41 protein-coding genes and 1 pseudogene (1 of these 42 running past the window's edge) are annotated in these 57,671 nt (G+C 63.3%); 23 read left to right on the top strand and 19 right to left on the bottom strand.

Annotated elements, in window-relative coordinates; all coding sequences use genetic code 11:
- Positions 1 to 1,353, top strand: partial view of a Tex family protein gene (locus AC1D10_RS27445; RefSeq protein WP_477277469.1) — the 3' portion only. The gene continues 972 nt to the left of window position 1, outside the view; 1,353 of the gene's 2,325 nt are visible here — the last part of the coding sequence; its start codon lies beyond the left edge, outside the window; it ends in the stop codon at positions 1,351 to 1,353.
- On the opposite strand, the gene AC1D10_RS27440 is transcribed toward AC1D10_RS27445, so the two are convergent.
- Entirely contained in the window at positions 1,354 to 2,265 is a 912-nt protein-coding gene (locus tag AC1D10_RS27440; protein ID WP_477277467.1) for a LysR family transcriptional regulator, read from the bottom strand.
- Positions 2,266 to 2,419: 154 nt separating this feature from the next.
- On the opposite strand from AC1D10_RS27440, the gene AC1D10_RS27435 reads away from it, so the two are divergent.
- The 8 genes from AC1D10_RS27435 to amaB all read left to right on the top strand — a co-directional run bounded on the left by AC1D10_RS27435 (position 2,420) and on the right by amaB (position 15,075).
- Positions 2,420 to 3,616 carry an acyl-CoA dehydrogenase gene (locus AC1D10_RS27435; protein WP_477277465.1) on the top strand — a complete coding sequence of 399 codons (1,197 nt, stop codon included), beginning with the start codon at positions 2,420 to 2,422 and terminating at the stop codon, positions 3,614 to 3,616.
- A 111-nt stretch (positions 3,617 to 3,727) separates the two neighbouring features.
- Positions 3,728 to 7,087 (top strand): transglutaminase family protein, encoded by a 3,360-nt coding sequence (locus AC1D10_RS27430; protein WP_477277463.1) that lies wholly within the window; start codon positions 3,728 to 3,730, stop codon positions 7,085 to 7,087.
- Between the two features lie 6 nt (positions 7,088 to 7,093).
- On the top strand, positions 7,094 to 9,505 hold the full coding sequence (locus AC1D10_RS27425) for a circularly permuted type 2 ATP-grasp protein (protein ID WP_477277461.1): 2,412 nt from the start codon (positions 7,094 to 7,096) through the stop codon (positions 9,503 to 9,505).
- A gap of 30 nt (positions 9,506 to 9,535) precedes the next feature.
- The gene (locus AC1D10_RS27420; RefSeq protein WP_477277459.1) at positions 9,536 to 10,420 is read left to right on the top strand and encodes a transglutaminase family protein; all 885 of its coding nucleotides are present in this window, start codon (positions 9,536 to 9,538) and stop codon (positions 10,418 to 10,420) included.
- Positions 10,421 to 10,518: 98 nt separating this feature from the next.
- Positions 10,519 to 11,625 carry a DNA topoisomerase IB gene (locus tag AC1D10_RS27415; RefSeq protein ID WP_477277457.1) on the top strand — a complete coding sequence of 369 codons (1,107 nt, stop codon included), beginning with the start codon at positions 10,519 to 10,521 and terminating at the stop codon, positions 11,623 to 11,625.
- Between the two features lie 108 nt (positions 11,626 to 11,733).
- Entirely contained in the window at positions 11,734 to 12,108 is a 375-nt protein-coding gene (locus AC1D10_RS27410) for a YciI family protein (RefSeq protein WP_379102443.1), read from the top strand.
- Positions 12,105 to 13,379 (top strand): RNA polymerase sigma factor, encoded by a 1,275-nt coding sequence (locus AC1D10_RS27405; RefSeq protein ID WP_477277454.1) that lies wholly within the window; start codon positions 12,105 to 12,107, stop codon positions 13,377 to 13,379. Before AC1D10_RS27410 ends, AC1D10_RS27405 begins: the two co-directional genes overlap by 4 nt.
- A gap of 181 nt (positions 13,380 to 13,560) precedes the next feature.
- Positions 13,561 to 15,075, top strand: a complete 1,515-nt coding sequence (amaB, locus tag AC1D10_RS27400; protein WP_477277452.1) for an L-piperidine-6-carboxylate dehydrogenase — start codon at positions 13,561 to 13,563, stop codon at positions 15,073 to 15,075.
- A gap of 100 nt (positions 15,076 to 15,175) precedes the next feature.
- Here the strand turns inward: amaB and AC1D10_RS27395 are convergent, their stop codons facing one another.
- The 10 genes from AC1D10_RS27395 to AC1D10_RS27350 form a co-directional block, all read right to left on the bottom strand.
- Positions 15,176 to 16,036 carry a hypothetical protein gene (locus tag AC1D10_RS27395; RefSeq protein WP_477277450.1) on the bottom strand — a complete coding sequence of 287 codons (861 nt, stop codon included), beginning with the start codon at positions 16,034 to 16,036 and terminating at the stop codon, positions 15,176 to 15,178.
- 286 nt (positions 16,037 to 16,322) lie between these two features.
- On the bottom strand, positions 16,323 to 16,751 hold the full coding sequence (locus tag AC1D10_RS27390) for a hypothetical protein (protein ID WP_477277448.1): 429 nt from the start codon (positions 16,749 to 16,751) through the stop codon (positions 16,323 to 16,325).
- A gap of 214 nt (positions 16,752 to 16,965) precedes the next feature.
- Positions 16,966 to 20,250, bottom strand: coding sequence for an efflux RND transporter permease subunit (locus AC1D10_RS27385; protein WP_477277446.1), 3,285 nt, complete (start codon positions 20,248 to 20,250; stop codon positions 16,966 to 16,968).
- Positions 20,247 to 23,360, bottom strand: a complete 3,114-nt coding sequence (locus AC1D10_RS27380) for an MdtB/MuxB family multidrug efflux RND transporter permease subunit (RefSeq protein ID WP_477277444.1) — start codon at positions 23,358 to 23,360, stop codon at positions 20,247 to 20,249. The genes AC1D10_RS27385 and AC1D10_RS27380 overlap by 4 nt, the downstream gene beginning before the upstream one ends.
- Positions 23,357 to 24,718 (bottom strand): efflux RND transporter periplasmic adaptor subunit, encoded by a 1,362-nt coding sequence (locus tag AC1D10_RS27375; protein ID WP_477277443.1) that lies wholly within the window; start codon positions 24,716 to 24,718, stop codon positions 23,357 to 23,359. Before AC1D10_RS27375 ends, AC1D10_RS27380 begins: the two co-directional genes overlap by 4 nt.
- A gap of 138 nt (positions 24,719 to 24,856) precedes the next feature.
- The gene (locus tag AC1D10_RS27370; RefSeq protein ID WP_477277441.1) at positions 24,857 to 25,615 is read right to left on the bottom strand and encodes an SDR family NAD(P)-dependent oxidoreductase; all 759 of its coding nucleotides are present in this window, start codon (positions 25,613 to 25,615) and stop codon (positions 24,857 to 24,859) included.
- Between the two features lie 206 nt (positions 25,616 to 25,821).
- Positions 25,822 to 26,238 (bottom strand): hypothetical protein, encoded by a 417-nt coding sequence (locus tag AC1D10_RS27365; protein ID WP_477277439.1) that lies wholly within the window; start codon positions 26,236 to 26,238, stop codon positions 25,822 to 25,824.
- Positions 26,239 to 26,353: 115 nt separating this feature from the next.
- Entirely contained in the window at positions 26,354 to 27,154 is an 801-nt protein-coding gene (locus tag AC1D10_RS27360) for an endonuclease/exonuclease/phosphatase family protein (protein WP_379102420.1), read from the bottom strand.
- 108 nt (positions 27,155 to 27,262) lie between these two features.
- Positions 27,263 to 28,726 (bottom strand): phospholipase D-like domain-containing protein, encoded by a 1,464-nt coding sequence (locus AC1D10_RS27355; RefSeq protein WP_477277437.1) that lies wholly within the window; start codon positions 28,724 to 28,726, stop codon positions 27,263 to 27,265.
- A 260-nt stretch (positions 28,727 to 28,986) separates the two neighbouring features.
- Positions 28,987 to 29,868 carry an alpha/beta fold hydrolase gene (locus tag AC1D10_RS27350; protein WP_477277435.1) on the bottom strand — a complete coding sequence of 294 codons (882 nt, stop codon included), beginning with the start codon at positions 29,866 to 29,868 and terminating at the stop codon, positions 28,987 to 28,989.
- 157 nt (positions 29,869 to 30,025) lie between these two features.
- On the opposite strand from AC1D10_RS27350, the gene AC1D10_RS27345 reads away from it, so the two are divergent.
- Positions 30,026 to 30,949, top strand: a complete 924-nt coding sequence (locus tag AC1D10_RS27345; RefSeq protein ID WP_477278138.1) for a LysR family transcriptional regulator — start codon at positions 30,026 to 30,028, stop codon at positions 30,947 to 30,949.
- Between the two features lie 159 nt (positions 30,950 to 31,108).
- On the opposite strand, the gene AC1D10_RS27340 is transcribed toward AC1D10_RS27345, so the two are convergent.
- The 7 genes from AC1D10_RS27340 to AC1D10_RS27310 all read right to left on the bottom strand — a co-directional run bounded on the left by AC1D10_RS27340 (position 31,109) and on the right by AC1D10_RS27310 (position 37,255).
- The gene (locus tag AC1D10_RS27340; protein ID WP_477277433.1) at positions 31,109 to 31,921 is read right to left on the bottom strand and encodes a 3-methyl-2-oxobutanoate hydroxymethyltransferase; all 813 of its coding nucleotides are present in this window, start codon (positions 31,919 to 31,921) and stop codon (positions 31,109 to 31,111) included.
- Between the two features lie 8 nt (positions 31,922 to 31,929).
- Positions 31,930 to 32,712, bottom strand: a complete 783-nt coding sequence (locus AC1D10_RS27335; protein WP_477277431.1) for a TIM barrel protein — start codon at positions 32,710 to 32,712, stop codon at positions 31,930 to 31,932.
- 1 nt (position 32,713) lies between these two features.
- Entirely contained in the window at positions 32,714 to 33,025 is a 312-nt protein-coding gene (locus AC1D10_RS27330; RefSeq protein ID WP_378920784.1) for a MocE family 2Fe-2S type ferredoxin, read from the bottom strand.
- 114 nt (positions 33,026 to 33,139) lie between these two features.
- On the bottom strand, positions 33,140 to 33,964 hold the full coding sequence (locus AC1D10_RS27325) for an ATP-binding cassette domain-containing protein (protein ID WP_477277429.1): 825 nt from the start codon (positions 33,962 to 33,964) through the stop codon (positions 33,140 to 33,142).
- Entirely contained in the window at positions 33,961 to 34,965 is a 1,005-nt protein-coding gene (locus tag AC1D10_RS27320) for an ABC transporter permease (protein WP_477278136.1), read from the bottom strand. The genes AC1D10_RS27325 and AC1D10_RS27320 overlap by 4 nt, the downstream gene beginning before the upstream one ends.
- Before the next feature lie 183 nt (positions 34,966 to 35,148).
- Positions 35,149 to 36,135 carry a sugar ABC transporter substrate-binding protein gene (locus AC1D10_RS27315; protein WP_477277427.1) on the bottom strand — a complete coding sequence of 329 codons (987 nt, stop codon included), beginning with the start codon at positions 36,133 to 36,135 and terminating at the stop codon, positions 35,149 to 35,151.
- A gap of 112 nt (positions 36,136 to 36,247) precedes the next feature.
- A complete protein-coding gene (locus tag AC1D10_RS27310) occupies positions 36,248 to 37,255 on the bottom strand; it encodes a sterol desaturase family protein (RefSeq protein ID WP_477277425.1) in 1,008 nt (335 codons plus the stop codon).
- A gap of 272 nt (positions 37,256 to 37,527) precedes the next feature.
- Between AC1D10_RS27310 and AC1D10_RS27305 the strand changes: the two genes are divergently transcribed.
- The 12 genes and pseudogenes from AC1D10_RS27305 (at position 37,528) to AC1D10_RS27250 (ending at position 53,262) form a co-directional block, all read left to right on the top strand.
- Positions 37,528 to 38,565: a LacI family DNA-binding transcriptional regulator gene (locus AC1D10_RS27305; RefSeq protein ID WP_477277423.1), complete on the top strand. Its 1,038-nt coding sequence runs from the start codon at positions 37,528 to 37,530 to the stop codon at positions 38,563 to 38,565.
- A gap of 389 nt (positions 38,566 to 38,954) precedes the next feature.
- Positions 38,955 to 39,152 carry a hypothetical protein gene (locus tag AC1D10_RS27300; RefSeq protein WP_477277421.1) on the top strand — a complete coding sequence of 66 codons (198 nt, stop codon included), beginning with the start codon at positions 38,955 to 38,957 and terminating at the stop codon, positions 39,150 to 39,152.
- 733 nt (positions 39,153 to 39,885) lie between these two features.
- Positions 39,886 to 40,305, top strand: a complete 420-nt coding sequence (locus tag AC1D10_RS27295) for a helix-turn-helix domain-containing protein (RefSeq protein ID WP_477277419.1) — start codon at positions 39,886 to 39,888, stop codon at positions 40,303 to 40,305.
- A gap of 134 nt (positions 40,306 to 40,439) precedes the next feature.
- Positions 40,440 to 40,868 (top strand): annotated as a pseudogene (locus AC1D10_RS27290) (hypothetical protein); the annotation flags it as partial.
- Between the two features lie 48 nt (positions 40,869 to 40,916).
- Positions 40,917 to 45,410, top strand: coding sequence for a YadA-like family protein (locus tag AC1D10_RS27285; RefSeq protein WP_477278134.1), 4,494 nt, complete (start codon positions 40,917 to 40,919; stop codon positions 45,408 to 45,410).
- Positions 45,411 to 45,417: 7 nt separating this feature from the next.
- A complete protein-coding gene (locus AC1D10_RS27280; protein WP_477277417.1) occupies positions 45,418 to 45,993 on the top strand; it encodes an invasion associated locus B family protein in 576 nt (191 codons plus the stop codon).
- A gap of 13 nt (positions 45,994 to 46,006) precedes the next feature.
- Positions 46,007 to 46,675 carry a hypothetical protein gene (locus tag AC1D10_RS27275; protein WP_477277415.1) on the top strand — a complete coding sequence of 223 codons (669 nt, stop codon included), beginning with the start codon at positions 46,007 to 46,009 and terminating at the stop codon, positions 46,673 to 46,675.
- 45 nt (positions 46,676 to 46,720) lie between these two features.
- Positions 46,721 to 47,197, top strand: coding sequence for a DUF4189 domain-containing protein (locus tag AC1D10_RS27270; RefSeq protein ID WP_477277413.1), 477 nt, complete (start codon positions 46,721 to 46,723; stop codon positions 47,195 to 47,197).
- 487 nt (positions 47,198 to 47,684) lie between these two features.
- Complete coding sequence (locus tag AC1D10_RS27265) at positions 47,685 to 49,133, top strand: TolC family protein (RefSeq protein WP_477277411.1); 1,449 nt, start codon at positions 47,685 to 47,687, stop codon at positions 49,131 to 49,133.
- A gap of 39 nt (positions 49,134 to 49,172) precedes the next feature.
- Positions 49,173 to 51,305: a type I secretion system permease/ATPase gene (locus AC1D10_RS27260; RefSeq protein ID WP_477277409.1), complete on the top strand. Its 2,133-nt coding sequence runs from the start codon at positions 49,173 to 49,175 to the stop codon at positions 51,303 to 51,305.
- A 42-nt stretch (positions 51,306 to 51,347) separates the two neighbouring features.
- Positions 51,348 to 52,637 carry an HlyD family type I secretion periplasmic adaptor subunit gene (locus AC1D10_RS27255; protein ID WP_477277407.1) on the top strand — a complete coding sequence of 430 codons (1,290 nt, stop codon included), beginning with the start codon at positions 51,348 to 51,350 and terminating at the stop codon, positions 52,635 to 52,637.
- Positions 52,627 to 53,262: a ribbon-helix-helix domain-containing protein gene (locus AC1D10_RS27250; RefSeq protein WP_477277405.1), complete on the top strand. Its 636-nt coding sequence runs from the start codon at positions 52,627 to 52,629 to the stop codon at positions 53,260 to 53,262. Before AC1D10_RS27255 ends, AC1D10_RS27250 begins: the two co-directional genes overlap by 11 nt.
- 155 nt (positions 53,263 to 53,417) lie before the next feature.
- On the opposite strand, the gene AC1D10_RS27245 is transcribed toward AC1D10_RS27250, so the two are convergent.
- Entirely contained in the window at positions 53,418 to 54,371 is a 954-nt protein-coding gene (locus tag AC1D10_RS27245) for a transglutaminase-like cysteine peptidase (RefSeq protein ID WP_477278132.1), read from the bottom strand.
- Between the two features lie 323 nt (positions 54,372 to 54,694).
- Here AC1D10_RS27245 and AC1D10_RS27240 point away from each other — a divergent pair.
- Positions 54,695 to 57,671 (top strand): beta strand repeat-containing protein (locus AC1D10_RS27240; protein ID WP_477277403.1); only part of this gene is annotated, 2,977 nt, incomplete at its 3' end.

Here is a 57,671-nt window from a genome sequence, read left to right as displayed (position 1 = left end):
GCCACCATGGGGCTCGACCCCGGTATCCGCACCGGCGTCAAGGTGGCGGTGGTCGACGGCACCGGCAAGGTGCTGACGACAACGACGGTCTATCCGTTTCCGCCCAGGAATGACGCACGCGGCACACAGGCGGAACTGGCCAAGCTTATTCGCCTGCACAAGGTCGAGCTGATCTCGATCGGCAACGGCACCGGCAGCCGTGAAACCGAAAAGCTGGTGGCGGACATGCTGTCCGACATGCCGGCGGATGGTGGGCCGAAGCCGCTGAAGGTGATCGTCAGCGAGGCCGGCGCCTCGGTCTATTCGGCTTCAGCGACGGCGGCGGCGGAATTCCCCGGCCTCGACGTGTCGCTGCGTGGCGCGGTGTCGATCGCCCGGCGACTGCAGGATCCGCTGGCCGAACTGGTCAAGATCGAGCCGAAGTCGATCGGCGTCGGCCAGTACCAGCACGATGTCGACCAGTACCGGCTCGGCCGCTCGCTGGAAGCGGTGGTCGAGGATGCGGTCAATGCTGTCGGCGTCGATCTCAACACCGCCTCGGCGCCGCTGCTGGCCCGGGTTTCGGGCCTTGGCGCATCGCTGGCCGACGCCATCGTCGCGCATCGCGATGCGACCGGACCTTTTGCCAGCCGGAAAGATCTGCTCAAGGTGCCCCGCCTTGGACCTCGCGCGTTCGAACAATCCGCCGGCTTCCTGCGCATTGCCAATGGCAGCGAGCCGCTCGACGCCTCGTCGGTGCATCCGGAAGCCTATGGCGTGGCGAAGAAGATCGTCGCCGCCTGCGGCCGCGACGTGCGCGCGCTGATGGGCGACAGTGCAGTGCTCAAGGCACTCGATCCGCGCGTCTTCGTCGATGAGCGTTTCGGCTTGCCGACGGTGCGCGACATCCTGGCTGAGCTGGAAAAGCCCGGCCGCGATCCGCGCCCCGGTTTCAAGACGGCGACCTTCGCCGACGGCATCGACGACATCAAGGATTTGAAGCCCGGCATGCTGCTGGAAGGCACAGTCACCAATGTCGCCGCCTTCGGCGCCTTTGTCGATATCGGCGTGCACCAGGACGGGCTGGTGCATGTCTCGCAACTGGCCGACCGTTTCATCAAGGACGCGCATGAGGTGGTCAAGGCGGGTGATGTGGTCAAGGTGCGCGTCGTCGATGTCGACATCAAGCGCAAGCGCATCGCGCTGTCGATGCGCAGGGATGGCGGCGAGGGAAGTGCATCGAGAGGCGGGCCACGTGACACCACGGGTGGCAAGCCAGCGCCGCGTTCGCCAGCGCCGCAGCGCCAGCCGGAACGGCCGGCGCAGCAAGGTGCGTTCGGCGCGGCACTGGCCGATGCGCTGAAGCGGAAGTAGCTACCAAGCCAGAACAGCCGGCTCCTTCTCAAGCTGCTCCAGCAGCCAGTCGCGAAAGCTGGCGACCGGCGGGTGGCCGCGCTTGTCGTGCGGGACGACGAGATAATAGGCGCTGCGGCTTTGCATCGGCTGGCCGGGCGCAGGCACCAGTTGGCCGCGCTGCAATTCGCCAGCGATGAGAATCAGCGGCAAAAGCGCCACGCCGAGCCCCGCCATGCAGGCCTGGGCGGCGGTGCCGAACTGTTCGAACTGCATGCCCGGTCCTGTCGGCGCGCTCAGGCCCTGGTGCTCGAACCATTCGGTCCAGGCGCCAGGGCGCGTCGCCATGTGCAGCAGCGGCAAGCGGCCGATGTCGGCCGGTGCGGCGATGGCGCGGCCGGCGAGGAATTCGGGTGACACAACCGGCGCCACCGTTTCGCGCACCAGGAGCGTCGAGTCGGCCTCCGGCCAGTCCGGCAGGCCGTAGTGGATGGCGGCATCCAGCCGCTCGCGGGCGAAGTCGAATCGGCCGACGCGGGTGACGAAGTTGATGGTGATATCGGGGTTGCTTTCGACGAAATCGGGGATCATCGGCATCAGCCAGCGCGTGCCGAAGGTTGGCAAGATGGCAAGGTTCAGGATGCCACTATGCCGATTGCTCATCAATCCAAGGGCGCCGTCACGCAATTGGCCAAGCGCCGACCGCACCGCATCGGCGTAGATTTCGCCTGCCGTTGACAGCCTGACGTTGCGGCTGTCGCGTTCGAACAGCCGGCGGCCGAACTGATCCTCCAGCAATCTGATCTGCCGGCTGACCGCGCCCTGGGTCAGATCGAGTTCCTGGGCGGCGGCGGTGAAGCTACCCAGGCGAGCCACCGCCTCGAAGGCGGCAAGAGCGCTGATGTTCGGTAGGAGGCGGCGTTGGACACTCATGATCCATTACTAACGCTCATTGATCGGTGAAGCAATTTCGTTTGATTTTTTCGGGCCGCAGGTCGATAAGCCGGGCCAAGATTTTGCTTCATGCATGTCGCCATCCCAAAACCGCTGAGACTTTTGGGCGATCTGCATCAGTTGGGAGAGAGCTATGGCCGCCGACAAGAATACCTTCGTCTGGGAAGACCCGTTCCTGATCGAGAACCAGCTTTCCGAAGACGAGCGTATGGTGCGCGATGGTGCCGCGGCCTTTGCCGCCGACAAGCTGGCGCCGCGGATCGAGGACGCCTATCTCAACGAGACGTTCGACACGGCGATCTTTCGCGAAATGGGCGAGGCCGGCCTGCTCGGCATCAACATCCCGGAAGAGTTTGGCGGCCTCGGCGCCAACTACGTGACCTACGGGCTGGTGGCGCGTGAAGTGGAGCGCGTCGATTCCGGCTATCGCTCGATGATGAGCGTGCAGTCGTCGCTGGTGATGTACCCGATCTACGCCTATGGCTCGGACGAACAGCGCAAGAAGTATCTGCCGAAACTTGCCAGTGGCGAATGGATCGGCTGCTTCGGCCTGACCGAGCCGGATGCCGGCTCCGACCCGGGCGGCATGAAGACGCGTGCGGAAAAGACCGCCAACGGCTACAAGCTCTCCGGCTCGAAGATGTGGATTTCCAATTCGCCGGTCGCCGATGTTTTCGTCGTCTGGGCGAAGTTGAAGGGCGAGAATGGCAAGGACGAGATCCGCGGCTTCGTGCTGGAAAAGGGCATGAAGGGGCTGTCGGCGCCGAAGATCGGCGGCAAGCTGTCGCTGCGGGCTTCGATCACCGGCGAAGTGGTGATGGAAAGCGTCGAGGTTGGTGAAGACGCGCTGCTGCCGAATGTCTCCGGACTGAAAGGCCCGTTCGGCTGCCTCAACCGGGCCCGTTTCGGCATTTCCTGGGGCTCGATGGGGGCCGCGGAAGATTGCTGGCACCGCGCCCGCCAGTACGGTCTCGACCGCAAGCAGTTCGGCAAGCCGCTGGCCGGCACGCAGCTTTACCAGAAGAAGCTCGCCGACATGCAGACCGAGATCGCGCTGGGATTGCAGGCGAGCCTGCGGGTAGGGCGGTTGCTGGATGAAGGCAAGATGGCGCCGGAGATGATCTCGATCGTCAAGCGCAACAATTGCGGCAAGGCGCTCGACATCGCCCGCCAGGCTCGCGACATGCATGGCGGCAACGGCATCCAGATCGGCTACCACGTCATGCGCCATGCGCAGAACCTGGAGACCGTCAACACCTATGAGGGCACGCATGACGTGCATGCGCTGATCCTGGGGCGGGCGCAGACGGGCCTGCAGGCGTTTTTCTAAGCCGGCACACCTGCTTAAATTAGGTGCACCGCAACATCTCTGCTTGGAGAATGGCCGCCATTTGTGTCAGGGTTCAGCGAATTCGTTTGAAACGCTGAATCCCGGGGCCCCATGGCAATTCTGGCAGCTGTCTACCATCTGACCCACTACAAGTACGACCGGCCGGTGGTTCTCGGGCCGCAGATCATCCGGCTGCAGCCGGCGCCGCATTCCCGCACCAAGGTGTTGAGCCATTCGCTGAAGGTCGAGCCGGCAAACCACTTCGTCAATCTGCAGCAGGACCCGTACGGCAACTTCCTCGCCCGGTTCGTTTTTCCCGAGCCGGTGACAGAACTGAAGATCGAGGTCGATCTCGTCGCCGACATGACGGTCTACAATCCGTTCGATTTCTTCGTCGAGCCGTCAGCCGAGGCGTTTCCGTTCGAGTATCCGGAAGAGATCCGCGACGATCTCGCCATCTACCGCACGCCGGAGCCGGCCGGTCCGCTGCTTTCGGCCTTGCTTGGGACCATCGACCGCAGCGCAAAGAACACCGTCAATTTCCTCGTCGACCTCAATGCCCGGCTGCAGCGCGAAATCGCCTACATCGTGCGCATGGAGACCGGCGTGTTCTCGCCGGAAGAGACGCTGGCCGCGAAAAAAGGTTCGTGCCGGGATTCGAGCTGGCTGCTGGTGCAGATCCTGCGCAACCTCGGCATCGCCGCCCGCTTCGTCTCCGGCTACCTGATTCAGCTCAAGCCCGACCTCGTCGCGCTCGACGGACCGCCGGGAACGGCCGTCGACTTCACCGATTTGCATGCCTGGTGCGAGGTCTATCTTCCGGGCGCCGGCTGGATCGGCTTCGATCCGACCTCCGGCCTGCTCACCGGCGAGAGCCATGTGCCGCTCGCCGCCACGCCGCATTTCCGCAATGCCGCACCGATTTCCGGCATGGCGAGCTTTGCCAACGTCGAGTTCGGCTTCGAGATGCGGGTCGACCGCATCGCCGAGCATCCGCGCATCACCAAGCCGTTCTCGGATGAAAGCTGGCAGGCGCTCGATGCGCTCGGCAACAAGGTCGATGCCGAACTCGCGGAAGGCGACGTGCGGCTGACCATGGGCGGCGAGCCGACTTTCGTGTCGATCGACGATTTCGAGTCCGCCGAGTGGAACACCGCCGCCGTCGGGCCGACCAAACGCGAAAAGGCCGATGCGCTGATCCGGAAGCTGCGCGAGCGGTTTGCGCCCGGCGGCTTCCTGCACTACGGCCAGGGCAAATGGTACCCGGGCGAAAGCCTGCCGCGCTGGACCTTCTCGCTCTACTGGCGCGCCGATGGCCAGCCGGTGTGGAGCGACCCGTCGCTGATCGCGCGCGAAAAGAGCGCGGCCGATGTCGGGCCGAAACAGGCCGAAAGCCTGCTGACGGCGATTGCCGGTGAGCTCGGCATCGAAAAATCCATGGTCAGCGAGGCCTATGAGGATCCGGCGGAGTGGCTGCTCAAGGAAGGCAAGCTGCCGGACAATGTCGATCCGTCCAACTCCAAGCTGGAGGATCCGGAAGAGCGCAGCCGCATGGCGAAGGTGTTCGAACGTGGGCTGACCAAGCCGTCCGGCTACGTGCTGCCCGTCCAGCGCTGGAACAGCCAGGCGTCGGGTCCGCGCTGGCGCTCGGAAAAGTGGAAGACGCGACGCGGCAGGCTGTTCCTGGTGCCGGGCGATTCACCCGTCGGCTATCGCTTGCCGCTCGGCACGCTTCCTTACGTACCGCCGGCGCAGTTCCCCTATATCGTGCCGGTCGATCCCTCGCTGCCGCGCGGGCCGCTGCCGGCGCGCGCGGCGATCCTGCCCATAGCGGCTCCGGCCGAACTCGAAGGCGCCGATGAAATGGCGCGCCGCCAGCAGGCGGTGTCGTTCACCGCGGCAAGCGGCCAACAGGACCGGGTCGAGCAGGAAATCACCGAGATCGGCGGTGCGGTGCGCACAGCACTTTCGGTCGAGCCGCGCGACGGACGGCTCTGCGTGTTCATGCCGCCGGTCGAGGCGCTGGAAGACTATCTCGAACTGGTCGCCGCCGCCGAGAATGCGGCAAAGGCGATCGGCCTGCCGGTGCATATCGAAGGCTACGGCCCGCCGCACGATCCGCGCCTCAACGTCATCCGCGTCGCGCCCGACCCCGGCGTCATCGAGGTCAACATCCACCCCGCTTCCAACTGGCAGGACTGCGTCGCGACGACGACTGCGATCTACGAGGAGGCGCGGCAGACGCGGCTTGGCGCCGACAAGTTCATGATCGATGGCCGTCACACCGGCACCGGCGGTGGCAATCACGTCGTCGTCGGCGGCGCGACGCCCAATGACAGCCCGTTCCTGCGCCGGCCCGATCTGTTGAAGAGCCTGGTGCTGCAGTGGCAGCGGCATCCGTCGCTGTCCTACCTGTTCTCCGGCCTGTTCATCGGCCCGACCAGCCAGGCGCCGCGCTTCGACGAGGCGCGTCACGACTCGCTCTACGAGCTCGAAATCGCGATGGCGCAAGTGCCGCATCCGGACCAGGGCGCGGCACCCTTGCCGTGGCTGGTCGACCGGCTGTTCCGCAACCTGTTGACCGATGTCACCGGGAATACGCACCGTTCGGAAATCTGCATCGACAAGCTTTTCTCGCCGGATGGCCCGACCGGCCGGCTTGGCCTGGTCGAGTTCCGCGGTTTCGAGATGCCGCCCAATGCGCGCATGTCGCTGGCGCAGCAATTGCTGGTGCGCGCCATCATCGCGCGTGCCTGGAAGACCCCGCTCGACGGCCGATTCGTGCGCTGGGGCACCTCGCTGCATGACCGTTTCATGCTGCCGCATCATGTCTGGGCGGATTTTCTCGATGTTCTCGACGACCTCAAGCTCAACGGCTTCGAGTTTCGTCCTGAATGGTTCGACGCCCAGCTCGAATTTCGCTTCCCGTTCTGTGGCGAGGTCCAGCACGCCGGCATCAAGCTGGAACTGCGGCAGGCGCTGGAGCCGTGGCACGTCATGGGCGAACAAGGCGCGATCGGCGGTACCGTCCGTTTCGTCGATTCCTCGGTCGAACGGCTGCAGGTCAAGACAGAGGGCCTCAACCCCGAACGCCATGCGATCGTCTGCAACGGCCGCATCGTGCCGATGAAGGTGACCGATAACCGCGAAGTGGCGGTGGCGGGCGTCCGCTTCAAGGCATGGCAGCCGGCGTCGGGCCTGCATCCGGCACTGCCGGTCAACACGCCGCTGGTCTTCGACATCTATGACCGCTGGTCGGGCCGCGCGGTCGGCGGTTGCGTCTACCATGTCGCCCATCCGGGCGGACGCAACTACGACACTTTCCCTGTCAACGGCAACGAGGCGGAGGCACGGCGGCTCGCCCGCTTCGAACCGCGCGGTCATACGCCGTCCGGCTATGTGCTGCGCGAGGAACAACCGGCGGAAGATTTCCCGATGACCCTTGACCTTCGACGTCCACCAAGACTGTGATCGGACATGGCGAAGGGGAATCACAAGAGGGTACGCGGCAAGCCGCAGATCCACAGCCTGCTGGAGCACTACCAGCCGATCGATGGCGTCGTCGACGAAATGGTCGATGCGTCAGGCAGTCCCCGTCCTGTCTGGAAGCACTTCATCGAGGCACTCGACGAACTGGGGGCTGAGAAGCTCGGCCAGCGCTTCGCCCGCGCCGACCAGTATCTGCGCGACGCCGGCGTCTACTACCGCGTCTATGACAAAGCCGGTGCCAACGAGCGCGAATGGCCGCTGGCGCATGTTCCGGTTCTGATCGAAGAGAGCGAGTGGGCCGCGATCAGCGCCGGCCTCGTCCAGCGCGCCGAACTGTTCGAGGAAACCATCGCCGATATCTACGGCCCCAACCGGCTGGTCGAAAAGGGCATCCTGCCGGCGGGATTGATTGCGGCCAGCCCGGAATATTTGCGGCCCGTGGTCGGCACCAGGCCGGCCGGCGGCCATTTCCTGCATTTCTGCGCCTTCGAACTCGGCCGCGGGCCCGACGGCCAGTGGTGGGTGCTGGGCGACCGCACCCAGGCGCCGTCCGGTGCCGGCTTTGCGCTGGAGAACCGCGTCGCGACCACGCGCGCGCTGTCCGACATCTATGGCGAGATGCATGTGCACCGCCTTGCCGGCTTCTTCCGCCGTTTTCGCGATGCGCTGATCGGCATGGCCAAGGAAACCGACGGCCGCGTCGCCATCCTGACGCCGGGCCCGCTCAATGAAACCTATTACGAACACGCCTATATCGCCCGCTATCTCGGAATCATGCTGCTCGAAGGCGAGGACCTGACCGTTTCCGGCGGCAGGCTGATGGTGCGAACGGTTTCCGGCCTGATGCCGATCAGCGTGTTGTGGCGGCGGCTCGACGCGGCCTTCGCCGATCCGCTCGAACTGCGCTCGGATTCGCAGATCGGCACGCCGGGGCTGGTCGAGGCGATCCGCCAAGGCGCCGTTGCGACCGTCAATGCGCTTGGGTCCGGCCTGATGGAAACACGCGCGCTGCTCGCCTTCCTGCCCAAGATCGCACGCGCCTTGCGGGGCGAGGAGCTTCTCTTGCCAAGCGTCGCGACGTGGTGGTGCGGCCAGGCGACGGAGCGCGCGCATGTGTTGGCCAACATCGACCGCATGGTGATTGGCCCGGCGCTGTCGACACGACTTGCCTTCGAGGATGACGATTCGACGAAGCTCGGCTCGGCGCTGTCCGCCGGGGAGCGGGCGGAGTTGGTGGCGCGCATCGAAGGCGACGGCGGCGCCTTCGTCGGTCAGGAAGCGGTGACGCTTTCGACGACACCGGTCTATGTCGGCGGCTGGCTGGAGCCGCGGCCGGCGAGCCTGCGCGTCTATCTGGCGCGAACGCCCCAGGGCTGGACGGTGATGCCGGGCGGGTTTGCCCGCGTCGGCCTGTCACTCGATCCGACGGCTATCGCCATGCAGCGCGGCGGCCAGGCGGCTGATGTCTGGGTGGTCAGCGACAAGCCGGTGGAGCGCGAGACGCTGCTGCCGCAAGAGGGCGACAGCTTCATCCGCACCAGGCCGGGCAGCCTGCCCAGCCGCGCGGCGGAGAACCTGACCTGGCTCGGCCGCTACATCGAACGTTCGGAAGACACGGTGCGCATCCTGCGCGCCTATCATGTGCGGCTGGCCGAGACGTCCGACCCGGACATGCCGCTGCTCGCCGACATCAGGGATTATCTCGAACCGTTCGGCATCGATGTCGAGACGGCGATCCCGTCCGGGCTGATCGGTACGCTGGACAGCGCCGTCTACAGCGCCGGGCAGATCCGCGACCGCTTCTCACCCGATGGCTGGCTGGCGCTCAAGGACCTGTCGAAGACCATCCATCAGTTCGCAACCACGGTGGCGCCGGGCGACGACGCGACACGGGCCATGACGGTCATCCTGCGCAAGCTCGCCGGCTTCTCCGGCCTGCTGCACGAGAATATGTACCGCTTCGCCGGCTGGCGTTTCCTCGAGATCGGCCGGCGGCTGGAGCGCGGTATCCAGATCGCCCGCACGTTGTCCCGGCTGACCAGTGCCAAGGCACCTGATGGTGCACTCGACATGATGCTGGAGATCGGCGACAGCGTCATGACCCACCGCCGGCAATATCCGGTGCAGGCCGGCCGGCGCACGGTGATCGATCTTCTGGCGCTCGACCCGCTCAATCCGCGCTCGATCCTGTTCCAGCTCGAAAGGCTGAAGGCCGAGATCGGCCTGTTGCCGTCGCTCGGCGGCGAAGGGCATATGTCGCCGGCGGCCAAGGAGATCCTGCAGCTCAACACCCAGATCGCCATCAAGGAGCCTTCGGACATGACGGCAAAGGCACTGGACGATCTCGCCTATGAAATCGGCGGCCTCTACAACAGCCTCGCCAAAGCCTATTTCGGCTAAGGACCTGCGCCAAGACAAGAAAAGTAGAGCATGCTTTACGACATCCGGCTCCATCTGCATTACGACTACGCCGCGGCGGCCGGCGGCGGCCGCCATCAGATCCGCGTGCTGCCATCGACGATTTCCGGGGTGCAGCGCGTCATCGCCGCGTCATTGTCCTTTGCACCGGCGCCCAACGAACGTTCGGACTTTTCGGACTTCTTCGGCAACAACGTCACCTCGATCGCCTTTCGCGACGCGCATGACGCGCTCGACATAAGGATGAGCGCGCGCGTATCGGTGTCGCGGCCCGAGCCCGGGCTCGACGTGTCACCGGATATCGGCCGGCTCAGGCAGGAACTCACTGCGGTGCGGTCGCTGGCGCCTGATACACCGCACCATTTCCTGACCGGCAGCACTCATGCCGGCCTCGATGATGCGATCACCCTCTATGCGCACGACAGTGTCGGCGGCTCGGCCGCCGGCACGGCGATGGACCTGTGCAATCGCATCCATCGCGATTTCACCTATGACGGCGAGGCGACCACGGTGCGAACCCGGGCCAGCGATGCCTTCAAGCTGAGGCGCGGCGTCTGCCAGGATTTTTCGCACATCATGATCGCCGGCCTGCGCGGGCTCGGCATCCCGGCCGGCTATGTCAGCGGCTTCCTGCGCACCATTCCGCCGAAGGGCAAGCCTCGGCTGGAAGGCGCCGATGCCATGCATGCCTGGGTCAAGGTCTGGTGCGGGCGCGATGCCGGCTGGCAGGAATTCGATCCGACCAACGGCATGCGGGCAAGCAACGACCACATCACCGTCGGCCACGGCCGCGACTATTCGGACGTGGCGCCGATCGTCGGCGTGCTCAAGACCACCGGCGGACAGGTCGGCGAGCAGGCTGTCGACGTCATTCCGGTCGTGCTCGAAAAGGCGTGAAGGCAGGCCGGGCGTGATCGTCGCCGCAGGCTTTTCGGACGGGATGTGGAACCAGCAATCGGCCCGCAGCTTATCTACGGATATTGCGCGGAGCAGACATGCTGCAAAAATCCGGATTGTCGCACAGCCGATCGGCTGACGAAGACGCTGTGCCGAAGAACGCGGTGCCGAAGAACGGGGCGCAAAGCTCGGCCGATCATGCCTCGCTTAGCTATGTCAGCGATGCCGAGCCCGGCATCCGGCGGCTGAAGACAGCCAACGGGTTTTCCTACAAGGGGCCGGACGGACGGGCAGTTCCGGTCGCCGTGAGGGCGCGCATCGAGGCGATCGTCATTCCGCCGGCCTGGACGGATGTGTGGATTTCGCCCGACGCCGATGGCCATATCCAGGCGACCGGCAGGGACCAGCGTGGCCGCAAGCAATACCGCTACCATCCGCAATGGGCCGAAGAACGCGACGGCGCCAAATATTCGAGCCTTGTGGCCTTTGCCGAAAGCCTGCCTGACCTGCGGCGCAGGATCGACGGTGATCTGCGCCGTCACGGCCTGCCGCTCGAGCGCGTCGTCGCCGCCGTCGTCTGGCTGCTCGACAACACGATGATCCGCGTCGGCAATGCCGCCTACGCCCGCGACAACAAGAGTTTCGGACTGACCACGCTGCGCGATCGCCATGTCGATATTTCGGGCTCGAGCCTGCGTTTTGCCTTCAAGGGCAAGTCCGGCAAGGAATGGAAACTGAAGCTGGTCGATCGCCGCATCGCCGGCATTGTGCGGGGTGCCCAGGATTTGCCGGGCCAGAAGCTGTTCCAGTATCTCGATGAAGACGGCAACAGGCGGCCGGTTCGTTCCGAGGACGTCAACCGCTATATTCGCGAGGCCGTTGGCGATGCGTTCAGCTCCAAGCATTTCCGCACCTGGGGCGGCACCATCCACGCTGCGTCGTTGTTTGCGCATATGGAATTGCCGGAAAGCCAGGCGCAGCAAAAGCGGATGATGAACGGCGTCATCGACAAAGTCGCCGAGCGGCTGGGCAACACGCGCGCCGTCTGCCGCAAATGCTACATCCATCCGCAGGTCTTCGAGGCGTGGTTGCAAGGCCAACTGCTCGACGAAATGGCCGACGCCAACAAGCGCAAGCGCTCGATAGACGGTCTCGACGACGAGGAAGCCCTCGTGCTGAGATGGCTGAAGACGCGCGAGGGCTGACTGGCGCCAAGAGGCGGTCGCCAAATCCGCGGCATGGGGATTTTTTTATCGACGTCGTGTCGGGATCGGTCTTACTGTTTCGTCCTTTGACAGAGAAAAGGACCAACCATGCTCTACGCGATCCTCTGCTATGCTTCCGAAGACGTCGTCAGCTCGTGGAGCAAGGCGCAGGATGACGAAGTCATGGCCAACCTTCTCGACGTCCAGGACAAATATGCCAAGGCCGGCCGGCTTGGTCCGGTAGCGCGGCTGTTGCCGACCACGGCGGCAACGACGCTGAGAAAGGTCAAGGGCGAAGCGGTCGTCATCGACGGGCCGTTCGCCGAGACCAAGGAACAGTTCCTCGGCTTCTACACGCTCGAATGCGCCGATCTCGATGAGGCCGTCGAGTTCGCCCGCGAGCTTTCCGAAGTCAATCCGAGCGGCGGTTCCTATGAGATTCGGCCGGTCTCGGTCTTCAATCCCACCAAGGTTGCCGTATGACCGACCTCGCCTGGATCAGCTCGGCCATCAGCGGCGCCCGCCCGCAGGCAATGGGCGCGCTGCTGCGCTATTTCCGCGATCTCGATACGGCGGAGGAAGCTTTCCAGGATGCGTGTCTCAGGGCCTTGAAGAACTGGCCGCAGAACGGGCCGCCGCGCGACCCGGCGGCCTGGCTGATCTTTGTCGGCCGCAACAGCGGAATCGATGCGGTGCGCAAGCGCGCCAAGCAGGCGCCGATGCCGGAGGAAGACCAGATCTCCGACCTGGAAGATGCCGAGAGCGATATCGCCGACCGGCTGGACGGGGCACATTACCGCGACGATATTTTGCGGCTGCTGTTCATCTGTTGTCATCCCGATCTGCCACCGACGCAGCAGATCGCAGTAGCGCTGCGCATCGTCTCGGGCCTCACCGTCAAGCAGATCGCGCGCGCCTTCCTGGTCGGCGAAAGCGCCATGGAACAGCGCATCACCCGCGCCAAGGGGCGCATCGCTGAAGCCGGCGTGCCGTTCGAGACGCCGGGCGCGGTCGAGCGGTCGGAACGGCTCGCCGCTGTCGCCGCCATGGTCTACCTGATCTTCAACGAGGGCTATTCGACCAACAGCGGCGAGGCGCCGGCCCGCGCGCCGCTGTGCGAGGAGGCGATCCGGCTAGCGCGGCTGTTGCTGCGGCTGTTTCAGACAGAGCCGGAGATCATGGGGCTGGCGGCGCTGTTGCTGTTGCAGCATGCGCGCGCGCCGGCCCGCTTCGACGGAGACGGTGAGATCGTGCTGCTCGAGGATCAGGATCGCGGCCTGTGGAGCCGCAAGATGATCGACGAGGGGCTGGCACTGGTCGACAAGGCGCTGCGCCATCGCAAACCCGGCCCCTATCAGGTGCAAGCGGCGATTGCCGCGCTGCATGCGCGGGCCGAGAAGGCCGAGGACACCGACTGGGTGGAGATCGACCTGCTCTATGGCCTGCTCGAACAGATGCAGCCGTCGCCGGTGGTCACGCTCAACCGCGCCGTCGCGGTCTCGAAGGTGCGCGGACCGGCAGAGGCGCTTGCCTTGATCGAGCCGCTCGAACAGAGGCTGTCCGGCTATTTCCATTTCTTCGGCCTCAAGGGTGGCCTTTTGATGCAGCTTGACCGCGGCGAGGAGGCGCGTGTCGCCTTCGACCGTGCCATCGCGCTGGCCAACACGGCGGCGGAAGCCGCCCATATCCGCATGCATATCGACCGGCTGATGAAAGACGGTGCTGTACGAGGACCTGTCCGCACGGCGAAATGACTGATCGCGGTCTGGTTCAACGGTCTGCGCACGGCTTGGACCATGCCGGGGTGGCGATTTTCCCCTGAAACGAGTAATGCCACGCCATGACAATGCCTGAAGTGCCTTTCGGCACGCGGGCGACATGGCGCAGGCTGGACCCGGTGCCCAATGATGGCGACGGGATCTGAAAGGGACAAAAATGACGATAGCGAAGGAAACGGCCGAACTTCTGGCGAAACTGGGTGTGGCCAAGGACGCGCTTGTCGGCGGCGACCTCATCGTGCGCAGCCCTGTGACGGGCGAGCAGATCGCGGCGCTGAAGACGATCTCGCCGGCTGACGCGGCCAAGACCATCGATGCCGCGCACCAGGCGTTCCAGGCTTGGCGCATGGTGCCGGGCCCGAGGCGTGGCGAACTGGTCCGCCTGCTCGGCGAGGAACTGCGTATACACAAGGCCGAGCTTGGCCGGCTCGTCTCGATCGAGGTCGGCAAGATCCCGTCCGAGGGGCTCGGCGAAGTGCAGGAGATGATCGACATCTGCGATTTCGCCGTCGGCCTCTCCCGGCAATTGTACGGCCTGACCATCGCCACTGAACGCCCGGGTCATCGCATGATGGAAACCTGGCATCCGCTTGGCGTCGTCGGCGTCATTTCCGCCTTCAACTTCCCGGTCGCGGTGTGGTCGTGGAATGCCGCCTTGGCGCTGGTCTGCGGCGATGCGGTGGTGTGGAAGCCATCTGAGAAGACGCCGCTGACGGCGCTCGCCTGCGAAGCGATCTTTGCCCGCGCGGTAAAGCGTTTCGGTACGGACGCGCCGCAAGGCCTGGCGCCGGTGCTGATCGGCGACCGCGCCGTCGGCGAGATCCTGGTCGACCACCCCAAGGTGCCTCTGGTATCGGCCACCGGCTCGACCCGCATGGGCCGCGATGTTGGCCCGCGCCTGGCCAAGCGCTTTGCCCGCGCGGTGCTCGAACTCGGCGGCAACAATGCCGGCATCGTCTGCCCGACCGCCGATCTCGACATGGCGCTGCGCGCCATTGCCTTCGGCGCGATGGGCACGGCCGGCCAGCGCTGCACGACGCTGCGGCGCCTGTTCGTGCATGACAGCGTCTATGATGCTTTGCTGCCGCGGCTGAAGAAGGCCTATGAGAGTGTCTCGGTCGGCAATCCGCTGGAGACCTCTTCGCTGGTCGGGCCGTTGATCGACAAGGCTGCCTTCGACGCCATGCAGAAAGCGCTGAAGGAAGCGGGTTCACACGGCGGCAAGGTGACCGGTGGCACCCGGGTCGAGAACGGCCATCCCGATGCCTATTACGTGCATCCGGCGCTGGTCGAAATGCCCAAGCAGGTGGCCCCTGTCACGGAAGAAACCTTCGCGCCGATCCTCTATGTGATGAAATATTCGGATTTCGACGCCGTGCTCGAGGAGCACAATGCGGTCGGCGCCGGCCTGTCGTCGTCGATCTTCACACGCGACCTGCAGGAATCCGAGCGCTTCCTCGGTGTCGACGGTTCGGACTGCGGCATTGCCAATGTCAACATCGGCACGTCGGGTGCCGAGATCGGCGGCGCCTTCGGCGGCGAAAAGGAAACCGGGGGGGGCCGCGAGAGCGGCTCCGATGCCTGGAAGGCCTATATGCGGCGCGCCACCAACACAGTGAACTATTCCAAGGCGCTGCCGCTGGCGCAGGGCGTTTCGTTCGACATCGACTGAGGGAATCCGCTTGCGGCATCCCCCGCACGGGGGATGCCGCTCTCGTTGCCCCAAAACCAGGGTCACTTTTAGGCAACATGCTTTAGATCAAGGCCAGGGTTCAGCAGGCCCCTGATTGCGAAAAACAGGCGTCGAATGCGGCGGCCACAATGGCCAGCTTGGCGGCCTGGACAGTCATGTACTCCTGGTAGAACGTCTTCGACACCCACATCACCGAATGGCCGCGCTGGCCGAGCCATCCGATGCTGCCGAGATTCTCGGCCGCGCGCAGCTTGCGGGCAAGGTGGGTCCGCGACAGCTTGAGCCATCTGGCGAAGTCTCCGATCGAAACCACGCTGGTCGGAATCCGGTCGAGACCGGCATGATCGGGGTCGATGCCCGACATCAGCCAGTCCATGACGATGCCGCCATTGTTGAGCCAGATGAACAGGGAAAAGGTCTGGTTGGGTTCGCGCACCGGCTTGGAGGAAAGCAGCCCGTCCGCCACCAGAGGCTGCAGCCTGGCAACCATGTCGGGCCGTTCCAGGAACCTGGCCAGCCGATCGGCACCGTCGAGCTGATCCAGCGTCTGCAGATGGGCAAGGACCCAACCGGTGAAAGTCTGTACCGTGACTGCCGTCGGCTGCAGGGGGTGCGTGCGGCCGTCGCCGCCCGACACATACTCGGCGATGTGGTAGTGCAGCATCTCCTTGATGAAAGCGTCGGCCGTGTTGCGGCTGGCCACCGCATGCTGGTGCACGACCTCGATGAAGCGCGACACCGTCAGCTGCTTGCTGCGGTCGAGCGGGTCACGCCTGAAATGCATGGCAAGGCCGACATGGCCCATCAGCCAACGCTGCTGCGTGGCGAAAATGGAAGCCAGCCGCGGGCTCTCTTCATAGATGCGGATCAGCGCCAGCGACTGTGCCTGAACATAGCGATGCAGGGCCGGATGGCCGGCAATGTCTTCCAGATTCAGCATATCCTCCTTGTGTTCCGAGCGAGCCTCTGCAACCCAGACGACGTGACCACATTTTCAGCCTTCGCCGCTTGTGTCCAGACGTTCCATCCCGGCTCACTACCCGAAGAGACCAAGCAAAAGTCGGGCCAGCATGCCGCCAAGTATTTGCAATGACCTAGACGACGGCGCCGGGCATTCCGCTGAAGATTTGGGTGATCACGCCGAGCGCGCAAGCGAGGCTCGTATCGGAAAAAGCCGGCGCCTCCGAAATCGCCGGAAGGCGCCATGCGATTATTGTCAGCCTGCGTCAGCCGTTGGGATAATAGCCGCCATCGGCGCCGTCGCCGATGTAGAAGCCGCCGCCTGAATCGTCTTGCAGCCGCTGATCCAGGTCCTCAATCTGGCTGAGCAAACCCTGGTATGAGCCGTCTCCTGTCGCCGAGCGATGGATGGCGTTGGCCCTCATCATCAGATCGTGCTCCTGCTCGGGGGTAATCGCCTTTGCATCCCTTGCCTCGACAATCCCTTGCTTGACGCCCTGCAACTGATCCAGGACCGCTCTCGCCTCAACGGACATGGCCTGTGGTTCGACCCTGTGGCGGTGCACTGCGTAAGCACTCGAAAATGGCACCGCCGCCAGAAGCGATGCGATTGCTATGATCCTTGGTGTAAAATTGCGCATGGTCGCGCCTCCCTTCAACGGGAAAAGCGGTGTGGATATCGCTTTTTCGAACACGGACAATCTGCTCCCGTCGCGTCGCGATGATCCTGTCATCGCCGGCGGTTCGTAGCCCGCGGTATCGATATAGAGGCGTCCCGAGCCAAGGCATGGCAAGGAACGGAAAGTTGACAGGTTGTGATCGCGAAGCAGAAGATTCGGACTCTCTGCTTCGGCCGGTCGCCCCAATCAGCTGAGCGCCAATGCGGATTCGCCAGCGTCCGATGCCACCTCATTCTCCCGGTTGTGCACTTGGCTGCCAAGGGTGCCATGCCCGCGACCGCAGCCTCTGGCACCAGCGGCCGAAGCGGTCGACATAGATGTAGATGACCGGGGTCGTGTAGAGGGTCAGGATCTGGCTCAGGATCAAGCCGCCGACGATGGCGATGCCGAGCGGCTGGCGCAGCTCGCTGCCTTCGCCAAGGCCGATGGCAAGCGGCACGGCGCCAAACAGCGCTGCCATGGTCGTCATCATGATCGGGCGAAAGCGCAGCAGGCACGCCTGGTAGATGGCGTCGTGTGCCGACTTATTCTCGTTGCGCTCGGCGGCCAGCGCGAAGTCGATCATCATGATCGCATTCTTCTTGACGATGCCGATCAGGAGGATGATGCCGATCAGCGCCATGATGCTGAACTCGATGCCGAAGGCCGACAGTGCCAGCAGCGCGCCGACGCCGGCCGAGGGCAGAGTGGAGAGGATGGTCAGCGGGTGGGCGTAGCTCTCGTAGAGAATGCCAAGCACGACGTAGACGGCGATGAGCGCGGCAAGGATCAGCAGCGGCTGGTCGGACAGCGAATCCTGGAACACCCGGGCCGTGCCCTGGAAACTGCCATGGATGGTCGCCGGCATGCCGATGCGGTCCGCCGCCGCGTTGATGGCCGCGACCCCGTCGCTGAGGGCGACGCCGGGCGCCAGGTTGAACGACAGCGTGGTGGCGACGAACAGACCCTGGTGGTTAACCGACAGCGGCGTGCTGCCGGGACCGTAGTGCGCGACGGCCGAGAGCGGCACCATGGTCTCGGCTCCGGTGCTGACCGCCGAGCCGGTCGAGGCCGCCGTCCTGCCGGTGCTGGTGATGGAATTGTTGGCCAGGTTGCGCGCGGCGTCCGTCGCTGCCGCCGTAGCGCTGCCGGACTGCCCCGGCGCGAGGAATGTGCCGGCCACCGCATTGCTTGCCTGCGAACCATGCACCGAGCCGCCCGACGTGCTGACATAGACCTTTTGCAGCGCGTCCGGGTTCTGCCAGTATTGCGGTGCCACCTCCATGATGACGTGGTACTGGTTGCGGGCCACATAGATGGTGGACACCTGGCGCTGGCCGAAGGCGTCATAGAGCGTGTTGTCGATCTGGCTGACGGTGATGCCGAGACGTGTCGCCGTATCGCGGTCGATGGTGACGTCGGCTTCCAGGCCTTTGTTCTGCTGGTCGCTGTTGACGTCGGTGAGCTTGGGTTCCGTTTGCAGCGCGGCGGCGAGCTTCGGCGCCCATTCGGCGAGTTCGTCGAAACTGTCGCCCTGCAAGGTGTATTGGTACTGGGCATTCGACTGGCGCCCGCCGACGCGGATATCCTGCACCGCCTGCAGGAAGAGGGTTGCGCCCGGCACTACCGCCAGTTTGGGCCGCAGCCTGGCGATGACCTGGTCGGCGGAGATCTTGCGTTCTGCCAGCGGCTTCAGCGACACGAACATGTAGCCGGAATTGGTCTGGCCACCGCCGGTGGCGCCGACCGCAGTGTCGACGGCCGGATCCTTGCTGACGATGCCCGCGAACTGGCTGAGCTTCTGCGACATCGACTGGAAGGACGTCGCCTGGTCGGCCTGGATCGAGCCGGTCAGTCGTCCGGTGTCCTGCTGCGGAAAGAAACCCTTGGGGATGGTGACATAGAGGTAGCCATTGAGACAAAGAGTTGCCGCCAGCACGGCCATGACCAGCAGCGAATGGTCGAGCGCGCAGGACAGCGACCGGCGGTAGCCGGCCAGCATGCCGTCGAAAACGCGCTCGCTGCAGCGGTAGAGCCGGCCATGGGTGCGGCTCCGTTCCCCGCGCAGCAGGATCGAGCACATCATCGGGGTGGTGGTCAGCGAAATGGCGAGCGAGACCAGGATCGCGGCCGACAGCGTGATGGCGAATTCACGAAACAGCCGGCCGACGATGCCGCCCATGAGCAGGATGGGGATGAAGACGGCGATCAGCGACAGGCTCATCGACAGCACGGTGAAGCCGACCTCCTGTGAGCCCTTGATCGCCGCCTCCATGCGGCCCATGCCGGAAGCGGTGTGGCGGGCGATGTTCTCCAGCACCACGATGGCGTCGTCGACGACGAAGCCGGTGGCCACCGTCATCGCCATCAGCGACAGATTGTCGATGCTGAAGCCGAGCAGGTACATGGCTCCCAGCGTGCCGACCAGGGATACGGGTACGGCCACGATCGGCACCAGTGCCGAGCGAACGTCGCGCAGGAAGGCGAAGACGACGAGGATCACCAGGCCTATGGCGATCATCAGTGTCTGTGCGACCTCGCTCAGCGAAGCGCGGATGGTGGTCGAACGGTCGACCGCCAGAGACAGGTCGATGGCCGGCGAGATCGAGGCCCGCAGCGTCGGCAGCAGCGCCTTCACCCGGTCCACCGTCGCGATGATGTTGGCGTTGGGCGATCGGTTGAGGATGATCAGCACCCCCGGCTTGCCGTTGGCGAGACCGGCATTGCGGATGTTCTCGACGGAATCATTGACCTGGCCGACGTCCGAAAGCCTGACCGGCGCGCCGTTGCGGTAGGCGACGATCAGCGAACGGTAGGCATCCGCCTGGTTGGCCTGGTCATTGGCGTAGATCTGATAACGTTGCTGGCCGACATCGATGGCGCCCTTGGGGCTGTGGGCGTTGGCCGAGGCGAGGGCGGCGCGCACATCCTCCAGCCCGATGCCGTAATTGTAGAGCGCCTGCGGATTGAGCTCGACGCGCACCGCCGGCAGCGAACTGCCGCCCACCGACACCTCGCCTATGCCGTCGACCTGCGAGAGTTTCTGCGCCAGCACTGTGCTGGCGGCATCGAAGAGCTGGCCCTTAGACAGGGTGTCCGATGTCATCGACAGGGTGAGGATCGGGGCGTCGGCCGGATTGACCTTGCGATAGGTTGGGTTGGAGCGCAGGCTCGACGGCAGGTCGGCGCGCGCGGCGTTGATCGCCGCCTGCACGTCACGCGCGGCGCCGTCGATGTCGCGGTCCAGCCCGAACTGCAAGGTGATGCGCGCGCTGCCGACGCTGCTCGACGAGGTCATCTCATTGACGTCGGCGATCTCGCCGAGATGCCGCTCGAGCGGGCTGGCGACGGTGTTGGCCACGACCTGGGGGCTGGCGCCCGGCAGCGAGGCCTGCACTGAAATAACGGGGTAGTCGACCGCCGGCAGCGGCGCCACCGGCAATTGCGGAAACGCCACCAGCCCGGCCGCCAGCAGCCCGAGGGTCAGCAAGGTCGTTGCGACCGGGCGCCGGATGAAGGGAACCGACAGGTTCATGGGGTGGTGTCCGCACCATACGCACGGGGAAGGTCGGGCTGGATGCCTTGCAGCCGGGCGGCAAGGCGATCGAACCAAAGGTAGATGACCGGAGTGGTGAACAAAGTCAGCAACTGGCTGACGAGCAGGCCGCCGACGATGGTGACGCCGAGGGGATGGCGCAGTTCCGAGCCGACGCCGGTGCCGAGCATCAGCGGCAGCGCGCCCAGCATCGCCGCCAGTGTGGTCATCAGGATTGGTCGGAAGCGCAGCAGGCAGGCCTGGTAGATGGCCTCGCGCGGCGCCTTGCCTTCGTTGCGCTGCGCGTCGAGCGCGAAGTCGATCATCATGATGGCGTTCTTCTTGACGACACCGATCAGGAGGATGATGCCGATGATCGATATGATGGTCAGGTCCTCGCCCGCGACCATCAGCGCCAGCAACGCGCCGATGCCGGCAGAAGGCAATGTCGACAGGATGGTGATCGGGTGGATGAAGCTCTCATAGAGCACGCCGAGCACGATGTAGACGGTGATCACCGCCGCCAGGATCAGGAACAGCGTGTTGTCGAGCGAAGCCTGGAAGGCGCGCGCCGCGCCCTGGAAACTGGTGATAACGCTGAGCGGCATGCCGATCTCGCTTTGCGCCTGCTGGATCGCGCCGACCGCTTCGCCCAGCGACACTCCGGGCGCCAGGTTGAACGAGACGGTGGTGGCGGGGAATTGCCCCATATGGGTGATCTGCAGCGGCGTGGTGGCGACATGGGTGCTTGCCACTACCGACAGCGGCACCGGTGCGCCACCTGTCGACGACGGCAGATAGACGGACGAGAGCGCCTTGAGCGAATTCTGGGAGGCGGCGGCCTCGAGAATGACGCGGTACTGGCTGGACGTGGTGTAGATGGTCGAGACCATGCGTTGGCCGAAAGCATCGTAGAGCGCGTTGTCGACGGTTGCCGGTGTGATGCCGAAGCGGGCGGCCTGGTCGCGGTCGATGTCGACAAAGACGGCAAGGCCGCTGTTTGACAGGTCGCTGGCGACATCAGCGAGCTGCGGCAGCGTGTTCAGCCTGGCAAGCAGCTTCGGTGTCCATTGCGCCAGTTCGTCCGGATTGGCGTCCTGCAGCACGAATTGATACTGCGTGCGGCTGACCGTGCCGTCGATGGTCAGGTCCTGCACCGGCTGCATGTAGAGCGTGACGCCCGGTACCGAAGCGGCCTCCTGTTTCAGCCGCGCGACGACCTCAGTGATGTCGGCGGTGCGCTCCTCATGCGGCTTGAGGTTGATCAGGATGCGGCCGACATTGAGCGTGGTGTTGGTGCCGTCGACGCCGATGAAGGACGACAGGCTGTCGACATCGGAGTCTTTCAGGATGATCGCCGCCAGCGCCTGCTGCCGCTCGGCCATCGAGGCGTAGGACACCGATTGGGGCGCCTCGGTGATCGCCTGGATGACGCCGGTATCCTGTACGGGGAAGAACCCCTTGGGGATGATCACATAGAGTGCCACCGTCAGCACCAGCGTGGCCGCCGCCACCAGCAGCATCAGCGTCTGCCGGTCGAGCACCCAGCTCAGTGCGTGGCCGTATCCTCGGATCACCCAGTCGAAGAAGGCGCGGCTGGCGCGCTGCAGGGCGTTCTCGCGTACCGCCGACAACGGCTTGAGCAGCTTGGCGCATGCCATCGGCACCAGCGTCAGCGACACCACCGCGGAAATCAGGATGGTGGTGGCGAGGGTGATCGAAAACTCGCGAAACAGCCTGCCGACGACATCGCTCATGAACAGCAGCGGGATCAGCACCGCGATCAGTGAAACGGTCAGCGATATGATGGTGAAGCCGATCTGCTGGGATCCCTTCAACGCCGCCTGCAGCGGCGTCGCACCCTCCTCGACATAGCGCGCGATGTTCTCGATGACGACGATGGCGTCATCGACGACGAAGCCGGTGGCGATGGTCAGTGCCATCAGCGAAAGATTGTCCAGGCTGAAGCCGAACAGATACATCACCCCCAGCGTGCCGACCAACGACAGGGGCACCGAGAGGCTCGGGATGAGCGTCGCGCGGGCGCTGCGCAGAAAGACGAAAATGACCAGCACGACGAGGATGATCGCCAGTGTGAGTTCGTATTCGACATCGCGCACGGACGCGCGGATGGTCGTGGTGCGGTCGGTCAACACCTTGACGTTGACGGCGCTCGGCAGCGACGCCTGCAATTGCGGCAGCAGCGCCTTGATGCGGTCGACCACCTCGATGACGTTGGCGCCGGGCTGGCGCTGGATGTTGACGATGACCGCCGGCGTGCTGTTCATCCAGGCCGCCAGCCTGTTGTTCTCGGTGGCGTCGACCACCGTGGCCACATCGCTCAGCCGCACCGGGGCGCCGTCCTTGTAGGCGACGATCAGCGAACGGTATTCGTCGGCGCTCTTCAACTGGTCGTTGGCGTTGATGGTGTAGGCCCGCGACGGCCCGTCGAAATTGCCCTTCGGCGTGTTGACGTTGGCGCTGCCCAGCGTGGTGCGCAGATCGTCGAGATTGAGGCCATAGGCGGCGAGCTTACGCGGATCGGCCTGAACGCGCACGGCGGGGCGCTGACCGCCGCTGAGGCTGACGAGACCGACGCCCGCCAGTTGCGAGATCTTCTGTGCCAGCCTTGTGTCGGCTAGCTGCTGCACATCGCGCAACGGCATCGTGTCCGATGTCAGGCCGAGCGTCAGCACCGGCGCGTCGGCCGGATTGACCTTAGCGTAGATCGGCGGCGCCGGCAGATCGGCCGGCAGCAGATTGCCGGCGGCGTTGATGGCCGCCTGCACCTCCTGCTCGGCGACATCGAGCGAGATCGCCAGGCTGAACTGCAGGGTGATGACGGAGGAGCCGGCCGAACTCACCGAGTTCATCTGGTTCAGGTTGGCGATCTGCCCGAGCTGGACTTCCAGGGGTGCTGTGACCGAGGACGTCATGACGTCCGGGCTTGCGCCCGGATAGAAGGTCTGCACCTGGATGGTCGGATAGTCGACCTCGGGCAGCGCCGAGACCGGCAAATAGCGGTACGCCAGCAGGCCGGACAACATGATCGCTACCATGAACAGCGATGTTGCCACCGGCCGGAGAATGAAGGCTCGCGACGGGCTCATTGCTGTTGCCCGGACTCCGCATGGCGATGCTTGCGGCCCTGGCCCTTGTGCCTGCCGGTGTCGTCGGGCTTCGGCGTCTCGGATGCTGGCTGATCGGGTGGCTGCGCCTGTGGTTGAGGTGCTGTCCCTGCCGGCGCAGGCGTTGATGTCTGCGGGGGTGACTGTGTCGGAGCCTGTGTTTGGCCGTCCTGTTGCAGGTTGATATGCGCTCCGTCACGAAGCTTGTCGGCGCCATCGACGACGACGCGGTCGCCGGGGTTGAGGCCCGACAGGATCTCGACGTGCTCGCCATTGGTGACGCCAGGCGTGACCTTGCGCACGGAGACCGTGCTGTCGGGATTGACCAGGTAGACGAAGGTGCCGGGCTGGCCGCGCTGTATCGAGGCGACCGGGGCGATCGCCACGTCCTTGTGCTCGTCCACCAGAAGCTCGACGTTGACGAACTGGTTCGGATAGAGAATGCGCGTTTCGTTGGCGAAGCCCGCCCTCAGCTTGATGGTGCCGGTGCTTGGATCGATCTGGCTGTCGAAGGTTTCAAGCTGGCCGTCGGCGAGCTTCTTCTCTCCGGCGCGGTCGAAGGCGGTGGTGGGCAGCGTGGCGCCCTGCTGCATGCGCTGCGCGATCTCCGGCAACTCGTCCTCGGGCACGGTGAACAGGACACTGATCGGCTGCACCCGGGTGATGACGACGATGCCATTGGCATCGCTCGGCGTCACGTAATTGCCCTCATCCACCTGGCGCAGGCCGGCCCGTCCGTCGACCGGAGCCAGGATGCGGCAATTGTCGAGATTGAGCGTGGCGGTCTGAACCATGGCCTGGTCGACCTGGATGGAGCCGGCGTCCTGCGCGACGAGGGCAACCTGGGCGTCGAGCGTCTGATGTGTCGCAGCACCCTGGTTCACCAGTGTCTGGTCCCGAGCAAGGTCGAGCTGGGCGTCCTTCAGCAGGGCCTGGTCGCGTGCCAGTTGGCCCTGGGCCTGGGCCAGCGCCGCCTGGTAGGGGCGCGGATCGATCTCAGCCAGCAGGTCGCCCTTGCTGACGTCCTGGCCCTCCTTGAAATTCACCTGGACGAGCGGGCCCGTGACCTGCGGCTTGACCGTGACGGTGGAGAGCGAGGTCACCGTGCCAAGCGCGTTGAGGGTGACGTCTATCGTACCCTTCTCGATGGTCGCGGCGCCAATCGACATCGGCTGCGCGCCTCTCCTGTTGCCCGGCTGTCTGGCGGCGACCTCAGGGCGCTGGTACAGGTACGCGCAGGTGGCGGCGGCGACGGCAAGAAAGATCAGCCACGGAATCCAGCCGCGCGAACGGCGTCGTGCGACAATCGTCTGCAGAGGCATTTCCAGTTGCTGGTCCATGGTGGCATCTTTCACCCCCATCAACCCATATGGCCGAAACCGGCCCAAGTCGAATTAACAGTTGGACAGGTTTGACAGGCCTTGCCGGCCGGTCATTTGCCTCGGTTGCCGCTATCGCAGCCCGGCAGCGGACGCCGGCTACATGCGCATCAAGAGGCCGCCGTCGACGGCGAGTTCGATGCCGGTGATGTAGCTCGCGGCGTCGGAGAGCAGGAACAGCGCCGCATTGGCCATGTCCTGCGGCGTGCCGATGCGGCCGAGCGGTGCGTAGCTCGCCACGGCCGAGCGCTTTTCCTCGGTGTCCCAGCGCGCCTGCAGCGGGGTCAGCGCCATGCCGGGACAGATGGCGTTGGAGCGGATGCGCTCGCCGGCAAGCTGCATGGCCAGCGACTTGGAGAGCGCGCAGACGCCGGCCTTCGATGCCTGATAGGCGTCTTGCGGATTGGCGTCGCCGCGATACCACTGGATGGTCGAGAAATGCACCATGGCGCCGCCACGGCCGCCCGAGCGCATATGCGGCACGACCGAGCGCGCGGTGTGCACGAAGGATTTCAAATTGATCCTGAACACCTCGTCCCAGACGTCGAGATCCATCTCGAGAGCGGACTTGTCACGGCCGAACCAGAGCACGCCGGCGACATTGGCCAGATAGTCGATGCCGCCGCGTTCGCGGCCCGCCGTGCCAACCGTCTGTTCAACGAACTCGGCGTCGGTGAGATCGCCCTGGGCGAAGGTGAGCCTGTCGTCATAGGTGGCGAGGGACGCTGGGCGCGGCTTGACGTCGATGGCGGTGACGGAGGCGCCGGCATCGAGTAGCGCCAACGCGATCGCCTCGCCCATGCCGCCGCCGGCGCCGGCGACGACCGCATGCCTGCCCATGAAATCGTAAGCGATCATCTGAACCCCTCATGTGCTGCCGCCAATGCGCGCTCGGCAGAATTACGCCGAAAGCCGACGGGCCTGCCAGGCAGCGTTCGATGCCTGGCAGGCGTCGCACATCACCGGCTTCGAATGGCAGCGGTATTTCGTCAGCAGCTAACCATCGGTCGATGCGACAAACTAAAACCGGCCGGCTTCTGCCGGCCGGTTTGTTCCGAGCGAGATCAGCCGCAGACGCGGACTTCCTCGATCACTCTGTGGTGGTGACGCCAATGCTTGACCAGTTCGATATGGCAGCGATGATGCCGATGGTGGCGGCGATACTCGCCTCCGTCGTAGTCACCGAATTGCAATTGCACGCCGCCGTTCTGATCGTCGTAATCGCGCCGATGGTGGCGGCGATACTCGCCACCTTGGTAATCACCAAACTGCACGCCGTTCTGATCGTCACCGTATTGGTTGTCATTGTTATACCGGTCACGATGGCGGCGGACGATGACCTGGCCGTCGTCCGACTGATCGTCCGGTGAATACTGGCTGTTGTCGTCGGACTGGATAGTCAAGCTTGCGGCTTGCGTTGGCGCAATGACTGCGGCCGTTGCCGCCAATGCCATTATGGAAGCTAAAATCAACTTTTTCATTTCGTCCTCCTGCGAGTTCAAGACACATAACACGCGGGAGAACCAGACGTTCCACTGTAAATCTACACGCTTTGCGACGCCGAGGATATCAAGGCGTTATCCGCTGCAGCATGCACTACAAGCGTACAAAGGCCGTCAGTGGCAGATGGTCTGACGCCACCCGCGAAAGCGGCGTGTCATGCGCCTCCACGGCCGAGATCATTCCGTGCCGGTTGGCCATGATGCGATCGAGCGCGAGCAGCGGCAGGTTCGACGGGAACGTCGGAACCGCCGGCGGCAGCGGGCCAAAGGTGACATGCAGCGTGTTCAGCGCGGAGCGGTTGCCGAGCCGCCATTCGTTGAGATCACCGAGCAGGAGCGTCGGCTTCTCGTCGGGGCTGTTCATGATATCCAGCACGACGCGAGCCTGTTGCGAGCGGGACCGGCGCAGCAGACCGAGATGGGCTGCGATGACGCGCAGCGTCCGGTTTCCGTCGAGATCGATTTCCGCCACCACGGCACCGCGCGGTTCGAGCCCCGGGAGCCTGATCTGATGCACGTCGCGGACGACGCCCTTCTTGAACAGCAGGACATTGCCGTGCCAGCCATGTCCCTTGCCGTTGGCGGCAATCGGCACCGGCACCAGGCCGGTTTCATGTTCCAGACGAGACAGGTCGAGGAGCCCGTCACGGTCGCCGAAGCGGTTGTCGGCTTCCTGCAGGGCAATGACATCCGGATCGATTTCGCGGATGACGCGGCTGGTCCGTTCGGGATCGAACCGCCTGTCGATGCCGATACATTTGTGGACGTTGTAGGAGGCAACCAGCGTTCCGGTCGTGCCTGTCCGCTTGGGCGCACCGGCGTTTGCCTTCTGCATCCTGCGGTCGCGAATGGATAGAAGCATGCTTGCAGGGAGGCTGCGTCCAGTTCTGTGCATATCCGTGCTGCTCGTCCTCGCTGGCTTCAATTCAGAACCGGGCTACAGTCAAAATAGGCATCTTCGGCATATGTTCCATGACAAGTGAGTTCCCAAGCCAACCTTTGCCTAAAGATAGGGCGAGCCGAGCCAAAGGACCCGGTCGAACAGCCTGATAAGAAACGGGCGGGCCCGCAAGGCGTCGAGCGTCACCGGCACGGCGGAGGCAAGCGCCGACCCGATCCGCGCCTCGATCTCGCTGGCGAAGCCGGCGTCGAGGATCTCGAGGTCGATCTCGAAATTCAGCCGCAGCGACCGGGCGTCAAGGTTGGAAGAGCCGACATAGGCCCACACGCCGTCGATCGAAAGCAGCTTCGAATGGTCGAAAGGTCCCTCCGTGCGCCAGACGCGGCAAAAATGTTTCAGCACCTGATCGAACTGCGCCGTCATCGCACGGTCGACAAGGAAAAGATTGTTCACCGCCGGCACCACGATGTCGATTTCCACGCCGCGCCTTGCGGCGGTGGTCAGGGCGCTGATCAGTTCGCGGTCCGGCAGGAAATAGGGCGACATCAGGCGGATCGATTTGCGGGCGACGGAGAATGCGCCGATCAGCAGCTTGTGATTGGTCTCGATGCTGGCGTCCGGACCGGACGCCACCGCTCGCACCAGCATCGGCAGGCCGGGCGCCGGCGACAGCGGCGCAATTCGCCAGGCATCGCCCTTCAGCGCCTCGTTGGTGGCGAAGCGCCAGTCCTCGGCGGCAACCGAGAAGAGGTCGGCGACGACCGGACCGGTGACCCGAAAATGCGTGTCCCTGGCGCTGTTGGAGCCGGCGAACTCGGCGGAGAAGCCCTTGCGGATGTTCATGCCGCCGGTAAAGGCAACCGTGCCGTCGACGACCAGGATTTTCCTGTGGGTCCTCAGGTTGGCATAGGGCAGGCGCAAGCCGATCACGATGTTGCCGTTGAAGACATCGGCGGTGATGTTGGCGCTGCGCAGATGCCCCAGGATGCTGGGCACGGAGTAGCGGGCGCCGACGGCATCGATCAGCACGCGGACGGTGACGCCGCGCCGGACGGCGTTGGCCAGCGCTTCGACAAAGTGCAGGCCGACGGCATCATTGTCGAGAATATAGGTCTCGAGCAGGATGCTGCGCTCGGCGCCATCGATCGCCGCGCACATGGCGGCATAGGCCTCGTCGCCGGTCTCCAGCACATCGATGGCGTTTCCAGGGTTGAGCGCGCGCCGCGCCACCCTGTCGCCCAGTGTCCGCAGGCCCATGAACCGCTGCCCGTATCGCTCGACGATCAGGGCCTCTTCGGCGGCGACGTCGCGTTCATGCTTGGCGGACACCGCGTCGCCGGCAAACGGGCGCTGGGCGCTGATCGAGGCGCGGCGGATGCGGTTGATGCCGGCGACGGCATAGATCAGCACGCCGATGATGGGCGACAGCACCATCACGCCGACCCAGCCGGTCGCGGCGCGGACATCCTCCTTGGTCATGACGACGTGGATGATGCCGACGGTCGCCATCACCACCGAGATGATCGCAAGGATTTGGGGCCAGTGAGTCGCCAAAGTCTCGAACATTGCCGGGACTATCCAGCGAGCGCTTGCAGAACGCAATGCGGCCCGGGCATGAGGCGAAGCCACCGACGGGCGCTACCGGGCGAGCGTCTGCAACCGTTATGCGGGGTGTCGCAGCCGAGGCATCGGCCGAATCATCTCAGCACGGAACAGCAGGCTGGCATCTCCATCTGCTTCTCACTGCTTCGGAATCCTTTGTCCGGCAGGGCGATATGATTGAATATTAAGCCAAGGAACCCTCGCCGGTGGAAGACTTGTGCGCCTCACTTCCGGTCGAGAAATGTCCTAACGGCTGCGATCGTGGCCTCCGGCTGCTCATCCATGAGCCAATGTCCCGCGTTGGGTATCACGACTTCGGTCACGTCGGTCGCGGCATTCCGCATGACGATCGCCTCATATGCTCCAAAGGATTTTTCGCCGCCGATCGCCAGCACTGGCATACCGAGTTTCATCACCATCGATGCCTTGTTGTCTTCGGCGTCTTGGCGGATAGAGCGGAACTGCGCGAAGGCTGAGCGCATCGCGCCCGGCAAGGCGTAGAACTTGGTGTAGTGTTCGCGTGTTGCTTCGTTGATCCTGGATGGATCGGCAGCGAATTCATTCCAGAAGCGATCAAGATAGATGCGTTCGCGTTCCGCCACCAGCCGCTCGGCATCCGGGCCGCCAAAGTCGAAATGCCAAAGTGCGGGCCAGCGCACGATTTCATCCCAGGGTGGGATGCCGGGAACCGGGGCGTCCATCACCACCAGTTTCTCTGTCTTGTCGGGATAACGCGCCGCATAGGCATAGGCGACCATCGTTCCAATGTCGTGGCCGACGATGACGGCGCGATCGATTCCAAGCGCGGCCAGGATCGCGCGGATGTCGGCCGCCTGTGTACGCTTGTCGTAGCCATCGGTTGGATGGGACGACAGGCCCATGCCGCGCAGATCAGGGATGACGACCCGGTGATCGCGGGCCAGTTCGGCGGCCAGCGGCACCCACATGTCACCAGTGTCGCCGAAACCATGGATCAGGACCACCGCCGGGCCCTGTCCGCCCACACGGACATACAATGTCACATCATCGGACTTGATCTCTTGCGTCTGGAAACCGGGGGGCAGCGATTGAACCTGCGCCGCGGCAGGAAGTGAAATCACAAGCATGCCAAACAGGCCGAGCAGGAACCTGACATCTCACCTCCGCCAATTTGCCGCGGCCGCGTGGCCGTCATTTTCACATTGGGCATGATTGACTATGGCGCAGGATTTTCGTTCTGATTAGCCGTATAATTCGGGAACTCGATTTCGGAAAATACGGACAATCATGAAGCTTGAGGGCATCAGCACGTTCGTGACCGTGGTGGAAGCCGGTTCGATCAGCGAAGCCGCGCGGCGTCAACGATTGTCCAAGTCGGTGGTGAGCGAACGTTTGGCTGAACTCGAAAGAAGCCTGAGCGCGACCCTGCTGCATCGTACGACGCGCAGACTTACCCTGACGGAGGATGGGGTAGCCTTCCTCGCACGAGCGCGGCGCATCGTCAGGGAAGTGGAGGACGCCGGCGCCGACATGGCGGAACGACGTGGCGAACTGGTCGGGCCGCTGCGCATCTCCGCGCCAGTCACATTTGGACGCATGCATCTCGGACCGGCGCTTTACCCATTTCTGGCGCGTCATCCGGGGATCGAACTGACGCTCGATCTCGACGACCGGCGCGCCGATGCTGCTGCCGATGGGTACGATGCGGTTGTGCGGCATGGTGCGATACAGGATTCGAGGCTGATAGCATGGCGCCTCTCGGCGAGCAGACGCGTGCTCGTTGCGTCTTCCGAGTACCTCGCCCGGAATGGTGCGCCTGCGTCGATGGCTGATCTCGCCGGACACCGGGGCATTTTCTACACCAATCGGGGGGTCGCCGACTGGCGTTTTCCAAGCCCGGACGGCGCGGCGATCGTCCGGGGTCGAATCGGGCTGCTCGTCAACAATGGCGACATCATGCGTGAGGCTGCGATCGCGGGTCTCGGGATAGCCTTGCTGCCCACATTCATCGTCGGAGCGGCCGTCAGAACCGGTGAACTCAAGATCATCGATATCGGCGTCGAGGCCGAAGGCGAATTTATCTACATCGCGTATCCTGAAGGGCCACCTCCATCGGCCAAGCTCAAGGCGTTCGCGGCATGTCTGATCAGTGCAATCGGTGATCCGCCCTACTGGGATTTGCGTGATTGCAGCCCGAAGGACGGATGACTATCCGCTCCATCTTTGCGCTGAGATGATCGCGACGATGTGGGGCATGAGTCGCCAGAGTTTCGAACATTGCCGGGACTATCCGGCGAGCGGTTGCAGAAGGCAATGCAGCCGATCATGCCCCAGCATTGAGCGGGCTGCCTGCCTCCAGGCAAATCATTAGAGGCCAAGGGCAACCTTGAAAGCAGAAAGCTCCCCGTCGGTGACGGGAACCACGTGCTGCGGCTCTGGGTAGGCGCCAGTCTGCACGTCGGATATGAACTCGCGATAGGCGGCGATGCGCTCGCGCTGCAGCCGTTCATATTCGGCGGCGAAGTTGCGGTAGGTCTTGGCGTGGCGTGGCCTGTGGCCGGCGGTGTGGCCGAGCACGTCCTCGCTGAAAAGATACTGCGCGTCGGCATGCGGCCCGGCGCCCATGCCGAGCATGATCAAGGGCGTATTGCGGGTGATCAGTTCGGCAACCCGGTCCGGCACCACCTCCAACTCGGCGCCGAAGCAGCCGATAGCCTCCAGCCGCTTGACGTGATCCCACACCGCACGCGCGCTTTCGGCCGTCCTGCCGACGGCCTTGAAGCCGCCGGTCCAGGTGCATTGCGAGGGGATCAGGCCGACATGGGCGACGACCGGCACGGCATTGTCGCAGAGCGCCTTCTGGATATCGAGCGAGGCGGCACAGTAGAAGCAGTCGCCGCCGATGCGCATGAAGTGGTAGGCGGTTTTCAGATAATCCTTCGAGGTGACCAGATTGCCGGCGGGGCCGTAAGGCAGTCCAACCTGCACGAAGCAGCGGCCGGCCGCCTCGCGCATCTCGGGCGAGAAGAAGCGACCCTCGATCGAAAGCATGTCGACGCCGGCTGCATCCGCTGCCGCCGCCTCTTCGAGAGAGGTGACGTAAAGCATGGAAATCTTTTGTCCGCGGCCCTTCATGGCGCGGATGTCGGCGACGGTGGGACGGCTGTTCTTGGTGACCATTTCGTTCCTCAGACGGTGAAAGCTTCGCGGAAGGCCTGCAGTGCTGCCTCGGGATCTCCGGAGGCAAACGCCTCCATGCCCACCGGCCCGCGGTAGCCCATATCCTTCAGCGCACGGGCGATGCCGCGATAGTTGATCTCGCCCGTGCCAGGCTCCATGCGGCCCGGCACATCGGCCACCTGGCCCTCGCCGATCCACGGCAGGCAGGCGCGGCACAGCTCGATCAGATTCCCTTCACCGATCTGCGCATGGTAGAGGTCGAGATTGAGGCGCAGGCCGGGCCGGTTGACGCTCGACACGAGCGCAAGCGTGTCCTCGGCGCGCCCAAACGGCACGCCCGGATGGTCGACGGGAAGGTTCAAATTCTCCAGCGTGAAGGTCACGCTTTGCGCCTCGGCGAGGTCCGCGATGCGGTCCAGCGTGTCGCGCGCCTTGAGCCACATGGCGCCGGTGACGGTCTCGCAAGGTGTAACCGGCAGGCCGCCATCGCCAAGCCCAGTACCGTGCAGGTTGAGCCGCGCGACGCCGAGGCGCTTGCCGACCGCCGCCGTCTCCTTGGCCGTCTTGAGCAATTCGACGGCGCCCTCGTCATCGGAGAGACGGCCGCGCAAATAGCCGTTCATGATCGAGAAGGTCGCGCCGGATTTCTCGAGCATTGCGAGGTCGTGATCGGGCCAGTTCCAGAGGCCAACCTGGAAGCCCATTTCCGTGAGGCGCCGCACGCGCCATTCCATCGGCCGGTCGCGCCAGAGCATCTCGGCGCAAGCCGCAAGGGTGAAGGTATCGGACATGTCAGACCTCGATGTACACGCGGCCGTCCTCGACCTTCGTGTTGTAGGTTTTAAGGTTCACGCAAACCGGTGCGCGCAGCGCTTCGCCGGTCCGGTAATCGAACACGCCGTTATGCTTCGGGCATTCGATCCTGTACTCCATAACCAGCCCGTCGCTCAGATGCACCTTCTCATGCGTGCACAGGCCGTCGGTACAGAAGAACGCATCATCGGGGCTGCGGTAGATAGCGAATGTCCGGCCCTCGTGATCGAAGCGGATAAGGTCCTCTTCCTCGATATCATCGGTCGCACACGCATCAATCCACTTTGCCATCGTCGCCCTGCACTCTGTTCTTCGGTTGGTCGAAAAGACAGCCGGCGGAACCACGCGTTCCGCCGGCCGCACAGGAAGATGCCCGGGAGGAGGAGATGGGCGTCTTCACTGGGTTCATGCATGGCCCGCGTCGTGCGGCGCAGGCCTGTCGTCACTCGCCGAGAAGCTCTCGATCTCGGCTTCGAGTTCGGCCATCTGCTCGCCGCCTGCCATCAGGTCGGTGATCGCCTCGCGGCTTTTCTCACCCTTGCGGAAGTCGGCGGCCTTGGAGCCTCTGATGAGGACGGCGAAGTGGTCGCCGACGGTCAGCGCATGGACGACATTGTGGGTGATGAAGATGACCGCGATGCCCTTGCGGCGCGCTTGCAGGACGATGCGCAGGACATGCGCCGCCTCCTTGACGCCAAGGGCCGCGGTCGGCTCGTCGAGGATTAGCACACTGGCGCCGAAGTGGACGGCGCGCGCGATGGCCAGCGCCTGACGCTCACCTCCGGACAATCCACCAACCAGGCGATCGCCGTCGTCGATGCGGGTGATGCCGAGCTGGCGCATCTCGGTGACGGCGATCTCGTTGGCTCGCTTGCGGTCGTAGATGGTGAGTGGCCCCCAGCGGCGTGTCGGCTCGGCGCCGACGAAGAAGGAGCGGCCGATGCTCATCAGTGGGAACGTCCCGCCGAATTGGTGGACTGTCGCGATGCCATGGTCGCTGGCGTCGCGCGGGCTGCCGAATTCGACTGATTTGCCATCCATTTCCATCCTGCCCGACGTCGGTTTGTGGACGCCGGAAAGGATCTTGATCAGCGTCGACTTGCCGGCACCATTGTCGCCGAGCAGGCACAACACCTCGCCTCCGTTTACCTCCAGCGAAATGTCGTGGAGCACGTCGATCGGTCCGAACGACTTGTTGATTCCGGCCAGTCTGAGCAAGGGCGTGGTCATGAGCGGACCCTCGATTTGCTGCGCGGCGCGTAGGTCAACGCCATGTTGCGGAAAGTGTTGTTCATCAGCACGGCGGCGAGCAGCAGGACGCCGATGATCAGGCTCGCCCAGTTGGCGTCGAAGCCGGTGTAGAAAATGCCCTGGTTGACGATGGAGAAGGTCAGCGTGCCCAAAACGATGCCGACCACCGAACCGTAACCACCGGTGAGCAGCACGCCGCCAATGACCACCGCGATGATCGAGTTGAAGATGAACGACTGCCCGGCGGCCACCTGGGCGCTGTTGTAGAGGATGGCCTGCGACATGCCGACGAAGGCTGCGCACAGGCCGCTGCTCATGAACAGGGCGATGGTGACCCGGTCCGTCGGGATGCCGGCATTGCGGGCGCTGACCGCGTCACCGCCCATGGCCAGGATCCAATTGCCGAAGCGCGAAAAATTCAGGATGAAACCGACGATCAGGACGATGGCGATCCACCAGAACAGGGTCACCTGGAATTTGCCGCCGAGATAGTCGCCAAACACAAGCTTGGCGATCGGTCCGCTCTTCAGCGCGACACTGGTGCTGCCGGACAGGATGATCGAAAGGCCGAGCGTGAGGCCGGCCAGCGCGAACAGCGTTGCCAGGGTGACGACGAAGGACGGCACTTTGGTGCGGATCACCAGAACGCCGTTGATGAAGCCGACGGCGAGGCCAAGACCGAGCGCCGCGAGGATGCCGACGATGATCGGCAGATCGTAGTGGCCCGATATGATGGCAATGGTCATCGAGCTGGCGGGGATCATCGAGCCGACGGAGAGATCGAGATGTCCGGCGATCATCAGCAGCCCGACCGGGAGTGCGATGATGCCGAGTTCCGAGGCGACGTTGAGCCAGCTGGCGGCGCCGCCGGCCGACATGAAATTGGCGCCGCCGAAGACCGAGAAGAAGACCAGCACGGCGATCATGCCGATCAGCGAGCCGACCTCGGGGCGCCGTACGAGGCTGCCGATCGAGGGCATCGAAGAATGCGGGGCGGGTGGCGCAGTCGCTACCACGGCGGGTTGGTCATGGGCTTGGGATGTCATCGAAGTGTCCCTGGCTTGAGCAATGGAGAGCCTGGCGCGGACTACGTTGGGGCGAGCCGGCCGGCGATGTCCGGCCCTCGGATGCATCCTCGGGCCAGACACGCAGCGATTGGCGCGCTAGCGGGCGCCGGCCGCCGCGCCCCCCATTGTCGCGTCGACATTGGCGGCGTCGACAATGCCCGGTCCGGTCAGCACCGGTTTCGTCGGGAGGTCGAGCCCATAGTTGACGAAGCCGTTGAGCAGAGACACCGCAAGATAGCCCTGCAGGTAAGGCTGCTGGTCGATCGAGAACAACTGCGTGCCGTCCTTGATGCGCTGCAGGCCGGTTTCGTCCATGTCGAACGAAGCGAGCTTGACCTTTTCGCCGACATTGGCCTGGCTGATCGCATTGGCCGCACTGTTGGCGTCGCCGGCGCTGATGGTGATCAGGCCGTCGAGGGTGTTGTCTTTCAGCACGGCGGCCTTGATCGCCTCGGCGACCGCAGTCGGGTTGCCGAAGCTGGATGAAGGCAGCGGCAGCTGGGTGGATTTGCCGCCGCTCTTGACGATGGCATCGGCTATGCCCTTGCAGCGGTCTTCCGTGTTGGTGGAGCCCGGCAAGGTGTTGACGCACAGCACGTTCTTGGCGCCATGGTTGCCGAAATAGGCGCCGCCACCAAGACCCGCGGCGTATTCTTCGTTACCGACATAGTTCATGGCGCCCAGCCGCTTGGCTGCATCCATGCCGCCGGAATTGTAGATGATGAGCGGCACGCCGGCAGCGACGACTTCCTTGAACGCGTCATCCATGGCCTCGGGCACCCAGTCGGGACCGACGATGGCGCTGGGATTCTGGCTGAGCGCGGTGCGGATCAGCTTGGCCGCGTCGGGGCCGAGATTGTCGTAGTTCTGCGGACCGAGCCAGGTGACCGAGCCGCCGGTCAGTTCGGCGACCTTGCCGGCATCGTCGGCGCCTTTCTTGACCTTCGACCAGAACGGGTCGTCCGCCTTGCCGCCGATGACGAAGATCTTTGCCCCTTTCGACTCGGCCATTGCCGATGTGGCTGACGTCGCCGCCACGCCCGCGAGCATGATCGCCGCCAAGAGTTTTGTGATACGCTTCATTTTCGTCTCCTCCCATTTGCCGTCTTCAGACGGGTTTAGAAAAACTTTGACCTCTCCTGCGCGCCTCTCTCCCGGTTGCGCGCTGTGTCACGTGATCGATGGCTTGCCGGGATTACGCCCTGGCGTTCATGCGTTCTTTCTTTTTCTGAAACCGGGCATCCATCAGGGCGTCGCCCTCTCTGGTGCCGTCGTGCAAGGTGCCGAACCACTTATCGAGCGGGATCAGCCCGTCGCCACCGTAGTTCACCTCGAAATATTTGTGGTGCAGGTAGTGGGCGTAGGCGTGGCTATCGACGGCCTTGTCCTCGGTCACTTCCAGCTTGTCGAAGCCGAGATGACCATTGACGGCGCCGAAGCTGGCGACATGCAGCTGGAACAACGCGACGATCGGATTGGACGGGATGACCAGGTGCCAGAAGGCGACCGCGTGATAGAGGAACCCTTCCACCGGATGCATCGACAGCGACGACCACGGCGAGGGATTGATCGAGTTGTGGTGGACCGAGTGGATCCAGCGATAGAGCGGCCCCCAGTGGATCAGGCGGTGGATGAAGAAGAAATGCACCTCGTGGATGGCCGGCGCGATCAGCACCAGTGCCGCGAGATAGACCGGGTGATCCTGCCAGCCGACCCACGGCACATAGCCCTTGGCAAAGCACCACAGGAAAATGACTTCGACCACGGTCCACAACGGGATGGTGATGAAGAAGGAACGTAGGAAATTGTCGAGGTTCTGACTCTGGAACCAGAAGACATCCGACGGCGCATCGCCGGGGAATTTGTGGTTGTATTTGAACCGCGTCGCCTGGACGCGCCTGATGTAATAGCGCAGCTCGAAGATGCCGTAGAAGACCAGGATCGCCGCTGCGTTGACCGCGTAGAGCCACAGCGCCCAGCCCCAGCTGATGGTCTTCATCGTCTCAACGCTGGGGACGATATAGAACCAGTAGACAAGCGCCGTGGCCATGTGGAAGGCGTTCCAAGGCCAGATATAGCCGGGCAGCCACGCCAGGATCTTCGGCAGCTTGGGTGGCCAGTTCCAGAACGGCACGGCCTCGATGCGTCCGTTCGGCTTCCAGTCGCCCCGCTTGTCGCGCACGCCGTATTTGAGATCGTCCATGCAATCCTCCACCCGCAGTGCCTGGGATGGCCCGCACGCGCACGCTGCCTCACACCGCCGTTGGACGGAGGGTCAGAACCTTGTCTGCGCTGTGCTGCTTCTATCCTGGGCCGGCGGTGCTTGCGCCTTCTTTGCTTCTGCCCCGAGATAAACATCTTGATCCAAAATGAATCAAGAATAGAATGTTTGTTCCAAATGGATTGTATCATTCGTCTCAGGATTGCCCGGCGAATGATATCTTCGTATCAATTGCTACAGGCTGATGAGACGAAATGGATCAGGACAAGCGGCCGACGATCAAGGATGTAGCCGCCGAGGCAAATGTCTCGGTGGCCACCGTCAACCGGGTGCTGAGCGGCTCTGGTGCCGTGCGCCAGAGCACACGCGAGCGTGTCAGGCTGGCGGCGGAACAGATCGGTTTCTACGGCATGGGCGCGCTGCGCAGCCGCATAGCGGCCGCCCGGCCGCGCTACCGGTTCGGCTTCCTGCTGCATCAGCCCGGCCGCGCCTTCTACCGCAACATTGCCGAGGCGATACGTGCGGTGGCGCCGACGATGCCTGACTGCGAGATAGACCTGCGCACCGAGTTTCTCGACGATCTGTCGCCGCAGAACGTCGCCTCGCGCATGCTGGCCTTGGGCGCCGAATGCGACGCCGTCGGCGTCGTCGCCGCGGTCCATCCGCTCGTGACGCAAGCGGTCGATACACTCAATGCCCGCAACGTGCCGGTGTTTGCGCTGATCTCGCAGATTTCGGCGACGGGGCACGTGCGCTATATCGGGCTCGACAACTGGAAAGTCGGGCGCACCGCGGCCTGGGTGTTCGAACATGTCTGCCGGGCGCCCGGCAAGCTCGGCATCCTCGTCGGCAATCATCGCTACCGCTGCCAGGAAATGAACGAAAGCGGTTTTCGCTCCTATTTCCGCGAGCATGCGCCTGGCTTCACGCTGCTGGAGCCGCTGCTGACCTTCGAATCGAGCGCCATCGCGCAGGAGATGACAGAAAAGCTGCTGAACGAAAATCCGGATCTGTCCGGCCTCTATGTCGCCGGCGGCGGCATCACTGGCGCCATTGCGGCACTGCGCTCCACCGGGCGAGCCGGCAGCCTCGTCGTCGTCGGCTATGAGCTTATGGATTCGACCCGCCCGGCGCTGCTCGACGGAACGCTGACCTTTGTCATTTCACACCCGCTCGCCCGCATCGCGCAGGAGGCTCTGGCTGGCATGGTCCGCGCCGTGTCGGCCCCGAACGAGGGGGGCAACTTCACCACGATCCTGCCCTTCGAGATCTACACCCGCGAGAACATCTAGGTCGCAGCGCCGCGCAACGGCTGGCATGCGGCAAGTACGAGTTGCTCCGGAGAAGGAGAAGGCCGATCCGAACGAAGCCAAGGGACTGTGGGAAGCGGAGCGAGGCCGCTATATCGCAACAATCGAAGAGGTATTCTTCCTCCATTATCGGCGGCACGCGGCTCAGCTGAAGAATTCCAAATTCCTGGGGCTATGGTCGAACCCCGAGGGAATTCATGTACAATGGCCCACCCTGACCCTTGGCGAAGCATAGAGACGGCGTGATCTGGCGTCATCCTGTCCCGCTTCGGTCCTTCAAGGCTTCCTGTGCTTGGTTCCGGAACCATTGTATATCAGGCGAAATGAATTTAACGATATAACACTTCGACTGATGGCGAGGGGAGCGCCGGATGGTGAAATTCAACTTCGATGGGCCTCCTGTGGGTGACGCCGTCGACATGTCGGCCGAATGTCAGCGCCAGTTGCTACCTATCCTCCGTGAAATCGTCCAGGCGGCGGTCGCGGCCGGGTGGAGCGAGGAGGATGTACTGCTGGGCTTTGTTGAACTTGCATGGGATCTGTACGAGAGGCGTCGCGGTGATTCCTAGCAATCCGCGGTGAACCGGCTGGCTCTGTGCCGCGTCATTGCATGGCTGCCGATCCCGGCGGCAAAAACCAGATTCAGGCCCGCCCGGGCCAGATGCGCCCTTCATATGAGCGTTAGCACTGAGCCGAAATGCGTGGCCAATTCATACTATGGCCGATGAAACAAAAACGCATTGATGGGATACCTCGCCGTCGGTGGAAAAGTTGTTCTTGAAACGTCCTTCGTCGGCCATTTTTTTCTTTTTTATCTCGAACAAAGATTTTTCCTTGCGCGTGGGTGTTCTTCCCTATCCAAGGCCTGTGCGTTAGGTTGATTTCGGGTTGGCCAAGGGGGATTTCAAGCGGCGGCAAGGCGGCTGAGGCGACGCAAATGAAAAATGCGGACGAGGCTCGGGAAAGCGGCGTTTCCCGGATCGTCGATCAAGAGCGTACAGCTCGATACGTCTTGGACATCATTCCCGAAAGTGCTGGTCCCAGAAGAGCTGCCGCCCGAATTTCCTTCGAAAGATACTGGTCGCCGAACTCGCGTCGGTCGCGGAAGTTTCACCCCAATCATTTCATAGCAAGGTTCGCCAGGACATTCAGGATGCCGCCGCATCGTTATCTGATCAATCTGCGAATCGACCTGGCGGAAAGCTGCTCGTCAGTTCGATCAATCACGAATTGTTTGCTTGAGGGAACTGAGAATGTACCCTCAGGTTGATGTCCATCGGGGAGGTATCAGGAGGCCGAGACATGCGGCGCGATGATGATCCCGCAAGATGGATTTCCGGGACAGAGACAGCGCGACAGCCGCAGCTCAACGTAAAAGGTGGGCTTTCCGTCCGCAGTGCACGCAAGGTGCAGGAATTCCTGAACGAGAACTTTTCGCGCAAGCTGGTGCTTGGCGAGATGGCTGCTGTGTGCGGGCTGTCGCCCTATCATTTCGTGCGGGCTTTCTCCAAGACGTTCGGGGCGCCGCCACATCAATACGTTCTCGATCTGCGGCTCGACTTCGCCGAAAGACTGCTTGCCGACAGCCGCATGACGATCGCGGAAATCGCCCATTTGGCCGGCTTTTCAAGCCAGAGCCATTTTACCACGGTGATGAAAAAATACCGCCAGGTGACGCCATCGCAGGCGAGAGCGAGCAAGCTTAACTCGAAGATTAGATGAGAAGCCGGTTGCGGCATTATTTGATTACTTGGTGTTAAAGCGTTGGCTAAGGTAACGAGCCGTTAACCTGCGTCAGTTTGCTTCGCTTTTTTCTCTCGCGGCAGCAATTTCGTGAAATACTACGTGCAGGAATCATGTCTTCCTGCCGTGGACTGGAATTGTCTGACGATTTCATGCCGGCCAGCGGAGAGGGAACCATGACCGACAATCAGATTTCGAGCGGCTCGTTTGTTCAGCGTCGTGCGGCGCATTTCGCCGGGCACTGGATCGCGGGTGCCGATCATGGCTCCCGCTCGGTTCGTCGTCGCCTGATGGCGGTGCTGCGCATGGCTCATCGCGTGCTCGGCATGCGCCGCAAGGGACATGGGCTTGGTGCGCTCGGCAATGGCAGGATTCTGGCGGCGGCGCTGGGTGCGATCGCTTTCGCGGGCGTCGCCACGCCGGCATTAGCACAGTTTGTCGGCGGCGGCGGGACGGCGAACGGGGTGCGTGGTATCGCGATTGGATCTGGAGCGGTGCAAAACGGAGCTGATTCCATCGCCCAAGGCACCAATGCCAATGCGGGCAGCCAGAATGCCGTCGCAATCGGCTTCCAGTCGCTCGCGACCCAGATCAATTCCGTCTATCTTGGCGCGCGCACCGCCGCTGGAACAGGTGCCACTGCCACAAGCGCCATCGGCATCGGCACGGATGTTACAGCCTCTCAGGCCGACGCCATCGGGATAGGACGTTCATCCGTTGCGTCGGCACAATACTCGGTGGCTCTGGGCCTGAACGCGCAGGCCACGGGCACTGGCGGCGCGATGGCGTTGGGCCAAGGCACGATATCAAGCGGCGTCAATTCGGTCGCGCTCGGCGTTCAGGCCAGTGCCACCGGGGCCGGCGCCAACGCCTTGGGCACTTTCTCCGTTGCTTCGGGAGGGAACTCCACTGCCCTCGGCACCAGCTCTGCGGCCAGCAACAATTATGCGACAGCCGCAGGCTGGGGGACCAAGGCCAGCGGAGCCAATTCCACTGCTGTAGGACGTGAGGCCGTTGCCAGCGGCATAAACGCCTCCTCATTCGGGACTGGAGCGAATGCGATAGGGGACAATTCTCTCGCGGCCGGCGTCAGCGCCAACGCCGGCGGGGTCGGCAGCACCGCGCTCGGCATCGGTACCTCGGCCGGCGGCGCCAGTTCGGCTGCTGTAGGCTTCCAAGCCCAGGCCGCCGGCACCAATGCTGTCGCCGTTGGTCCCCAGGCAAATGCATCGGCGGCAAACTCGGCGGCGCTTGGCAACGTCGCTACGGCCTCGGGCCAATTCGCGCTGGCGCTCGGCAATTCGGCTGTGTCGAGCGGTATCGGCTCGGTCGCGGCCGGCTCTGGAGCCCAGGCTACGGATGTCTCCGCTACCGCACTCGGCAACAACGCCATAGCGACCGCCGCAAGCGCGAGCGCGCTGGGATTGGGCGCTACTGCGAGCGCGACAAACAGCACGGCGGTCGGCAAGCAAGCCAATGCGAGCGCGCAAGACGCCATCGCCATGGGTACTACCTCAAAGGCAAGTGGCACCGCCAGCACAGCGGTTGGCAACACGGCCGTTGCCAGCGGCGCAAACGCCTCCTCGTTCGGGTCCGGAGCGAACGCGATAGGAGACAATTCTCTCGCCGCCGGCGTCAGCGCCAACGCCGGCGGAAGCGCCAGCACTGCTCTCGGCATCGGCACCGTTGCCAGCGCCGACAATTCCACTGCCGTCGGACGTGAATCCCGCGCCACCGGACTCAACAGTACCGCGCTCGGCCGCGGCGCCCAAAGCAGCGCCCTGAACTCCATCTCTCTCGGCGCTGGGACGAGGGCGTCCGGGATAGGCGCCGTCTATGTCGGCTCAAGCACTTTTGCAACGAGCGCCAGTGGAGACAACGCCATCGGCATCGGCACGGACGTGACGGCATCTGAGGACGACGCCATTGCAATGGGGCGCGACAGCCAGGCGACGGCAACCAACGCCATCGCGGTCGGTCTACAGTCCGCTGCGCTCTCCGCCGACTCCGTCGCTATCGGTACGGGCGCGACTGCCGATGGCGGCAAGTCCGTGGCCATTGGCGCCGGCAACACCGCCTACGGCGACGGCGCGGTGGCCATCGGCGATCCGAGCTATGCCAGTGGCACCGGCGCCTTCACCGGCGGCGCCAACAACATCGCCAACAGCGACGGCACGGCGACTGCCACCGCCGCCAACCAGGCCGCTGGTGCCGTCGCCATCGGCAACAGCAACAAGGCCATCGGGCAAGGCTCCGTGGCGCTGGGCAACGGCTCGACCGCGGGCGCTGCCGGCCTTGCGGGCAATGTCGCGTTCGGCAATGGCGCGACCGCGGCGGCGAGCTCAGGCGACGTGGCGCTCGGCTCGGGCTCGGTGACCGCCGTGGCGGTCGGCACGCCCAGCGCTGTGATCAACGGCACGACTTACGCCTTCCAGGGCACCACCCCGACCTCGACGGTCAGCATCGGCGCGCCCGGTGCGGAGCGCACGCTCACCAACTTGGCGGCGGGGCGGATCAGCGCGCTGTCGACCGACGCGGTCAACGGCTCACAGCTCTTCGCCACCAACCAGGCAGTCGACGCCATCGGCGCCGTCGTCAACAACATCAATGTCGGCGGTGGCATCAAATATTTCCACGCCAACTCGACCTTGCCGGATTCCCTGGCCCTTGGAACGGATTCCGTCGCGGTTGGGCCAAATGCCGTGGCCAACAATGCTGGCGACGTGGCGATTGGGTTGAATTCGACGTCGGGCGCAACGACCGCCGTCGGTGGAACAACGATCGGAGGCGTCAACTATGCCTTCGCCGGCACCACGCCGGCCGGCGCGTTCTCGGTTGGCTCGCTGGGCGCCGAACGCCAGGTCCAGAATGTCGCGGCCGGACAGTTGAACGGAAGCTCGACCGATGCGGTCAACGGCTCGCAGCTTTTTGCCACCAACCAGCAGGTCACGGCCAACACCACGGCGATTGCCAACATCGGCGGCTCGGTGACCGATCTCGGCGACACGATCAACAACATCGCCGGCGACACCTCGACCGCCTATACCGACGCCAATGGCGTCGGCATCCGCTACGCCCGCACCAACGAGGCCGGACTGGCGCAGACCGATTCCTTCGCTCAAGGCGTTGGCTCGACGGCCGTCGGTTACCAGGCGACCGCGACAGGCGTCAGCGGGCTCGCGCTCGGCCGCGACAGCCAGGCCAGCATTGACGGCGGCGTGGCGCTTGGGTCCAGTTCGGTCTCCGATCGCGCCCTGGCTCCGGCCACGGGCCAGATTGCCGCCGGTCCCTCCAACTTCATCCAATACAATACGACCGACAAGACTTTGCTTGGCGCCGTGTCGGTCGGCACTTCCACCGCCTATCGGCAGATCACCAACGTGGCCGACGGCACCCAGGCTCAGGATGCCGTGACGATCCGTCAGTTGCAGGGCGCGATCGCGGCGGTCTCGGTCACCTCGACGAAATACTTCCATGCCAATTCGGCGGCTGGCGACTCGCTCGCGGTCGGGGCCGAGTCGGTCGCTGTCGGTCCGACGACGGTCGTCAACGGTGACAATGGCGTCGGCATCGGCAATGGCGCGATCGTCGACCAGACCGCAGCCGGTGGCACGGCCATCGGCCAGAACGCCCATGTGATGCTGGCCGACGGCCTGGCGCTCGGCACCAATTCGACCGCCTCCGGTATCCAGTCGGTGGCGCTCGGCGCCGGCGCCCAAAGCACCTTCGCCAACAGCGTCGCGCTGGGCGCCCAATCGGTCACAACTGTCGGCGCGCAGGCGAATTACACGGCCTATGCGCTGGCAGGCCCGCAAACCTCGGCCGGCGAGGTGTCGGTCGGCGCCGTCGGCGCCGAACGCAAGCTGACCAATGTCGCCGCCGGCTCGGCCGATACCGACGCCGTCAACGTCTCTCAGCTTCGCGGCGTGTCGCAGAACGTTGCCAATCTGTTCGGAGGCAGCACAACGATCAATCCGGACGGCTCGATCACCGGGCCGACCTACACCATCCAGGGCAACAATTACTCGACCGTCTCTGACGGTTTCACGGCCGTCGACAATGCCCTGACCAACATCAGCAATGGCGGCGGCATCAAGTATTTCCACGCCAATTCGACGCTCGCCGACTCCGCCGCCAGCGGCGCCAACAGCGTCGCGATCGGGCCGGAGAGCGTGGCCAGTGGCACCGACAGCCTGGCCGCCGGGCATGGTGCGGCGGCCAGTGCGCAAGGCGCCGTGGCGCTCGGCGAGGGTGCCAAGGCCAACAATGCCAACGATGTCGCTCTCGGTTCCGGCTCGGTGACGCAGGCCGCGGTCGGCACCTCGAGCACCACCATCAACGGCAAGACCTACGCCTATGCCGGGACCGCTCCGGTCGGAACCGTCAGCGTCGGCGATGCCGGCGCCGAGAGGACGATCACGAATGTCGCCGCCGGACGCGTTTCCGCCGGCAGCACCGACGCGATAAACGGTTCCCAGCTTTTCGCCACGAACACGGCGATCGAGGATCTGAAAGACGGCGTCGGAAACCTTACCCAGAATGCCGCGGTTTACGACACCAATCCGGATGGCAGCAAAAAGAACAGCATCACGCTGCAGGGCGGAGACGTCAACGCGCCGGTGGTCATCTCGAATGTCGGACCCGGTGTTGCCGGCACCGATGCGGTCAACGTCAACCAGTTGAACCAGGGCATAACCGAGACCAAGAGCTATACCGACAACCGTGTGGCCTACGCTATCGACACGGCCAACGACTACACCGACAAAGTGGCCGTCACGACCTTACAGCAGGCCAACGATTACACGGACCAGAAGCTCAGCCAGCTCAATTCTGACATCAGCGGCGTACGCGACGAAGCGCGGCAAGCGGCCGCAATCGGGCTCGCCGCCGCCTCGCTGCGCTACGACGACCGTCCCGGAAAGTTGAGTGTCGCGGCGGGTGGCGGCTTCTGGCGGGATGCCGGCGCTTTCGCGTTTGGCGCGGGCTACACCAGCGAAGACGGCCGCATCCGCGGCAATCTGTCCGGCACGGCCGCGGGTGGACATGTCGGTGTCGGCGCCGGCCTCAGCTTCACCTTGAATTGAGGCTGGAATGAACAGGCAAACCAGCCATGCCCGCCTTGCCGCACTGACTTGCCTGGCGCTCTGCGGCGGCCTCATGCCGGCTGTCGGGCAGGTTGCCTCGCAATACAGGATCAAGCCCTCGGACGTGGTGGTCCCTCCCGAGGTAAAACTGGGGGACTACCAGCGCACCATCCGTCCCTTCGAAAACTGGACATTGATCTGCGACGAGAACCTCAAAGCCCGCAAGAAGGTTTGCAATGTCTCGCAGGTGATCGAGGACACATCCGGCAAGATGGCCTTCAGCTGGTCGCTCGCCGCCACGCAGGCCGGCAAGCCGTACATGATCCTGCGCACCGCGCCGAACGCCAGGAGCGACGGCCTGGTGTCGCTCAAGTTCGAGGGGCGAAGCCAGGCGATCGACGTTCACCTGAACGGCTGCAACGAAATGGTCTGCGTCGGCATGTTGCCGGTGGGGCCCGTCATGCGCCAACAGATCTCGCAGAATGCGACGCCGGCGATCTCCTACTCGACCGTCGACGGTGGGACGATCACCGTGACCGCAACGCTCAAGGGGCTGACAGACGCCCTTTCGCCAGTCAAATAACCGGGGCAGCATCATGAGCCAACAGGACCAGTTCATGTCCGCAAAACGCAGCAGCCCGACCGTCGAGGCGGATCGGCAGAGGCTCGTCGAGCCCGCGCGCCGGCGCTGGCCACGCGTCGCCGGATTTTCGCTGTTGGGACTGGTGGTGGCAGGCCTTGGCTTCGCCGCCGGGAACTATGCCGCGATCGCCAATCTCGTCGGCGGCGCGACGGCCGCACAGGCTTCGACGGCGTCGCTGGCGCTTCCGGACACGCCTTTCCTCCAGCATGTCAAGCAAGCCGGTGTTCAGGCCTGTTCGACCGTCTTTCCGGTGCTCGGACAGATTTTGACGACTGGCACGAAATACAGCGTCAAATCGTTATGGAACGACCAGGCTGCCGACAAACATGCCGTTCAGGCCTTTGTCGGCATGGACTATGCGACGGAACGATATAGCGGGCCCGCAGCCGGCGTCGTTTTTGCATCGCCCACCGCTTCAGGTTGCGAGGGGGCAATGGTGCGGGTGGCGCCGTTCGCCAGCCCGTGTTCCGACATCCCGTCCGTTCTTCCGCGGGGCAGCAAGATCACCGACCACCTCGGGCAGGTCGAGGTCTACGAGCTTGGCGAAAACGCGGGGGAGGCCCTTCTCCTGCCGACGGGCAACAGCTGTGTGGTGATCTCCGTTGCTTCGGCGGCGAAATGAGCACGCGAAGCTGATGGCGACGGCTCCCGCAGAGGATTGCTGACTATGAGATATGGACCTTTGGCTGTTGTTCTTGGCATTGCCTTGCTCTGGGCCGGGCAAGTCATCTCGGCCGATCTGGTGGAAGGACCACCGGAGCCGCCGGCTCCGCCTCAGGAGGAAAAAGGCATCTGGGCGGCGATCGCCTATTCCACTGCCGATGTCAAATACGGCTTCTTCTGGGGCGCCGACAAGCGGCAAGAGGCATCGGATATCGCTCTCAAGTATTGTGAGAACGCGGGCGGACAGACCTGCACCGTCGTAGCCGTGTTCCGCAACCATCGTCATTGGGACGACGACGACCAGACCGGCTTTCCTTACAATCACTGTGGTGCCCTGGCCGTGGCCGAGAAGGCAACCAACCGGCTCACGCCCTGGGGCGCAAAGTCTGCTCAGACCCGCCGGGAAGCGGAAGACCTCGCCTTGCAGGCCTGCGAGGCGACAGGTGGCAAATGCAAGATCCGCGAGTGGGTCTGCACATGAAGCCTGGCGCCAAAGCCATCTCGGCATGCGGGTGGGCAAAGCGGGTTGGAAATGATGGATTGCGTGGGAAACGCGAGCTTCAGGACGCCAAGGCAAGGTCCCCACGGGTTAATTTGCGCATCTTGGTTTATGAAAATCTACTAGTTCTCGGCGCCGATCTATCTTCCGAAAAGTCTGCCGTTATAGCGGCCAACTCAGGATTCAGTCGCAAATAGCGGGCGATTCTGCCCGCATTGGCCACTGCCCGCTGTTTTTTGTCCTTTTCTCCGCTTGGCAGGTCTGGATTACCATCGTAGCGGGGTCGATGCTTATGTGCCATTTTTGCTACATTTCACAACCTTGTGGCCTGAATCCCCCTTTTAGCAGAGGCTAATTCAATAATTTCTCACACATTTCGTGAAACTGTGGGTAATTCTCGATGGGCAGGCCTTGGCTTGGTTGTAGCGCTCGCGGATAAGGGTGCTGGGGAAACGTTAGGGTGGGTTAAATGAATACGACAAGCATCTCGACCATTGGCAAGCGCCTTGGTCTTTTGATGACGGCTACCATGCTGACCTGCGGAAGTGCTCATGCGCTCACGCTCAAGGAGGCGATGGCCGTTGCGGTGGAATCCAATCCCGAGATTGGACAGGCAATCGAAAACCGCGAAGCAATCGAGTTCGAACTGCGGCAGGCCAAAGGCCTTTATCTTCCCAGCGTCGATGTCGAGGCATCGGCTGGAGTTCGTCGCCTCGACAATTCGTCCCGGCGCGCACTGTCCATAGAGGACGATTCGCTCTATCCGGCAGAAGCGGATCTGGTGGTTACACAGAAGCTATTTGACAGCGGAGCGCGGCGAGCGGAATTGAACCGCCAGGCGTCGCGAGTCGACGGAGCGTCCTTCCGGGTCCTGGAGCGCTCGGAATTCATTGGGCTGTCGGTCGTCCAGGACTACCTTGAATACATGCTGCAGGCTTCGATCGTCGCCGAAGCCAAGAAGAATCTGGGTTTCCATCAGGCGATACTTGGCGACATCCGGCAAGGCATCTCAGGCGGGGCGCTGAACGAGGCCGATCGGCAGCAGGCCGAGGAGCGTCTGTTCGCAGCCAAGGCACGCATGCAGGAGGCGACCGAAGAACTGGAAGCCTCCAAGATCCGCTTCTTCAAGACCGTCGGGAAACCGCTGGTCAACGCTTCGCGGCCCGCAGACGTCGCCGCCGCACTTCCGAGGTCACTTGATGACGCGCTGGGCCTGGCGCGGCAGAACAATCCGCGCGTTCACATGGCCACCAGCGATATCGCCGCTGCTGCTTCCATGGTGGATGCGGCCCGGGCGAAATATGGCCCCGAAGTCCTGGCTGAAGGCCGCGCCAGGGGTGGGTATGACATTGACGGCGACAACGGGGACGCCAGTGACCTTCAGGCGCGTCTGGTGCTGCGTTGGAACCTGTATCGAGGCGGCATAGACAAGGCCAATGAGCAGGAACAGATCCGTCGTGCCAGCGAGCAGCGGCTTGCCTATCACCAGGTGCTGCGCGAAATCGAGGAAGCCGTTCGCACGTCATGGGATCGCCGTTTCAGGCAGGCCGACCTTGCAAAGACGCTGAGGCAGCAGGCTGCTTCCAGTGAAAAGCTGGTTTCGTCTTATCGCGAGCAGTTCAAAGTCGGACAGCGCTCGCTGCTCGATGTGCTTGACGCACAGAATACGCGGTTCAACACGGCAACACTGGCGGACACAGCATCCTACGCATCGCTTTTCGCCCAGTACCGGTTGCTCGCGGCGACAGGCGAGTTGCTGAAGACGATGAACCTTCAGCCGGCAAAGCAGGCGACGGCATATGCACGCGCCGAGTTCAACGCACCAGAAACCGCAGACACTGAAACCTATGCGCGGACGCCATCGGAGCAGAAGAACGACCTGCCTTTCGATATCCTCGCGCCAGTGAGGAAAAAGTAAGACGGCATAGGGTCCAGCGAGGGTCCTTACGGGCATATCGTGAACCAGCAACCCAACATCCTCTCCCCCAAGGAGGCATTCAAGGCCTGCTTTTCAGCGGTTGCCGGCTATCTCGGCAGGCCGAGCGCTGAGACAGTGCTGTTTGCCGGGGTGCCGATCTCAGAGACGCGAATTGAGGTAGAGGATATTCGGCACCTTGCCGAGCGTATCGGCCTCGAGGTCAAGGAAGTCAGTCATCGCGATTTCCTGCGCGGACGCGTCGATCTTCCCGCCATTCTGTTTCGCGCCAGCCAGCTGCCTGTTGCCCTGCTCGCGGAGATTGAGCCGGGCGAATACCTGACTGCGCCCCAGGAGAACGGCCGCACCGCGATCAGCAGATCCGAGCTGGCCGCCAGCTATATCAGCGGCGGCGCTTCCTTCTCGATCACCTATGCCAATGCCACCGAGGGGATGAAGGTCGGCTCGGCGCAGAAGATCGAAAGGCGCCATTGGCTGACGGGGACGATGGGCGCCTTCTGGCGCACCTATTCGAAAGTCGTCCTTGCGGCGACCTTCATCAATGTGCTGGCCATTGCCTCGCCCATCTTCACGATGAACGTCTACGACAGGATTCTGCCGAACAAGGCAATATCCACACTGTGGGTTCTGGCAATTGGCATTGGTGCCGTCATCCTGTTCGATCTGCTTTTGAAGACGGCCAGGGCCTCCCTGATCGACTATGCCGGGCGCAAGGCGGATATTCGGATATCGTATCTTCTGTTCGAAAAAGTGCTGAACTCGTCACTGTCGGCGCGTCCCGGCTCGACCGGTGAATATGCAAACAGGATCACGCAATATGAGTTCGTCAGGGAGTTCTTCACCTCGAACACCATCAGTGTGTTCATCGACACGGCATTCGTCTTCGTCTTTCTTCTTGTCATCTATGCGATAGGCGGCTGGCTGGTGATCATACCAGCGTTGGCCTTTGTGATGTCCGTCATCGTCGGCTTGATTACCCAGCGCCGTATCGGCAAGCGCGTCGCCGCGTCAATGAACGAAGCTTCGCAGCGCCAGGCGCTGCTGGTCGAATCCATCTCCACGCTGGAGACGATCAAGTCGCTGCGCGCCGAGGCGTATCTGCTGCGAAAATGGGGGGAGCACTCCAAGAACGCTGCCAACACGTCCGAGAAGATCAAGCAACTTTCGGCGGCTGCGGGCAACATAACCCAGTCCATACAGCAGCTGGTGACCGTCGCTCTGGTCGTGGCCGGCGCTTACGCCTTCTCGGAAGGGCATGTTTCGACAGGCGCAATCATAGGAACGGTCATGCTGGCGAGCAGGGCCGTGGCTCCACTCGGCCAGATCGCCATCACGCTGTCCCGGTTTCGCCAGGCCATGCTCTCGTTGAGGATGGTGAACTCGATCATGGCTCAACCGGAGGATCGACCGGACACGGTGGGTTTCGTCAACCGTCCCATTCGCAACGGAGCGATGGTGTTCAGGAATGTCGGGTTTGTCTATCCCGGTTCGGAAAACGAGGTCTTGACCGGTCTGAATTTCACGGTGAAGCCGGGAGAGCGGATCGGCATCATCGGTCGCATCGGATCGGGAAAGACGACGATGGGTCGGCTGATCGGCAGGCTTTTCCTGCCGACCTCCGGTGAGCTGCTGCTGGATGGGATTGATGTTCGCCAGTATCACCCGTCAGAGGTTCGCGCCGCCGTCGGCATCGTTGCGCAGGCTGGCGACCTGTTCTCGGGCACCATCAAGGAAAATCTCCTGATGGCCTGTCCGGAGGCTACCGACGAGCAAATCATCGAAGCGGCAAAGGCGGCTGGCGTCGACGATTTCGTCTCACGACACCCGCGCGGCTACGACATGAATGTCGGCGAGCGTGGTACCAATCTTTCGGGCGGCCAGAGGCAGACGGTGGCGATCGCACGCCTGCTGCTGACCAAACCGAAAATCGTCTTTCTGGATGAACCATCGGGCTCGATGGATCTCGCATCGGAACGCCAGTTGATAAAGCAGCTCAAGGTCGCTTTCGACCGCGACACCACGCTGATCGTCTCCACACATCGCTTCAGCATGCTTGAACTGGCCGACCGCCTGATCGTTATCGAACAGGGCAAGATCGTTGCTGACGGACCGAAGGAACAAGTTATACAGGCGTTGCAGAAAACAAGCGCCTGATAAAACAAATGTTGATGCATCCAATGCGTTGGGGCGTGGGAAATGCTTGCCAGGGAAGATCGACCGCCGCTCTTTGCGTCGGCGTCCATATTCATAATAGGAGCGCTCTTCGTCGTTTTTGTCGCCTGGGCGTCCTTTGCCGAAGTCGATGAGATCGCACGGGGCGACGGCAAGGTGATACCCGCTTCCAAGACCCAGATCATTCAGGCCAGTGAAGCTGGTGTCGTCCAGGAAATCGCAGTGACGATTGGCCAGGTCGTGAAGAAGAATGATCTCATCATTCGCCTCGACAACACGCTCAACACGTCCAGCCTTGGCGAGCAGCAGGCCAAGGCGCGGGCCTTGCAGGCGCGCATTGCGCGGCTGCAATTCGAGCAGAGCGGCAATCTCGAAGGGTCATTTCCCTGTCCCCCCGAGATCCAGAAGACGGCGCCGGAAATCTGCGAAAACGAGCAGAAGCTGCTCGTTGCGCGCCGCGAAAACTTCGAAGTCAAGCTGTCGGTTCTCAAGTCGCGCCTCGATCAGCGCGAGAATGAATTGGACGAAGCCACCGCCAATCTCGATCGCCTGACCAAGAATCTGGCCGTTAGCGACCAGGAAAAGGCGCTGGTCGATTCCATGGTCAAGAAGGGGCTGATGGCGAGGACCGAGCAGATCCGCGTCGAGCGCGAGCAGACCGAACTGCAGGGGCAGTTGAACCTCGCCGGCGAAACCATCAAGAAAACCAAGGGGGCTATCACGGAAGCCCAGCTTCAGGTCAACGAACTCGGCCTGCAGTTGCAGCAGGAGGCGTTGAGCGACCTGACGGAGGCGCTGGCCGATCTCTCGGTGGTGGACGAAACCATAAGGGGGGCGACCGACAAGGTCGCACGCACTGATATCCGGTCGCCGGTGGACGGGATTGTCAACACGCTGGAGCTGAACACGGTCGGTGCCTTCGTCCAACCCGGCGCCGTCGTGGCCGGCATCGTGCCAACCTCGGAAACGTTGCTCGTCGAGGCGCGGGTGTCTCCCCGGGATGTCGCGTTCATCCGCCCCGACCAGGACGCGCTTATCAAAGTCACTGCCTATGATTTCTCGATCTTTGGCGGCATCGAAGGCAAGGTCTCCAATATTACAGCCGACAGCCTGGTCGATCAGAAGACAGGGGAGCCCTATTACCAAGTGCGCGTGTCGACGGATAAATCGACACTTGAGAGAGACGGCAAGGCCTATTCGATCATTCCGGGCATGATCTGTTCAGTCGACATCAAGACCGGACGCAAGACGATCCTGAACTATCTCTTGAAGCCGATCAACAAGGCGCGTCAGGAGGCAATGAGTGAGCGCTAGCGCTGACTCTGCCGGTCACGGGCGGTTGCTGCCTCCGGTAGCGCCCGAGGATTTTGGGCTGGAATTCCGGGTTGTGGCGCGTGGCGGCATACGACGCGGCATCCGTTTGGAACGGGCTTTCTGGGCGTCACTGAAGCAGATGGCCGAAAGCCGGAAGTGCACGATCGGCATGCTCATCGATGAGATCGCCGAAAGTCAGGCACAGACAGGTAACCTGACATCTGCGATCAGGGTGGCCTGCATGCGTGGATTGGGGAACGAAAACCTGACCCTGCGAAGGCTAGCGTCGATCAACACCATCAACGCCATACTGGTCGCCTGTCCGTCACCAGCCTTTGCCCTGGCATCGTCGAAGAAGATCCTGACGTTCAACGCGCCGTTCCAGCAACTGGTCAAGCGTCAATTGCCAATAGCCCCAAACGACGAAGCGCGCCATGACCTCAAGCTGGCGCTCGACCTCAATGTTGCCGACATATTCGCGCGGCTTGACGCCAATGGCGAAGCGCCGGTGGCTACCGGCTTTGTCATCGGCGCCGGTGAACGTCGATACCGAGGTCAGTTGAATGCGGTGCGGGCCCCGGTACTCGAGCCGGAGCTGCTGATGGCGTTCGTCTTCGGCGGCTAAGGCGTGTCGCGCTGAAACGGATCCAATCGACGGCTTCACGCCTTTTGTTTTATGCAGGTCGTTGTCCCAAAGCCGCTGCGCACTTTTGGCGTCAGCATTCACGGGTAGACGTCCCACCCTTCACCTGAACGCACCGCACGATCGTGCCGGAAGGCCTATGGCTGAAAACCTTCGCCCGGTGCGACGGTCGCGAAGCCGCCTTTGATGTCAGCCATCTGGGCTGCGCCCGGTCTTGAGCCGTGGATCCAGGCGCGGTCCGTGCTGAACGAATAGAGCGGAACGTAGTCCGGAAGATCGCTATCGCGCACGACGGTGTTGCTGAGGCTGTCGAGAATGAAGGTGCCGCTGCCTGTGCTCACCGACAGCACTGCGTGAAAGAAGCCTCTCTTGCGGTCCTGAAGAACAACGAGCGCCATGCTTTGCGCTGGAATGCCAGCCCTCAGCAGAGCCGTCATCTTGAGAATGGCAAAATCCTCGCAGTCGCCGGCTCGCCGTTCGAGAATTTCCGACGGCTTTGCCCAATAGTCGAGTTTGCCGTAGACAACACTGTCTTTCCGGTAGGCGATCAGGCGGTTTACGCTGCTGTTGACGAAGGATAGCTTCTCGCTGAACCCCTTGCCCTGAGCGGCTGAGACCATGCTGGCAAACGGTGCACTCTTGCGCTCGCAGGCGCTGCCTGCCGAGCAGCTGGTGATTGCCCGGTAGACGGGTGCCCAGCGAGCCGAGACGGGAAAATTGCGCATCGACAAGGCTACCGACCCGAATACGCCGGGAATAATCGACGCCGTCTGCAGCGGATCTATCCCGGCATCGCTTCGCGCCACTGACGAGCCATCCCCGCGATCAGCAACCGCCGGGACTGCCGGGCCATAACTGCCGAAAACCATACCGACCCGGTACGGGGCCGCAGGCTGCCAGGGCTGAGGCCTCGACAGCGAAACTCCACCGAGACAGGGCGGCGCCTGGAGCTTTTCCAGGGGCGTGCCGGCAGCGGCGACCTCCCCGGAAACGGCATTCGCGAATGAGGGTCCTGCCAGGCCGACGAGACCGATTGCCAGCAAGAGCACCTTGAACCCGGTTTTTCCCGGGGCTGATTTTTCTTTTTTCATAACGCCCACCTTTTGACTGTGGACGCTACCAATCTTGTCTCAAATTATTGGAAATGAAGGTGGATAACTTAGTCGCAAATGGCTTTGTCTATTTTCTATAAAATTTTATTCAATTTTATACTTCTATTCACCAAGAAACTTCGACTTGCCTCAGCCAAGCAAGTCGCACCGAAGCCGACATATATCAGGTTATATTGTCACAGTTTACCACGTGTAAAAAATGCCAAACTAAGCATATCAGAATATATGAAATGGATTGCGGGACTGTTGCAAAGCAGAAGCGGCCAATGTCTCTTCCGGGAAATGCCGGAGGGGTTTCAGCAATGATCAACAATAACGAGTTGGACAGTTTTTCGGGTTCCTTGGACGAGCATTCCGCGTCCAGCGAACATAACGGTCAGGCATCGCCGGGAGAGATCCTGGTTGCACAGGCAACTTCGGCGCAGCAGCCCGCACCGGCAGCGGCCGAACCGGTGCCGGTCGATGTTGGCAGCGGAGCGCCTGTCAAGCCGGCAGCGCCGGCGACAGCAAACGCACCGGCAGCGACGGCACCGCATGAATATGTGGCTGACGCCAGCAACATCGTAAAGCTACCGTCCAACGTTTCCATCGACAACATCAAGGTCGACGGCCACAACCTTGTGCTCGAACAGGCCGACGGCTCGGTGATCGTGATCAAGGATGGCGCCTTGAACGTGCCGACCTTCGTCATTGGCGACGTCGAGGTGCCCCGCGTTGCCTTGCTGGCAGCTCTCGAGGCAAGCCATGTCGACGTTGCTTTCGGCGCCGACGGTTCCATGTCGGCCGGCCCAGGCGGTTCGCCCCCCAGCGCAGGCGGGAATTTCGAAATCCCCGCCGGCGGTATCGGCGACGGGTTTGGCCTTTCGGCCTTGTTGCCCCCGACAGACTTGCAGTTCGGGTTGTTGGAACGGCGCGAACTGACAATCGGCGTTGCGGAAAAAGAAGAAAATTCCACCCCCTCGATCGACCTCATAGGCTCGGCAACAGTCAGCGAGGCCGGCTTGCCGGCGCGTGGCGGCGAGCCTGCCGGCTCGAACGAGGCTGCGTCTTCGGAGACGACCTCGGGCAACATCGGCTTCACCTCGCCGGACGGCGTGCAGGTGGTTTCGCTCGGCGGTCATGCGTTGAGTGGTGTGGATCAGACCTTCACCGATGCGACCGGCTCGCTGACGGCGAGTTATGTCTACGATGCGGCGACCGGCATCGGCACCATCCACTACACCTACACGCTTCTCGACAACACTGCTGGCAACGCCACCAATGTGAGCTTCCCGGTTGCGGTTACGGATGCAAATGGCGACCCGGCACCGAACGGCAATCTTGTCATCAATATCATCGACGACGCACCGACGGCAGTTGCCGACACCGATGCGGTGGCGGCGGGTTCGCACGCGCCGGTCGACGGCAATGTGATCAGCGGCGCCGGCAGCGACGGCAATGCGGCGGGCGCCGACACCAAGGGTGCCGATGACGCGACGGTTGCGGGCGTGGCCGCCGGCACGACGAATGCGGATCTGGACAGCGGCGTCACACTGAACGCGCCGATCCACGGCACCTACGGCACGCTGACACTGCAGGCGGATGGCTCCTACAGCTATGTGCGCGATGCCGGGACGCCCGGCGGCGTCAAGGATGTGTTCACCTACACGATCAAGGACGGCGACGGAGATCTGTCGCACACGACATTGACGATTTCGATCGGTAATTCGACACCGACGATCGGTGACTTGTCGCCGGCAGCCGGTGGCGGCGACGTGACCGTCAACGAGGACGATCTCCTGGCCAGCCGCGGACAGGGCGAATCGGCTGGATCGGACAGTTCAAAGGAGAGCACCACCCAGGGCGGCACGTTCACCATCTCGTCGCCCGACGGCATCGCCTCGCTGGCGATCGAGAATCATGCCTTCATCACCAATGGCGTGTTCACGGCCGGCTCCTTCACCACCGCGCTCGGCAACACACTGACGGTGACCGGCTACAATGCCGGCACCGGTGTGGTGAGCTATACCTACACACTCGTCGACAACGAGGCGCATGCGCCCGTTCAGGGCACCAACAGCCTGTTCGAGAACTTCACCGTCACGCTCACCGACCAGGACGCGCAGAGCGTCAACGGCACGCTGTCGGTCAACATCGTCGACGACGTGCCGACGGCTACGGCCGAGGCTTCGCAGAATGTTCTTGAGGGTGCGACGATCACCGGCACGCTGGACTTCGCTGCCGGCGCCGACGGCGCCACGGTGACGCATATCGGCGCCACGGCGCTGGTGTTCGGCCAAGACGGCTACTCGCAGGCGATCGACATCGGCGACGGCTTCATCAAGGTCAAGGCTGACGGCAGCTATTCATTTACGGCCAACAGTCCGGTCATTGGGGCCGGTGCGGCCTCGGCGACCTATACTGTGACGGACGGCGATGGCGACAAGGCGACGGCCGGCATCAGCTTTGCGGTGACGGATGCCAACCATCCGACGGCCGGCACGGCGGCGGCGGCGGTCGATGACGACGGGCTTGCTGGCGGCAATGCGGCAAGCACGGCGGGCGACATCGACGCCAACGCGGGCGAAGTTCCGCTCAGCGCCAGCGAAGCGACCTACAACGGCACGCTGGGCGGCAGCGTCGGCGGCGACGGCGCCGGTTCCAACGGCTTCTCGTTCGCGGCGCTGGACGGCACCAACGGGACGGTCGGCCAGGAGAACGTCACCTACAGCTGGAACGCCGGCAACGACACGCTGACGGCGACGGGTCCACGCGGCGAACTGTTCACGGTGCATGTGACCGATCCGGCCACTGGCGCCTACACGGTGACGCTGCTCGAAAACGTGCTTCAGGCCCAGGGTCCGAACGACGAGAACAATGCGACCGTCAACCTCGGCTATGTGATCACCGATGCCGACGGCTCGACGGCACCGGGCACGCTGACCATAACCTTCAACGATGATGCTCCGTCGATCACCAACGCGGTGGTCGGCAGCTCGGTGACGCTTGACGAGACGAACAATGGTCCGACGACGGACGGCGTGCTGACCCCGGCGCTGATGACGGCAACGAGCGCTGCGGCGATCGTGACGGTTTCGTCGAGCTATGGCGCCGACGGCGCCGGAACGACGACCTATGCCCTGTCGGTGACACAGGCGAACTCCGGACTTGCGACGGCACAGGGCGATCATGCGATCACGCTGGTGCAGGTCGGAAGCACGATCGAGGGCCAGTACAACGACGGCGCGACGCACACGGCGTTCACGGTGTCGATCGCACACGGCGTTCACGGTGTCGATC

It is taken from the genome of Mesorhizobium sp. P2_A8, from assembly GCF_056404935.1.
Note: the sequence above shows the minus strand (reverse complement) of the source record. Positions and strands in the feature narration are given on the sequence as shown.

Coding starts and splice junctions, on each gene's coding strand:
- AC1D10_RS27440 (WP_477277467.1), bottom strand. CDS start 2,265: ATGAGTGTCCAACGCCGCCTCCTACCGAACATCAGCGCTCTTGCCGCC.
- AC1D10_RS27435 (WP_477277465.1), top strand. CDS start 2,420: ATGGCCGCCGACAAGAATACCTTCGTCTGGGAAGACCCGTTCCTGATC.
- AC1D10_RS27430 (WP_477277463.1), top strand. CDS start 3,728: ATGGCAATTCTGGCAGCTGTCTACCATCTGACCCACTACAAGTACGAC.
- AC1D10_RS27425 (WP_477277461.1), top strand. CDS start 7,094: ATGGCGAAGGGGAATCACAAGAGGGTACGCGGCAAGCCGCAGATCCAC.
- AC1D10_RS27420 (WP_477277459.1), top strand. CDS start 9,536: ATGCTTTACGACATCCGGCTCCATCTGCATTACGACTACGCCGCGGCG.
- AC1D10_RS27415 (WP_477277457.1), top strand. CDS start 10,519: ATGCTGCAAAAATCCGGATTGTCGCACAGCCGATCGGCTGACGAAGAC.
- AC1D10_RS27410 (WP_379102443.1), top strand. CDS start 11,734: ATGCTCTACGCGATCCTCTGCTATGCTTCCGAAGACGTCGTCAGCTCG.
- AC1D10_RS27405 (WP_477277454.1), top strand. CDS start 12,105: ATGACCGACCTCGCCTGGATCAGCTCGGCCATCAGCGGCGCCCGCCCG.
- amaB (WP_477277452.1), top strand. CDS start 13,561: ATGACGATAGCGAAGGAAACGGCCGAACTTCTGGCGAAACTGGGTGTG.
- AC1D10_RS27395 (WP_477277450.1), bottom strand. CDS start 16,036: ATGCTGAATCTGGAAGACATTGCCGGCCATCCGGCCCTGCATCGCTAT.
- AC1D10_RS27385 (WP_477277446.1), bottom strand. CDS start 20,250: ATGAACCTGTCGGTTCCCTTCATCCGGCGCCCGGTCGCAACGACCTTG.
- AC1D10_RS27380 (WP_477277444.1), bottom strand. CDS start 23,360: ATGAGCCCGTCGCGAGCCTTCATTCTCCGGCCGGTGGCAACATCGCTG.
- AC1D10_RS27375 (WP_477277443.1), bottom strand. CDS start 24,718: ATGGACCAGCAACTGGAAATGCCTCTGCAGACGATTGTCGCACGACGC.
- AC1D10_RS27370 (WP_477277441.1), bottom strand. CDS start 25,615: ATGATCGCTTACGATTTCATGGGCAGGCATGCGGTCGTCGCCGGCGCC.
- AC1D10_RS27365 (WP_477277439.1), bottom strand. CDS start 26,238: ATGAAAAAGTTGATTTTAGCTTCCATAATGGCATTGGCGGCAACGGCC.
- AC1D10_RS27360 (WP_379102420.1), bottom strand. CDS start 27,154: ATGCACAGAACTGGACGCAGCCTCCCTGCAAGCATGCTTCTATCCATT.
- AC1D10_RS27355 (WP_477277437.1), bottom strand. CDS start 28,726: ATGTTCGAGACTTTGGCGACTCACTGGCCCCAAATCCTTGCGATCATC.
- AC1D10_RS27350 (WP_477277435.1), bottom strand. CDS start 29,868: ATGCTTGTGATTTCACTTCCTGCCGCGGCGCAGGTTCAATCGCTGCCC.
- AC1D10_RS27340 (WP_477277433.1), bottom strand. CDS start 31,921: ATGGTCACCAAGAACAGCCGTCCCACCGTCGCCGACATCCGCGCCATG.
- AC1D10_RS27335 (WP_477277431.1), bottom strand. CDS start 32,712: ATGTCCGATACCTTCACCCTTGCGGCTTGCGCCGAGATGCTCTGGCGC.
- AC1D10_RS27330 (WP_378920784.1), bottom strand. CDS start 33,025: ATGGCAAAGTGGATTGATGCGTGTGCGACCGATGATATCGAGGAAGAG.
- AC1D10_RS27325 (WP_477277429.1), bottom strand. CDS start 33,964: ATGACCACGCCCTTGCTCAGACTGGCCGGAATCAACAAGTCGTTCGGA.
- AC1D10_RS27320 (WP_477278136.1), bottom strand. CDS start 34,965: ATGCCCTCGATCGGCAGCCTCGTACGGCGCCCCGAGGTCGGCTCGCTG.
- AC1D10_RS27315 (WP_477277427.1), bottom strand. CDS start 36,135: ATGAAGCGTATCACAAAACTCTTGGCGGCGATCATGCTCGCGGGCGTG.
- AC1D10_RS27310 (WP_477277425.1), bottom strand. CDS start 37,255: ATGGACGATCTCAAATACGGCGTGCGCGACAAGCGGGGCGACTGGAAG.
- AC1D10_RS27305 (WP_477277423.1), top strand. CDS start 37,528: ATGGATCAGGACAAGCGGCCGACGATCAAGGATGTAGCCGCCGAGGCA.
- AC1D10_RS27300 (WP_477277421.1), top strand. CDS start 38,955: ATGGTGAAATTCAACTTCGATGGGCCTCCTGTGGGTGACGCCGTCGAC.
- AC1D10_RS27295 (WP_477277419.1), top strand. CDS start 39,886: ATGCGGCGCGATGATGATCCCGCAAGATGGATTTCCGGGACAGAGACA.
- AC1D10_RS27280 (WP_477277417.1), top strand. CDS start 45,418: ATGAACAGGCAAACCAGCCATGCCCGCCTTGCCGCACTGACTTGCCTG.
- AC1D10_RS27275 (WP_477277415.1), top strand. CDS start 46,007: ATGAGCCAACAGGACCAGTTCATGTCCGCAAAACGCAGCAGCCCGACC.
- AC1D10_RS27270 (WP_477277413.1), top strand. CDS start 46,721: ATGAGATATGGACCTTTGGCTGTTGTTCTTGGCATTGCCTTGCTCTGG.
- AC1D10_RS27265 (WP_477277411.1), top strand. CDS start 47,685: ATGAATACGACAAGCATCTCGACCATTGGCAAGCGCCTTGGTCTTTTG.
- AC1D10_RS27255 (WP_477277407.1), top strand. CDS start 51,348: ATGCTTGCCAGGGAAGATCGACCGCCGCTCTTTGCGTCGGCGTCCATA.
- AC1D10_RS27245 (WP_477278132.1), bottom strand. CDS start 54,371: ATGAAAAAAGAAAAATCAGCCCCGGGAAAAACCGGGTTCAAGGTGCTC.